This window comes from Pseudomonas sp. SJZ077 (assembly GCF_007993905.1).
Lineage (GTDB): Bacteria > Pseudomonadota > Gammaproteobacteria > Pseudomonadales > Pseudomonadaceae > Aquipseudomonas > Aquipseudomonas mandelii.
Genome location: NZ_VIUJ01000010.1, coordinates 170307 through 227722 on the forward strand (window position 1 = coordinate 170307; position 57416 = coordinate 227722).

Below are 57416 nucleotides of genomic sequence, written 5' to 3' on the forward strand. Positions count from 1 at the left end.
CCAATGGTTTCGTTCGGTGCGTAGTGAACGTAGGCCGCGTCTTTCGACAGGCTCCACTCGTTCTGACCGGGAATGGCGAAATAGTCATAAGGCTTGGCAGTAGCGGCAACGTTGACGCGGCCGTAGCGCGAGGCTTCTTCGATGGCTTTCTGCGACCAGATACCGGTGTCGATATAGTCGGCGGTGCCGCTTTCCGGCAACAGGTTCAGAGGAATCTGAGCAAATTGCTGGCTAGCGCCACCTTGCAGAAACAGCACTTTATAGTTCGAGGGGATATTCAGCAGATCACGCAGATCCTGCTCGGCCTTGGTGGCGATGGACACGAACTCATCACTGCGATGGCTCATCTCCATGACCGACAGGCCCTTGCCGCGCCAATCAAGGAGTTCACCCTGGGCGCGCTGCAGGACAGCTTCGGGAAGTGCCGCAGGACCGGCACAGAAGTTATAGGCTCTCTTGCTCACATCCAATCTCGCTCTGATTTGGTGGTAATCACGCAATAAATCACAACATCAATCGACACAGGGCCCTGCCGAAGCAGAAACCTGCGGGAGCGAGCCTGCTCGCGAATGCATCACCACGGTGTTTCAGAGGTACCGCGGCGCCTGCATTCGCGAGCAGGCTCGCTCCCACAAGGGTTCTCCACTGATATCGAAATTTTCCGTTCGGACAAACAACAAGGGGGCGAATTTTCATCCGCCCCCTGTTTGTCCACTTACTCTTGTGGCTCTTCGTCAGCAGCGGCGTCGAGTTGCTGATCTTCAACCACGTCGTCGATCACGACCTCGCCGTCGAACACCGCCCCCTCTTCACCTTCCAGCTCTTCATCTTCCAGCTCTTCGCCTTCGACTTCCGACGGCTCCTGAACCCGCTCCAGACCGACCAGCGTTTCATCGCTGGCCAGTTTGATCAGGGTCACGCCCTGGGTGTTACGTCCCAGACTGGACACTTCGTCGACGCGGGTACGCACCAGGGTGCCCTGGTCGGAAATCAGCATGATTTCCTCGCCGTCGAGCACCTGGACTGCACCGACCAAGCGGCCGTTACGGTCGTTGCTGACCATGGCGATAACGCCCTGACCGCCACGTTTGTATTCAGGGAACTCGGTGATCGCCGTGCGCTTGCCGAAACCACGGGCCGAAGCGGTGAGGATCTGGCTGCCTTCTTCCGGAATCAGCATGGAAATCAGCTTCTGACCTTCCGGCAGACGCATGCCGCGGACACCGCGAGCGGTACGGCCCATGGCGCGAACGTCGGTTTCCTTGAAGCGAGTGACCTTGCCGCCGTCGGAGAACAGCATGACTTCGCGGCTGCCATCGGTAATGGAAGCTGAAATCAGTACGTCACCTTCGTCCAGCTCCAGCGCGATCAGACCGACGCTGCGTTGACGGCTGAAGGATTCCAGCGGGGTCTTCTTCACGGTGCCTTTGGCAGTGGCCATGAAGATGAAGTGACCTTCGGTGTATTCGTCGACCGGCAGCATGGTGGTGATGTATTCATCACTGTCCAGCGGCAGCAGGTTGACCAACGGACGACCACGGGCCGCGCGGGACGCTTCAGGGATTTCGTAGGTTTTCAGCCAGTACACTTTACCTTTGCTGGAGAACAGCAGCAGCGTGGTGTGGCTGTTGGCGACCAGCAGGTGAGCGATGTAGTCCTCATCCTTCACGCCGGTAGCCGATTTGCCTTTACCGCCACGACGCTGAGCCTGGTACGCAGCCAATGGCTGGGTCTTGGCATAGCCACCGTGGGAAATGGTCACGACGCGCTCTTCTTCCGGGATCATGTCACCCAGGGTCAGGTCGAGACGGGCATCGAGAATCTCGGTGCGGCGCACATCGCCGTATTCGGCGCGAATCACTTCCAGCTCTTCGCGGATCACTTCCATCAGGCGCGTGGCGCTGCTGAGGATGCGGATCAGCTCGCCGATCTGGTTGAGGATCTCTTGATACTCGGCCAGCAGCTTTTCGTGTTCCAGGCCGGTCAGACGGTGCAGACGCAGCTCCAGAATGGCTTGTGCCTGTTCCGGCGACAGGAAGTACTTGCCTTCGCGCAGACCGTATTGCGGATCCAGGGTCTCTGGACGGCACGAATCGGCACCGGCGCGCTCAACCATCGCGACCACGGCGGAAGATTCCCACGCAGTCTTGATCAGCGCTTCCTTGGCTTCCGACGGCGTTGGCGAAGCCTTGATCAGGGCAATGACCGGGTCGATGTTCGACAGGGCAACCGCTTGACCTTCCAGGATGTGGCCACGTTCGCGCGCTTTACGCAGTTCGAACACGGTACGACGGGTAACGACTTCGCGACGGTGACGAACGAAGGCTTCCAGCAGGTCCTTGAGGTTCAGGATCCGCGGACGGCCGTCGATCAGCGCGACGATGTTGATACCGAATACGGCTTGCAGCTGGGTCTGGGCGTAGAGGTTGTTGAGGATCACCTCAGGCACTTCGCCACGACGCAGCTCGATCACGACGCGCATACCGTCCTTGTCGGACTCGTCGCGCAGTTCGGTGATGCCTTCGAGCTTCTTCTCTTTTACCAGCTCGGCGATCTTCTCGATCAGACGGGCCTTGTTCAGCTGGTAAGGGAGTTCGGTGATGACGATCTGCTGACGGCCACCGACCTTGTCGATGTCTTCAATGATCGAGCGGGCGCGCATGTAAATGCGGCCACGACCGGTGCGGTAGGCTTCGATGATGCCGGCGCGACCGTTGATGATCGCGGCGGTCGGGAAGTCCGGACCGGGGATGTATTGCATCAGCTCATCGATGGTCAACTCAGGGTTGTCGATGAGCGCCAGGCAACCGTCGATGACTTCACCGAGGTTGTGCGGCGGGATGTTGGTTGCCATGCCCACGGCGATACCGCTGGAGCCGTTGACCAACAGGTTGGGAATACGGGTCGGCATGACCGCCGGGATCATTTCGGTGCCGTCGTAGTTCGGCACCCAGTCCACGGTTTCTTTGTGCAGGTCAGCCAGCAGCTCGTGCGCCAGCTTGGTCATGCGCACTTCGGTGTATCGCATGGCGGCGGCGTTGTCGCCGTCCACCGAACCGAAGTTGCCCTGCCCGTCTACCAGCAGGTAGCGCAGCGAGAATGGCTGCGCCATGCGGACGATAGTGTCGTACACCGCGGTATCACCGTGCGGGTGATACTTACCGATCACGTCACCGACAACACGGGCAGATTTCTTGTACGGCTTGTTGAAGTCGTTGCCCAGCTCGCTCATCGCGAACAGCACACGCCGGTGCACGGGCTTCAAGCCATCGCGCGCATCCGGCAAGGCCCGCCCGACGATTACGCTCATCGCGTAGTCGAGGTAGGACTGCTTCAGCTCGTCTTCGATATTGACCGGGAGGATTTCTTTGGCCAGTTCGCCCATGAGAAGCTCGATTCCTTTTTCTGGTGAAACTTCGTCACATCCATATGGGACGAACGAAGCTCGCCGCTGCAGGCTGAGTGCCATGCACCGACTTACGACAAATCAACAAGTTGAACCATGGATTTGCGCAGTAAAGACAACCCCGCGGGACTGCCTCGGAAAACGCCGGATGTTATCACAAGAGCCGCCACGCACCTATCCCCCAGATGCGCATGGAGTGTAGTTAGTTGACTGGTGGCAGGCTGAAAGGGGACGAGAGAGGCTTAGAGCCGCTCCGAATGCAGAATTGGCATCTGATTTACGGATGTTTGTTGACTTTTAGGGCCTCATCGCCAGCAGGCTGGCTCCCACAGGATCGGTGTCGATCAAAAAACCTGTGAGAGCCAGCCTGCTGGCGATGTCGATTTACAAGGCGCCGGACGCTCTCAATGCAGACGCTTGCGGCACATCAACAGCGCCATTTTCGCCGTGTCCGGGCGCTCGACGATGCCTTTCTCGGTGACGATCGCATCGATCAGGTCCGCCGGGGTCACGTCGAACACCGGGTTGAACGCATCAACCTCCGCCCCGACCCGCTTGCCGCCGACTTCCAGCAACTCGCGACCATCGCGCTCTTCGATAGGAATCTCGTCGCCGCTGGCCAGGTTCATGTCGATGGTCGAACTCGGCGCCACCACCATGAAGCGCACGCCGTGGTGCATGGCGTTGACTGCCAGCTGATACGTGCCGATCTTGTTGGCCACATCGCCATTGGCGGTGATCCGGTCTGCGCCGACAATCACCCAGGTCACACCCTTGGTTTTCATGATGTGCGCGGCGGCGGAGTCGGCGTTGACGGTCACGGGAATGCCTTCATTGGCCAATTCCCAGGCGGTCAATCGCGAACCTTGCAACCATGGGCGGGTTTCGTCGGCGTAGACGCGCTCGACCATGCCTTCGATAAAGGCCCCGCGAATCACCCCCAACGCGGTGCCGAAACCGCCGGTGGCCAGTGCGCCGGTATTGCAGTGGGTCAGGATCGCCTGCGCGTTGCCCTGGTGCTTGCGGATCAGGTCCACACCCAATTGCGCCATGGTCAGGTTGGCTTCGCGATCGCTTTCATGAATGGCGATGGCTTCCGCCTCCAGCGCCGCGAGAGGATCCGCATCGCCCTTGAGACGATCCAGGCGGTCACGCATGCGCCCCAAGGCCCAGAACAGATTCACCGCCGTTGGACGGGAATCAGCCAGCAATGCGTAATCCTCTTCCCACTCGGCCTGCCAGTCACCACCCTCAGCTATGCGAGCGCGGGCCGACAGCACCATCGCATAGGCCGCACTGATGCCAATGGCCGGCGCGCCGCGCACCACCATCGAGCGAATGGCCTCGGCCACGCTTGCGGCGCTGGTGCAGGCGATCCACGTTTCCTCGAACGGCAAAATACGCTGATCCAGCAGGTACAGGGCGCCATCACGCCAATCGATGGCCTTCACCTTCTCCGCAGCCAACAGTCGATCGCGCATCCCACACCCCGCACTCATGAACAAAAGCCGCCGATTATAGCGATCCCCCCGCGAAGACGCTCGGGTATACTTCGCCATCCTTTACAAAAGCACTGGAACCGACCCTCGATGCCGAACACTGCCGCTGCGCTCGACCTGTTATTGCTGCCGACCTGGCTGGTACCCGTCGAACCCGCTGGTGTTGTCCTCAAAGAGCACGGCCTGGGCATTCGCGATGGGCGCATCGTGTTTATCGGCCCACGAGCGGCTGCGCTGAAGCTTAACGCAACCGAAGTTCGTGAGTTGCCGGACATGTTGCTCAGCCCCGGCCTGATCAATGCCCACGGGCATGCGGCGATGACACTGTTCCGGGGCCTGGCGGACGATCTGCCGCTGATGACCTGGCTGGAAAACCACATCTGGCCCGCCGAAGCCAAGTGGGTCGACGAAGATTTTGTACGCGATGGCACCGACCTGGCGATCGCCGAGCAGATCAAAGGTGGCATCACCTGTTTCTCTGACATGTATTTCTTCCCGAAGGTTGCCAGCGAACGTGTCCATAACAGTGGCATACGCGCACAAATCGCCATTCCGATCCTCGATTTCCCGATTCCAGGGGCCAGCACGGCGGACGAGGCCATTCGTCAGGGCGTCGAATTGTTCGGCGATCTCAAGCACCACGAGCGGATCAAAGTCACGTTCGGCCCCCATGCGCCCTACACCGTGGGCGACGAAAACCTGGAGAAAATCCGGGTGATCGCCGAAGAACTGGACGCCTCGATTCACATGCACGTCCATGAAACCGCGTTCGAAGTGCAGCAATCGGTCGAGCAGCGCGGCGAGCGCCCCCTGGCCCGACTCGGCCGCCTGGGATTGCTCGGCCCGCGCTTCCAGGCCGTGCACATGACCCAGATCAGCGATGAAGACCTGGCGCTGCTGGTAGAAAGCAACACCAATGTGATTCATTGCCCGGAGTCCAATCTCAAGCTGGCGAGCGGCTTCTGCCCGGTCGAGCGTCTTTGGCAGGCCGGCGTCAATGTCGCCATCGGTACCGATGGCGCGGCCAGCAACAACGACCTCGACTTGCTCGGCGAAACCCGCACTGCCGCGCTGTTGGCCAAGGCTGTCGCTGGCTCGGCCACTGCGCTGGACGCCCATCGCGCACTGCGCATGGCCACCCTCAATGGCGCCCGTGCGCTGGGGATCGAGACTGAAACCGGTTCGCTGGAAGTTGGCAAAGCCGCGGACATCGTCGCGTTCGACCTGTCGGGCCTGGCGCAGCAACCGATCTACGATCCGGTTTCGCAGCTTATATACGCCACCGGCCGCGACTGCGTGAAACACCTGTGGGTCGCCGGCAAACAATTGCTCGACGACCGTCGCCTGACTCGCCTGGACGAGGAGCAGCTCTGCGCCACCGCCAAGGCCTGGGGTCAACGCATCAGCGGCCACACTGAACAGTAAGCCTCCCCGGACTGACTTCCGGGGTAACAGGATTTTTCAAGTTTTAGAGGATTTAAACCATGAGCAACGTCGACTACGCCGAAATCGCCAAATTCGAAGCCCTGGCCCATCGCTGGTGGGACCGCGAAAGCGAGTTCAAACCGCTGCACGACATCAACCCGCTGCGGGTCAACTGGATTGACGAACGGGTCAACCTGGCCGGCAAGAAAGTCCTCGATGTGGGCTGCGGTGGCGGCATCCTCAGCGAAGCCATGGCTCAGCGCGGCGCCACCGTCATGGGCATCGACATGGGCGAAGCGCCGCTGGCGGTCGCGCAATTGCATCAGCTGGAATCCGGCGTGAGCGTCGAGTACCGGCAGATCACCGCCGAAGCGCTGGCCGAGGAAATGCCTGAGCAGTTCGACGTGGTCACCTGCCTGGAAATGCTGGAGCACGTGCCGGATCCGTCCTCGGTGATCCGCGCCTGCTTCAAAATGGTCAAACCGGGCGGCCAGGTGTTCTTCTCCACCATCAACCGCAATCCGAAGGCGTATCTGTTCGCCATCATCGGTGCCGAATACATCATGAAGCTGCTGCCACGAGGCACTCACGACTTCAAGAAATTCATCCGCCCTTCCGAGCTGGGTGCCTGGAGCCGCATGGCCGGCCTGACCGTCAAGGACATCATCGGGCTGACGTACAACCCGCTGACCAAGCACTACAAACTGGCGGCCGATGTGGACGTCAACTACATGATCCAGACCCTGCGCGAGGAGTAAGCCGATGCGTATCAGAGCAGTCCTTTTCGACATGGACGGCACGCTGCTCGACACCGCGCCGGACTTCATCGCCATCTGCCAGGCGATGCGCGCCGATCGCGGCTTGCCGCCGGTGAACGACAAGCACATCCGCGACGAGATTTCCGGCGGGGCCAAGGCGATGGTCGCCGTGACCTTCTCCATGGACCCGGAATCACCGGGTTTCGAGGAATTACGCCTGGAGTTTCTGGAGCGTTACCTCGCCGGTTGCGCGGTTCACAGCAAACTCTTCGACGGCATGGGCGAACTGCTGGTCGACATTGAGAAAGCCAACCTGATCTGGGGCGTGGTCACTAACAAGCCGCTGCGCTTCGCCGAGCCGATCATGCAGCAGCTTGGCCTGGCCGAGCGCTCGGCACTGCTGATCTGCCCGGACCATGTCAAGAACAGCAAGCCGGACCCTGAGCCATTGATCCTGGCGTGCAAGATGCTCGACCTGGACCCGGCCAGCGTGCTGTTTGTGGGCGATGACCTGCGCGATATCGAGTCCGGTCGCGATGCCGGCACCAAAACGGCTGCAGTGACCTACGGCTACATTCACCCGGACGACAACCCGCGGCATTGGGGGGCGGATGTGGTGGTGGATCATCCGCTTGAGTTGCGCAAGGTGCTCGATAGCGCTCTTTGCAGCTGCTGAGTACCGCAGATTTTGTGGCGCGGGAGCTTGCTCCCGCTGGGGCGCGAAGCGCCTCCTCTATCTAGAAACGCATTCTGTCAGGCGCACCGTATCTGGTGATTTACGACTGCTTTGCAGTCGAACGCGAGCAAGCTCCCTCGCCACAGTTTCGGTGCCCGCCTTTGTGTTGAATTGTTGTGAGGTTTCTTATGTTTGATTATTCCGCCCGCCCTGAATTGCTCAAGGACCGGGTCATCCTGGTTACCGGCGCAGGTCGCGGCATTGGCGCTGCGGCGGCGAAAACCTACGCAGCCCATGGTGCAACCGTACTGCTGCTGGGCAAGACCGAAGCCAATCTGACTCAGGTCTATGACGAAATCGAAGCCGCCGGGCATCCACAGCCTGCGGTGATACCGTTCAACCTGGAAACCGCGTTGCCTCATCAATACGATGAGCTGGCCGCGATGATCGAAACAGAGTTCGGCCACCTCGACGGTTTGCTGCATAACGCGTCGATCATTGGTCCGCGCACGCCGATCGAGCAGCTGTCCGGCGAGAACTTCATGCGCGTCATGCACGTCAACGTCAATGCCATGTTCATGCTCACCAGCACCTTGCTGCCGCTGCTCAAGCTGTCTCAGGACGCTTCGGTGGTGTTCACCTCCAGCAGCGTCGGTCGTAAGGGTCGCGCGTACTGGGGCGCTTATGGCGTGTCCAAGTTTGCCACCGAAGGCCTGATGCAAACCCTGGCCGACGAAGTCGACACCGTGGCGCCGGTGCGCTCCAACAGCATCAACCCGGGCGCTACCCGCACCAGCATGCGCGCCCAGGCATACCCGGGTGAAAATCCGCTGAACAACCCTACGCCCGAGGAGATCATGCCGGTCTACCTTTACTTGATGGGTCCGGACAGCACGGGCATCAACGGCCAGGCTTTCAACGCACAGTAACAACCGCACGTCGCTTTTTGTACCGCGCCGGGTTCCCGGCGCGGCCCTGAAAGCACCCCGCAAGTGCAGTGGTTTAAGTCAATACGCCGCCGCTCTTTCTGCCTGAAACCCTTCATAAATCCTTCAACTTGTTGATTTTAAAGGATTTTTATTCAAAGGAACTCATTGGCATGACTTTCGCTCTAATTTTGCTCAGACACGCCGTGTGAAAGCAATCGGGCGGACGCCTCAGTCGATAGGTTACTTATATTCGGCAAAGCGGACTAAACTTGCGCCAAATGTCCTACGGGACTGATGGACCAGTATGACGCGCAGCCCAAAGCCGCTCTCACCCAGCCTGTAAGACAGCCTTACTGCTTAGGGGCTCACGCCATATGAAATCACCATCCCAGACCAACGCAATTGACTTCGACAGCGCCAAATTGCAACGCCTGGGCTTTGGTCAGCAACCTCCCATTCTGGAGCGGCCATTCAGCCTTGCACAAGTGCGCCAGCAACTTGGCCAGCAACTGCAGACCAGTCTTGAGCCACAACGCATTCTCGGAATTTTCTTCCGCGAGATTCAACGCCTGGTGCCGCTGGATGCGCTGACTTATCAGCACTCGGCCAGCGACTTGCGTCTGGAATTCGGGCATCGCGGCCACCATTCCGTCACTTACAGCCTCAGCCATGAAGGCGAGAACCTGGGTGAACTGGTGTTTCGCCGCAATCAGCGATTCAGCGACCACGAACAAAGCAATCTGGAATCGCTGCTGTCCACGCTCCTGTTCCCGATGCGTAACGCCCTGCTCTACCGCGCGGCGACGCAAAGTGCACTGCGCGATCCGCTGACCGATACCGGCAACCGCATCGCCATGGATCAGACCTTAGAGCGTGAAATCGAGATGTCGCGGCGCCACTTGATGCCGTTGTCACTGCTCATGCTGGACATCGATCACTTCAAAAACGTTAACGATAATTTCGGCCACAGTGCGGGCGATGACGTACTCAAGAGCGTCGCAGCCTCGATCAAGAACCAGCTGCGCAATGTGGACATGGTGTTCCGTTTTGGTGGCGAAGAGTTCCTGATCCTCCTGTCCAACACCAGTCGGGAAGCCGCCGCCATGGTCGGCGAACGACTGCGGTTTGCGGCACAGGCGCAGAGTTACAAAGCCGATGGCAATCAGATCGAGCTGACGGTAAGCCTGGGTTGCTCGACCCTGCTGCCCGGCGAATCGGCCGATAGTTTGTTGCGTCGGGCCGACAGCGCGCTGTATGTCGCCAAGCGCGAAGGGCGTAACCGGTTGGCCATGGCGGGTTAATCCTTCAGCTGAGCCACATAACTAATGTGGGAGTGGCGGTGCGGCGATCCGACTTGCTCGGATCGCCGCAACGCCGCTCCCACATTTTTTTGCCTGTAATACCTATGGATCAGCTTTCGGCCAATGCCATGCGCTCACGCGCGACCGGAGCCTTTTCAGAGTGTTCCAACTGCATGCAGCGCTCCAGGAACAGGTGCATGTAGTCGTAACTCTTGCAGACCGCCTGGCGCAATTCCACTTGCAGGGATTTGCTCGGGTTCAGGCCCGCCAATGTGCAGATGATTTCAAGCGCTTCCCAGGGATGGGCATCATCGTACTGAGCGTGCATCTTCAACCACTTCATGGCCCGCTTGCGATCTTCCTCCGGGAACGCGGCCGCATAGACACCATTGGAACAGACCAATGCCGACCACTCTCCAGTCGCACCTTCGATGGCGTAGTTGGTCGCGGCAATGGCGACAATCAGCGAATCCGCCGAACTGGTGTGCCAGCACCAGTGGCTCAAGGCGTGAAGTTCAGGTGCAACGTGTTGCGCCTGCAAGTCTTCCAGGCTGACCCCATGGGCCCGACTCCAGTTAACCCAGTAATCGGCATGGTTAAGTTCGACACGAATGTTACGCATCAACCAACGACGCGCCATGTCTTCACCGGGGTGGCGGGCAAAACGAGTCTTGGTCAGGTTTTGTGCCATATATAACGCGAACTGTTCAACGACGGGCCAGCCACCAATAAGGTACTGCCGCATGGTTTTTGCGCCGAGCTTATTGTCTCGCATGCGCTGATACAGTTCGTGTTCGACAACCCGGCGCTTACTCTCGCTGCAGTCCTTGATGAGCTGTTGCGCCCATGCGGGATAACTTGCAGCTTCCATGAGTGGTCCGGTTCGATTGAATGTGTCGATCACTGTCAGGCTCCTTTTGATTGTGATTGTTAGGATCAGCAAGAGATTTCAACGGAACGTGCCGGGCGCCTTGAATAACAAAGGTTGAGGCCGGGCAGGACGACTTTGCAAACTATCGCAGGTAAACAGATGCGGGCGTTCAATGACATACCCTTGAGCGAAGTCGACCCCGATCTCCAGCAATGCCTGCTCGATCTGGGGTGTTTCTACAAACTCGGCAATCGTGCGCTTACCCATGACATGGCCGATGTGATTGATCACTTCTACCATGGCGCGGTTAATCGGGTCGTCCAGCATATCCTTTACGAAACTTCCATCGATCTTCAAGAAGTCTACAGGTAAATGTTTCAAGTAGGCGAATGAGGACATACCGGCGCAGAAGTCATCCAACGAAAAGTGACAACCTAAACCTTTGAGTTCATTGATAAATCTAATTGCACTTCCCAAATTGGAAATTGCACTGGTCTCTGTAATTTCAAAACAAATCATTTCAGGTGGAATGGACCATGCAACAAACTGTTCCCTCAGGAAGTCCAGAAACGCGTCATCTCCGATAGTAGTGCCTGACAGATTAATCGCACACATGGCCAAAGGACCTTTGCGCTCTTCGGCAATACATTGGGCAATGATCTTAAAGACGTTCTGCACCACCCAACGATCAAGTGCGGTCATCAGACCATAACGTTCGGCAGCCGGAATAAAACTGTCCGGTAATATCATGCGCCCGGCTTCATCATGTAGACGCAACAGGATTTCTATATGCCCGCCGCCGTGTTCGGTATGACCAAGGGGTGCGATTTCCTGGGAATACAGGCAAAAGCGATCCTCTTCCAGGGCCATGTGCAGGCGCTGTACCCACGCCATCTCACCGAAACGCAGGGACAGTTCCGAATCATCGGCGTTATACACCTGAACACGGTTACGCCCTTTTTCCTTGGCCATGTAACAGGCCATATCGGCAGCACGCAGTGAAGCTTCGAGGGTGGTCGGGGTTTGCGCGATATGAACCATCCCGATGCTCACCGTTGTGACGAATGGCCGGCCTTTCCACACAAAGTGCAGGTTCTGCACGGTATGGCGCAGGCTCTCGGCAATTTTCTCGGCCGCTTCCGGCGGACAGTCTTCCAGCAAAATCCCGAACTCGTCGCCACCCAGCCGGGCCAGCGTGTCACCTTCGCGCAAGCCTGATTGCAACAGCGCGCAGATATGCCGAAGCAGTTCGTCACCCGCCGCATGGCCGCAGGTATCGTTGACCAGTTTGAACTGGTCCAGATCGAGGAACATCAAGGCGTGGCGCCCAGAGTATCGGGTCAGATTGTGCAGCGCCTGCTCCAGGCGATACTCGAACTCGCGACGATTGGCCAGCCCGGTCAAGGCGTCGTGGGTCGCCTGCCAGGACAGATTGGCGATGTACTGGCGCTCCTGAGTCATGTCATGCAACACCAGTACGGCGCCACTGACCTTGTCGGCGTTGCGGATCGGCGCCCCGACCAGGGTGACCGAGACGGTGCTGCCGTCGAGGCGCTGGATCAGTTTGGAATGCTCGCTGGCGCCGCTGAGCTGACCGCTCAATATGTGCTCGATCAAGGTAAAGCCGTCAGCCTGAGCGTTGTCATCCAGCAGATTGAACAAGGCCGCCAGCGGCAAGCCGATGGCCTGCTCGCCCTTCCAGTGAGTCAACGCCTCGGCCGCCGGGTTCATGTAGGCGATCGCACCGTCGACATCCGTGGTAATCACCCCGTCGCCAATGGATTGCAGGGTGATCTGCGCCCGGTCTTTCTCCAACTGCAAGGCCTCGGCAAAGGCATGGCGCTGTTTGAGCAGTTTGTGGGTACGCATCAGCGCTAATGCAATCAAGCCCAGGGCCGTGGCCAGGTTCGTGACCAGCAGCAGGCGCAGAATCAAGCGCGAGCCCTCGCCCAAGGCATCGCTGAAGGCTGTGGCGGCAGGCGTCACACCATCGTTGATTGCAAAAATCTGGTCTTTCCAGCGTTTGATGTCAGCGTCCGACGCCTGATTTTCGGTAATGCTCCGGTGCATCTCTTGGGCGACGTTATCGAGTTGCACCAGATACGCGTCACCCACCGTCCAGCGGTCGATGGCTTTTTCAAGGTAACTGAAATGCCTGAAATTGAGGTACAGCCAGATCACGCTGGAGACGTCGTCGGGATGATTGCCCCCCTTGAGAATCGCCACCCGTGCGGCTTCGATATTCGGTGGCTGGTGATCCAGCGCCACGCGCAACTCGTGACCACCCTGGGGTACGGCAATGGCGTTCTGGTACTTGAGGAAAATGGCCTCGTCGCGACTGTCCGCGTAGAGATTGAGGTAATAGATGGCGTCCTTCTGGCCCTTGGACCACAGGCTCTCCCCGGCCACATAGCCGCGAACTGCCGAAAGTACATAGAGACTGACCCCGCCCAACAGCGCTTGAAATAGCACTACGGCAATAAATGGCCAGACGATGCCCAATAACCTAGGGGTTCCGAGAGTCCGCTTTTGCTTCATGAGGTCCCTTGTATTAGCACTGCCAGATCATCATCCAACGTGATCGCTACAGCTAGACTAGGGTGCGTATTCGATCCCGGCAAGCCAGCGCCCGTATTTTGCATGCACTTGCCGCAAACCTGACGCGGGCTGTCACTAATGCTGCTGTAAATGGCCATAAAGCTTGGCGTACAACCCACCTTCGGCAATCAGTTGCTGATGGTCACCATCCTCGGCAATTTGCCCGCCGTCGAACACCAGCACCCGATCAGCCTGTTTCACCGCCGACAACCGATGCGCAATGATCAGCGTGGTGCGGTTGCTCAAGAACCGCGCCAGCGCCAGGTGCAGGTTGTATTCGGTGGCAGCGTCCAGCGCCGAGGTGGCCTCGTCGAGAATCACCACCTTGGGTTCCGCCAGCACCATCCGCGCAATCGCCAGCCGTTGCCGCTGACCACCGGACAAGCGCACGCCAGAGCGTCCGACAATGCTGTCCAGACCATCAGGCAATTCTCGAACCGTTTGGTTCAGCTGGGCAATCTCCAGCGCTTGCCAGCAGGCCTCGTCGCTGCGCAGACGGCCCATCGTCAGATTGGCGCGTATCGTGTCATTGAACAGCGCGGGGTGTTGCAGGACCACGGCGACGTTTTCGCGCACGGTCTCCAGGCCGATCTCCTGCTGGGTCGAGCCACCGAAGCGGATGGTCCCGGCAAGGGGCGTGTACAACCCCAGCAGCAACTGCACCAGGGTGCTCTTGCCGCCACCGCTGGCACCGACAATCGCCACTTTTTCACCGGGGGCGATGGACAGGTCCATCTGGTTTAACACCAACTCGTCGCCGTATCCGAAACTCAAGCCCTGGACTTCGATGCCCACGGTGTCCCGCCCCTGAAACGGATCGACACCGCCGGGGTATTGCGGCTCATCGTCGCGGGCCAGCAACTCGTTGATCCGCGACAGCGCACCGCCGGCGGCGTAATAGGCGTATTGCAAATTGAGCAGTTGCTCGACCGGACCGATCATGAACCACAGGTAGCTGAACACCGCCAGCATCTGCCCGATGGACAAGTCGGAGAACAACACGGTGAGCATCGCCGCAGCGCGGAAAATATCGATGCCGAACTGGAACAGCAAGCCACTGGCACGGTTCGACGCATCGGTCTTCCACTGCGAGGTCACCGCATAATCGCGCACTTCCCGGGCCCGCTGCCCCAGACGCCCGAGGAAAAACCCCTGACGGTTGCCGGCACGCACTTCCTGGATCGAGTCGAGGGTTTCGGTCAGGGCCTGGGTAAAACGCGAGGTGCTGTCATTCTCGAGCTTCTTCAGGTGCTTGACCCGCTTGCCCAGTTGCACCGTGGCGTAGATCACCAGCGGATTGAACAACATGATCAAAAGCGCCAGCTTCCAGTGCATCCAGATCAGAATGCTTGCAGTGCCGACCAGCGTCAGCATCGCCACGAGGAATCGACTGAGTGTCTCGCCGACAAATTTGTCCAGCGTGTCCAGGTCCGTGACCAGGTGCGTGGTCACCGTGCCGCTGCCCAGGCTTTCGTATTCCCCCAGGGAAATACGCTTGAGCCGTTCGATCAGCCGTATGCGGATGCGATACACGATGTCTTTGGCCAGCGCCGCGAACAACTTCGCCTGCACCACGTTGAACAGCAAGGCGCCGCAGCGCAGCAACAAAGTCACCAGCAGCATCAGGCCGATGTAGCCCGCCGCTTTCTGCCAGCCTTCCGGCAACGCGTGGTTCATGATTTTCAGCGCGGAATCGCCATGCCCCAGCAGCACTTCGTCCACCAGCAACGGCAGCAGCAACGGAATCGGCACGCTGCACAGGGTGGCCAGCACCGCCACGCCATTGGCGATCCACAGGGATTTTTTATGGTGAAGGGCCAGCCGCCGGATTTCAGCCCAACTCAGCCGATCGACACGCTTGGGAGCTGGCGTGTCATCGGGCAGGTCATGCACAGGCAGCGCGCTCCAGCCAACGGCCGAGCAATGGCGACAATTCACTCAAGGGTTGATAGCCATTGGTCAGCAGCGCCAGTTGCCCGCTACGTTCGGCCAACAGCGTTGGGAATCCGGCGATGCCGAGGTCCTGGACCCAGGTGAAATCGGCAGCAGTCGCGGCGTGCTGATCGGCACGGTCGAACGCGGCCGCAAACTCGATGCGCGGCAGGCCGGCTTTCTCGGCCAACTCGACCAGGACACTGGCGTGGGTGACGTCTCGGCCTTCGGCATAGAACGCGTGCTGAATGAGGCCGAGCAGTTTCCACGCGCAATCCGGCGCCAGGCTACGCGCGGTCACCAACGCCCGGCAGGCAGGCTCGGTGTCGTAGACAAAACCGTCAGGCAATGCGCCTTCGGTCTTGAACGGTTGGCCGGTGGCCTGGGTCACGGCTTGCCAATGCTCAAGGATGTAGCGCCGGGTAGTCGGCTCCAATGCGGAGCCGCTGCCGGTGCGCAAGCCGCCCACCACCAGGTGCACGTCCACCCCTGCAGCCTGCGCCTGCTCGACCAGCGCGTTGGCGACGGGCGCAAAGCCCCAGCACCAGGAACACATCGGGTCCATCACATAGAGCAGGCGTTGGGCAGACATGGTTCAAGCCTCTGAAGGAGTTTGCTTGTAGTTGTAGCCGATCGGGTGAGGCAGGTTGCGCGCCTTGGCCAGTTCGATCTGCTTCTGCCGATCAATGGCGCTGCGACGGGTTTTCTCGCTCAGCGTATCCCAGCAATGCGGGCAACTGATGCCGGCCACATAATGCTCGGACGTGCGGTCTTCGACGCTTACCGGCGTACGACAGGCATGACATTGATCGTAGTCGCCTTCGCTGAGGTCATGGCGCACGGTCACGCGGTTGTCGAACACGAAGCAGTCGCCCTGCCATTTGGTTTCTTCCTGCGGCACCTCTTCAAGGTACTTCAGGATACCGCCCTTGAGGTGATAGACCTCGTCGAAACCCTGGCTGAGCATGTAGCTAGAGGCCTTCTCACAACGAATGCCGCCGGTGCAGAACATCGCGACTTTCTTGTGCACGGCCGGGTCGAAGTGGGCTTTGATGTAGTCGGGGAATTCGCGAAAACTGGTGGTTTTCGGGTCGATGGCGCCTTCGAAGGTGCCGATCGAAACCTCGTAGTCGTTGCGGGTGTCGATCAACAGCACTTCAGGGTCGCTGATCAGCGCATTCCAGTTCTGTGGATCGACGTAGGTGCCGACCTGTTTGTTCGGGTCCACGCCTTCGACGCCGAGGGTGACGATTTCTTTCTTGAGCTTGACCTTGGTGCGGTAGAACGGCTGGTCGTCGCAGTACGACTCTTTGTGGTCGATGTCGTCCATGCGCGGGTCGTTCTTGAGCCAGGCCATCAGCCCGTCTATGCCTTCGCGGCTGCCGGACACGGTGCCGTTGATGCCTTCTTCGGCGATCAGCAGCGTGCCCTTGATGCCATTGTCGACCATGGCTTGCAGCAGTGGCTCGCGCAGGGCAACGTAATCTTCCAGAGTGACGAACTTATACAGTGCCGCCACGACAATCTGTTGTGTCATGGGTGTTTCTCCAGGTGGCTACCCTCGCAAAGGGTGAACCGGAATAAAAAAAACGCGCCGGGTGAGCGGCGCGTTGGGCAGTCTATCAAAAATAAGTGCTTCTGTAGGAGCGGGGCTTGCCCGCGAAGGCGATCTTGAGGACGCCTTCGCAGGCAAGCCTTGCTCCTAGCTGCCGCCAGCACAGGTTGGCGAGGCCGGGGCCGCGTCGATCTGTGCCCATTCTTCAGGCGTGTAGGTATGCAGCGCCAACGCATGGAACTCGCCCATCAGCTCGCCGAGCGTACCGTAGACTTTCTGGTGACGCTTGACGCGGTTGAGCCCTTCAAACTGCTGGCTGACCACCACCGCCTTGAAGTGGGTCTGCAACCCACGGCTGTGCATGTGGCTTTCATCCAGCACTTGCAGATGCTCGGGCTGTAACAAGCCCAGCGTCGATTCGATGCGTTGTTGCATGGTCATACCGGGCTCCGCTTAAGGCTTTTTCTTGGCTGGAGCGGCGGCGCCTTTAGGCTCCAGCTCGGCAGTCATGTCAGCCAACAGCTTGTTGACCACAGGCACCGCGCTTTCCAGCTTGGCTTGAGTCATCTGGGCCGACTGCTGAGTCAGCTGCGGCATTTTTTCCAGGACTTTCTTGCCCAGTGGCGACTTGTAGAACGCGACCAGGTCTTTCAGCTCGGATTCGCTGAAGTTGGTGGTGTAGAGCTTGACCATGTCTGGCTTCAGCTTGTTCCAGCCAATGGCTGCGTCCAGAGCGGCGTTGGCCTTGGCTTGATAGGTTTCCAGCAGGGCTTTTTTCGATTCAGGGGCTTTGGTCTGTTCAAAGCGCTGAGCGAACATTTGCTGCACTTGCATGTACACCGGAGTGCCCAATTTGTCAGCGTGCGCCAGGGTCAGGAAAGCTTCGGCACTGGCGTTGTGGCTGGCGGTATCGGCAAAAACAGGGCCGCTGGCGCAAACCAGTGCAACCGCGGTACAGATGGCACGAAGACGAGTCATCGAGTTTCCTTTTCTAGCAGGCGAGGTAAAACCCCAAGGGCGACCATTCTGCGCCTAAAAAAGTGTGTCACTCAACCCCAAGCCTTGTCAGGCCTGAATTAGAGGGGGCGAACGGTCAAAAAACAGACTGATGGAACCACGGCCGGCGATCACGGCCTAAACTGCGCTATCGACCTACAGGAGTGTGCAAGATGAGCCGTATCGAAACCGACAGCCTTGGCCAGGTGGAAGTCCCGGATGAGGCCTACTGGGGTGCTCAAACGCAACGCTCGCTGATCAACTTCGCCATTGGCAACGAACGCATGCCCCTGGCCGTGCTGCACGCACTGGCCCTGATCAAGAAAGCCGCGGCGCGGGTCAATGACCGCAACGGCGACCTGCCCGCCGACATCGCCCGCCTGATCGAACAGGCCGCAGACGAAGTGCTCGACGGCAGCCACGACGACCAGTTCCCGCTGGTGGTCTGGCAGACCGGCAGCGGCACCCAGAGCAACATGAACGTCAACGAAGTGATCGCCGGCCGCGCCAACGAACTGGCCGGCAACCCGCGTGGTGGCAAGACCCCGGTTCACCCCAATGATCACGTCAACCGCTCGCAAAGCTCCAACGACTGCTTCCCGACCGCCATGCACATTGCCGCCGCCCAGGCAGTGCAGCAGCATTTGCTACCGGCAATCAGTGAACTCTCCGGCGGCCTGGCCGAGTTGGCGGCGCGGTATATGAAACTGGTCAAGACCGGCCGCACCCACATGATGGACGCCACGCCGATCACCTTCGGCCAGGAACTCTCGGCGTTCATCGCGCAACTGGATTACGCCGAACGGGCAATCCGCAGCGCACTGCCGGCGGTCTGTGAACTGGCGCAAGGCGGCACCGCGGTCGGCACCGGGCTGAACTCACCCCACGGTTTTGGTGAAGCGATCGCTGCGGAGTTGGCGGCCCTTTCCGGCCTGCCGTTCGTTACCGCGCCGAACAAGTTCGCCGCGCTGGCCGGCCATGAGCCGCTGACCACCCTGTCGGGCGCGCTGAAAACCCTCGCCGTGACCCTGATGAAAATCGCCAACGACTTGCGTCTGCTAGGTTCCGGGCCGCGTGCAGGTTTTGCCGAAGTGAAACTGCCGGCCAACGAACCGGGCAGCTCGATCATGCCGGGCAAGGTCAATCCGACCCAGTGTGAAGCGCTGTCGATGCTGGCGTGCCAAGTCCTGGGCAACGACGTCGCCATTGGTTTTGCGGCGAGTCAGGGGCACTTGCAACTGAACGTGTTCAAACCGGTGATCATCCACAACCTGCTGCAATCGATCCGCCTGCTGGGCGATGGCTGCAGCAACTTCCAGCAGCATTGCATCGCCGGCCTGGAACCGGACGCGGCGAAAATGGCCGAGCACCTGGAGCGTGGGCTGATGCTGGTGACCGCGCTGAACCCGCATATCGGCTACGACAAATCGGCGGAGATTGCCAAGAAGGCTTACAGCGAGGGGCTGACCTTGCGAGAGGCGGCATTGCAGCTGGGGTATCTGACGGATGAAGAGTTTGATGCGTGGGTAAGGCCGGAGAATATGTTGGAAGCGGGCGCCAAGGGCTGAGTGTGTAGCGCCTGACAGTCAGCCATCGCGAGCAGGCTCGCTCCCACAGGGGGCCGCATTCTTCTGATAGAACTCGGTTAAATGTGGGGGCGAGCCTGCTCGCGAAGAACGATAACGCGGTTCAACCTGCGGCTATCCGTACTCGCCGAGCCCTGAGCCCGGCAATCAACGAAGGCCCCAACGCCACCAACGCCGACCCCACCACCACCAACACCGCCCCGCCATACCCCAGGCCATTGATCGTCTCGGCATGCACATATTCCGGCCATGCCCACGCGGCCACGGCCACTGCGCCAAACGTCACCAACGGTGTTATCGCCAGCGTCGCACTCACCCGCGAAGCTTCCCAATGGGCCAGCGCTTCGGCAAAGGCGCCATAAGCGATCAAGGTGTTCATGCAGCACGCCAGCAATAACCAGCCTTGCAACGGGTTCAACTGCAGCGCCTCCAGCGGATGCACCCAAGGCGTCAGCAACAGCGCGCAGAACAGGTAGATCACCATCATCACCTGCAACGAATTCCACACCGTCAGCAGTTGCTTCTGCCCCAGTGCGTAAAACGTCCAGACCGTCGAAGCCAGCAGCACCAGCAACACGCCGGCGGTGTAATCGGTCAGCGAGGTCAACAGCTCGGCCAGACGTTGATTAAAGAACAGCGCAAAACCGATCAGCAGCACCAGCAGACCAATCCCCTGCCCCACACTGAACCGTTCCTTGAACACAAACAGGCTGGCGATCAGCAACATGATCGGGCCCATCTGCACAACCAGTTGCGCGGTGCCGGGGCTGAGCAGGTTCAGGCCCATCAGGTACAACACGTAGTTGCCGACCAGGCCGAGCACCGCCATCAACACCAGCCAGCCACCGCGCGGGCCGAGGACTTTGCGACTGGGCAGGCGCCTGGTCGCTGCCAGATAAATGAACAGGCAGCCACCGGACACCGTCAGGCGAAACCAGGTCACCGTCACCGGGTCCATCACCAGCAGGACTTGCTTGAGTTTGATCGGCAGGATTCCCCACAGGACTGCGGTCAGCAAGGCCAGGAACAGACCGTAAACCCAGCGACCGGATGAAATGTGCATGCGAACCCCAAAGCCAGATGGCAAGAAACACCATTCTAGGCGCAGACCTCGGCGCGACACAGGGACAGTTGGCGACGGGCCGCGAATGAAACTGTGCAGGTCGCACCATTAATCTGGCGAAGTGCCGCCGATCAGTTGGTCAGGCACCGCAAGTGGTTCATGCATAAGCTCATTGGATCCACCGACCGGAACATCCCTCAGGAGACCGCCATGTACGGCAAGCGCGCCCAGGACACCGCCCCCGCCACGCACTTTCGTTGCGACCGGGTGTGTCGTGTGAATGGAGAACTTTTTTTCAGCACCCGGGAAAACACGCTGGAGGGGCCGTTTGATAATCCGCAGGCGGCTGCGCGGGAGATTCAGGCTTACATCGCGCGGATGCAGCTTGTGAGTCTAGATCGATAGACCGAGGTGCTGCCATCGCGAGCAGGCTCGCTCCCACAGGGTTCTGATGGCGTGCCATAGATCCAATGAGGGAGCGAGCCTGCTCGCGATAGCGGTCAATCAGGCAATAGAAGTCTTGCGGACTTAGCGCACCGCTTCGAACAACCCCGTCGCCCCCATCCCGCCACCCACGCACATGGTGACCACGCCATACCGCAAGTTGCGCCGCTGCAACTCACGCACAATGTGCCCGACCTGACGCGAGCCGGTCATGCCGAACGGGTGGCCGATGGAAATCGAGCCGCCATTGACGTTGTACTTGTCGTTATCGATTTCCAGGCGATTGCGGCTGTACAGGCACTGCGACGCAAACGCTTCGTTGAGCTCCCACAGATCAATGTCAGCCACCCGCAAACCCTTGGCCTTGAGCAATTTCGGCACCGAGAACACCGGACCGATGCCCATCTCGTCCGGTTCGCACCCGGCTACCGTGAAACCACGGAAGAACGCCTTGGGCTTGAGACCCAGCGCCAGGGCTTTTTCCAGACTCATGACCAGCGTCATCGAAGCGCCATCGGACAGCTGCGACGAGTTACCCGCCGTGACCGAACCGTCTTCGGCAAATACCGGTTTCAGCCCGGCCAGGCTTTCCAGCGTGGTGTCCGGGCGGTTGCAGTCGTCGCGGTCGACGATCCCGTCGAGGATCTGCACCTGGCCGGTGACCTTGTCTTCAACCCGATACTTCACCGCCATCGGCACGATTTCATCATCGAACAAACCAGCGGCCTGAGCCTGGGCCGTACGCAGCTGACTCTGCAGGGCGTAGAGATCCTGTTCCTGGCGACTGACGTCGTAACGACGTGCAACGATTTCAGCAGTCTGGCCCATCGGGAAATACAGGCCCGGCACCTGCTCTTTCAGAAGCGGGTTGATCAGGTGGTCGGTGTTGACGCTTTTCATGGTCAGGCTGATCGACTCGACGCCACCGGCCACGATGATGTCGCTGCAGCCCGACGCGATCTGGTTGGCGGCGATGGCGATGGCCTGCAAGCCCGACGAGCAGAAACGGTTGAGAGTCATGCCTGCGGTGCCGATACCCAGGCGTGACAACACCGCGACGTTGCGACCGATGTTGTAGCCCTGGGCGCCTTCGTTGGAGCCCGCACCGACGATGCAATCCTCGACACTGGCCGGGTCGATGCCTGTGCGCGCCAACAAGGCATCGACGCAATGCGCCGCCATGTCATCCGGACGGGTCTGGTTGAACTTGCCGCGAAAGGATTTGGCCAGGCCGGTCCGCACGCTGTCGACGATCACCACTTCACGCATGGCATACCTCATTGTTGTTATCGGTTGGGAGTGGACCGAGCATAAGTCCACCCCATAACCGACCGCGACAATCATTCACCCCGCGTATGCGTAACCATCGGCTCACGACTTGCGTTTTTTGGCCTTCTTGTCGTGCTTGTCGGATTTTTCGAACGCGGCTTCCAGCGCCAGGTTGATCGTGCGCAGGACCTTGACCCGAGCCCAGCGCTTGTCATTGGCCTCCACCAGCGTCCATGGCGAGATTTCCGTGCTGGTGCGGTCAACCATGTCGCCGACGGCCGCGCGGTAAGCGTCCCACTTGTCCCGATTGCGCCAGTCGTCTTCAGTGATCTTGAAACGCTTGAAGGGAATGTCTTCACGGGATTCGAAACGCTCCAGTTGCGTTTCCTTGTCGATGGCCAGCCAGAACTTGACCACGATGACGCCCGATTCGGAAATCTGCTCTTCGAAGTCGTTAATCTCGCTGTAGGCCCGCAGCCAGTCGGCGGGCGGACAGAGTTCTTCGACGCGCTCGACCAATACCCGGCCATACCACGAGCGATCGAATACGGTGAATTTGCCCTTGGCCGGAATGTGCCGCCAAAAGCGCCACAAATACGGTTGCGCCCGTTCTTCCTCGGTGGGCGCGGCAATCGGCACGATGCTGTACTGACGTGGATCGAGCGCCGCGGCCACGCGCCGGATTGCACCGCCCTTGCCCGCCGCGTCATTGCCTTCGAACACAGCGATCAAGGCGAATTGGCGCATGCGTTTGTCACGCATCAGGCCCGAGAATCGCGCCTGCTCGGTAATCAGTTGTTCTTCGTAATCTTCCTTGTCCAGACGCTGGCTCAAGTCGAGGCTGTCAAGCAGGTTGAGCTGATCGACATGGATCGGCAGCGGCGCAGCGTTGACCTTGGCGGGATGGATTCTGGATCGTTTCAAGGCACTTTGCAGGCCTTCGAGCAGGATCTTGCCCACCGCCAGACTGCGGTAATGCACATCCACGCCTTCAATCACGTGCCAAGGCGCATAGTCGCGGCTGGTGCGACGCAACACGCGCTCGCCGTACTTCACGAACTTGTCGTAAGTCCGGGATTGTTGCCAGTCCAGCGGACTGATGCGCCAGCTGTGCAAAGGGTCGTCGGCGAGCGCCTTGAGGCGCGCCTTCATCTGCTTCTTGGAGAGGTGAAACCAGAACTTGAAAATCAGCGCGCCTTCGTCGCAGAGCATCTTTTCAAAGCGCTCCGACTGGTTGATCGCCTGATCCAGCACCGCGTCCTTGAACAGTCCATGGACCCGGCCCTGGAGCATCTGGCTGTACCAGTTGCCGAAGAAAATCCCCATGCGCCCCTTGGCCGGGAGCATCCGCCAGTAGCGCCAGGCCGGAGGTCGCGCCAGCTCTTCATCGGTCTGCTGATCGAAAGTGCGGACTTCGATAAGACGCGGGTCCATCCACTCGTTGAGCAACTTGACCGTCTCGCCCTTCCCGGCGCCTTCGATGCCGTTGATCAGGACGATCACCGGAAAGCGCTTTTGCTGTTGAAGTTCGAACTGCGCTTCGAGCAACGCTTCACGCAGTGCCGGTTCTTCAGCGTCGTAGGTTTCTTTGTCGATGGCGTGACCGATTTCAGCAGATTCGAACATGGACGACTCCCTTTCCTGATTGCGCCAAGACTAGCGGATTGGGCTGTCCGTCATCACAGAAAATTCCTTGCCGGTCGGCTTTTTGTGGCGATTGCCTGTGGCACCACTACCCGACACTGCCATGGATCAGGCATCACCACCTCGATCGGCTAGAATGGCCGCCTTGCCGTTGCCGAGCCTGCCATGAAACCTGTATTGCCTCACGCCCAACTCGACTGGGACGACCAGGGTCGCCCGTATTCGCGGGTGTTCGACGATGTCTATTTTTCGGACAAGTCAGGCCTTGAAGAAACCCGCTACGTATTTCTCGAACAGAACGGTTTGCGTGAACGCTTCGCCGCGTTGCCCGACGGCGGTCGACTGGTCATTGGCGAAACCGGTTTCGGTACCGGACTTAACTTCCTCTGCGCCTGGCAGTTGTTCGAACAGCACGCCGTGGCCGGTGCGCGCCTGCACTTTATCAGTGTCGAAAAGTACCCGCTGAGCCAGCCAGACCTGCAGCGTGCGCTGGCTTTGTGGCCGGAGCTCAAGCCGTTTGCCGATCAATTGCTGGCGCAATACGTGGCGATCCATCAAGGCTTCCAGCGAATGGTCTTGGACAACGGTCGTGTGACCCTGACGTTGCTGATCGGTGATGCGCTGGAGCAATTGCCGCAACTGGACGCGCAGATTGATGCGTGGTTTCTCGACGGTTTTGCCCCGGCGAAAAATCCCGACATGTGGACCGCCGAGTTGTTTGCCGAACTGGCTCGATTGGCAGCGCCCGGCTCGACCATTAGCACGTTCACCAGCACCGGTTGGGTGCGCCGTCTGTTGAACGCGGCGGGCTTCAAGATGAAGCGCACGCCCGGCATCGGTCACAAATGGGAAATCCTGCGCGGTGTGTTTCTGGGCTGGCCTGCAGAAACCTCCACGCCTGTCATTGCGAAACCCTGGTTTGCCCGCCCAACGCCGTTGACCGGCGAACGTCACGCTTTGGTGATTGGCGCAGGACTGGCCGGTTGCGCCACCGCCGCCAGCCTGGCGGCACGGGGCTGGCAAGTCAGTTTGCTGGAGCGCCACGATGCGCTGGCACAGGAAGCGTCGGGCAATCCCCAGGGCGTGTTGTACCTCAAGCTCTCGGCCCATGGCACGGCCTTGTCACAGTTGATTGTCAGTGGTTTCGGTCACACCCGGCGTTTGCTTGAGCACTTGCACCGAGGCGTCGACTGGGACGATTGCGGTGTGCTGCAACTGGCCTTCAACGCCAAGGAAGCCGAACGTCAGGCACAACTGGCGGCGGCGTTTCCCGAGGATTTGCTGCACACACTCGATCAGCAACACGCGCAGATCCGCGCGGGCATCGCGTTGCAATCGGGTGGCCTGTTTTACCCCGAAGGCGGTTGGGTGCATCCGCCCGCCCTGTGCGCATGGCAAGCGGCGCATCCGAGTATCCGGTTCCTGCCCCATCACGATGTACTGGAACTGCGTCGTGCCGAAGGGCAATGGCAAGCGTGGGAGGGTCACAGGCTGCTGGCCAACGCAGCGGTGGTGGTGCTGGCCGGCGCCGCCGAGATCAAGCGTTTCGACTTCAGCAGCGACTTGCCGCTCAAACGGATTCGTGGACAGATCACCCGCCTGCCCCAAACACCTGCAAGCCAGAGCCTGAGCACCGTGGTATGTGCCGAAGGTTATGTCGCGCCGGCCCGCCTGGGTGAACACACCCTGGGTGCCAGTTTTGATTTCAACAACGACGACCTGACGCCCACCACGGCCGAGCATGCCGGCAACCTGCAGATGCTCGAAGAAATCTCGGTGGATCTGGTCGCCCGACTCGGCGCAGAGGCCCTGCGACCCGAGGCACTTGAAGGTCGCGCGGCGTTCCGCTGCACCAGCCCCGACTACCTGCCAATTGTCGGCCCTTTGTCTGATCGCCAGGCCTTCGCCGACGCCTACATCGCCCTGAGCAAGGACGCCCGGCAAACGCCAGACACCCCATGTCCATGGCTGGACGGTTTGTACGTCAACAGCGGCCACGGCTCACGAGGGCTGATTACCGCGCCGTTGTCAGGCGAGTTGCTCGCGGCCTGGCTCGACAACGAACCGCTGCCATTACCCAGAGCCGTGGCCGAGGCGTGCCATCCGAATCGTTTCGCCTTGCGGCGCCTGATTCGGGGTAAATGAATCCGCATTCTGACGGTTTAATCGATCGATCTATCGCGTGCGGACCGGCGTTTTCGGCTGAAGGCGCCTCCCTGCACATTCCCCCTTATTACTTATCGATCTAAAACTCCCACGATCCCACCGGGTCAGTTTCTGAGTACCCGCCGTTTTTGGCGGGTATCGATTGACCCTCCCCAACGGAAAAACCGGTAAGGACTTTATGTGCGGATTAGCTGGCGAGTTACGCTTTGATCATCAACCTGCGGACCTTGCAGCCGTTGAACGAATCACCCATCACCTGGCCCCTCGTGGCCCTGACGCGTGGGGCTTCCACAGCCAGGGGCCGATTGCCCTGGGCCACCGTCGCCTGAAAATCATGGACCTGTCGGACGGCTCGGCGCAGCCGATGGTCGACAACCAATTGGGTTTGTCCCTGGCCTTCAATGGCGCGATCTACAACTTCCCGGAACTGCGCACCGAACTGGAAAGCCTCGGTTATGCCTTCTATTCCGGTGGTGACACCGAGGTGCTGCTCAAGGGTTATCACGCCTGGGGCGAGGCACTGCTGCCGAAACTCAATGGCATGTTCGCCTTCGCGATCTGGGAACGCGACGCCAAGCGCCTGTTTATCGCGCGTGACCGTCTCGGCGTGAAGCCGCTGTACCTGTCGCGCACCGGGCAGCGCCTGCGCTTTGCCTCGGCCCTGCCGGCGTTGCTCAAGGGCGGCGACATCAACCCGATCCTCGATCCGGTGGCACTCAATCACTATCTGAATTTCCACGCCGTGGTCCCGGCACCGCGTACCTTGCTGGCCGGCATCGAAAAACTGCCACCGGCAACCTGGATGCGCATCGAAGTGGACGGCACCACTGAGCAGAAAACCTGGTGGACCCTGCCTTACGGCCCACACGCCGACGAGATGAACCTGACGCTCGAAGACTGGCGTGACCGTGTACTCGACAGCACCCGCGACGCGGTGGCGATCCGTCAACGTGCGGCCGTGGACGTCGGCGTACTGCTGTCGGGCGGTGTCGATTCGAGCATGCTGGTGGGTCTGTTGCGTGAAGTCGGCGTGGAAAACCTGTCGACCTTCTCTATCGGTTTCCAGGATGCCGGCGGCGAACGTGGTGATGAGTTCCAGTACTCGGACTTGATCGCCAAACACTACAACACGCAGCACCATCAACTGCGCATCGACGAGAAAGAGATCATCGAACAACTGCCCGCGGCGTTCCGCGCCATGAGCGAGCCGATGGTCAGCCATGACTGCATCGCCTTCTACCTGCTGTCACGGGAAGTGGCCAAGCATTGCAAAGTGGTGCAGAGCGGCCAAGGCGCGGACGAGTTGTTCGCCGGCTATCACTGGTACCCACAAGTCGATGGCGCCGCCGATCCGTACGCGGCCTATCGCGACGCGTTCTTCGATCGCAGCTACGAGGATTACGCCGCCACCGTGCAACCGAAATGGCTGACGGCCAATGACGCGGCCGGTGACTTCGTGAAGGAACATTTCGCACAGCCCGGCGCCGAGGCGGCGGTGGATAAAGCCCTGCGTCTGGACAGCACGATCATGTTGGTGGACGACCCGGTCAAACGTGTCGACAACATGACCATGGCCTGGGGCCTGGAAGCGCGCACACCGTTTCTCGACTATCGCCTGGTGGAATTGTCGGCCCGGGTGCCGGGCAAATTCAAACTGCCGGACGGTGGCAAGCAAGTCTTGAAAGAGGCTGCTCGACTGGTCATTCCAAGCGAAGTGATTGACCGCAAGAAAGGTTACTTTCCGGTGCCGGGCCTCAAGCATTTGCAGGGCGATACGCTGAACTGGGTGCGCGAACTGCTGCTCGATCCAAGCCAGGATCGCGGCCTGTTCAACCCGGCCATGCTCGACCGCCTGCTGACCGATCCGCAAGGCCAGCTGACCCCGTTGCGCGGCTCCAAGCTGTGGCAATTGGCGGCGCTGAACCTGTGGCTCAGTGAACAAGGAATCTGATCGATGAAACCCCACGCCACGGCTTACAGCCAACGCTTGTTGCGCGGTCAGTCCCCCTCCTATGAACGTTTGCAGGCACGGCTGGCCGAAGACGGCAGTGAACTGGGCGCGGCGCCGATTGCGGTGCATTGCGGCTGGGGCCGGTTGCTGATCGGCCATACCTTCCCGGACGCGGCGAGCCTGGCGCAAGAGTTGCTCAACGAGCAGCCCGGTGAGCGCGACATCGCATTGTACGTGGCCGCCCCCCAGCAAGTTTTGGGGCTGGAACCGGCGCAACTGTTCCTCGACCCTTCCGACACCTTGCGTTTGTGGTTCAGCGATTACCGTCAGTCAACCCGGGTGTTTCGCGGCTTTCGCATTCGCCGGGCGCAAAGCGAGACTGATTGGCAGGCGATCAATCAGCTGTACCAGGCGCGCGGCATGTTGCCCATTGATGCGAATTTGCTGACGCCGCGACATCAGGGCGGCCCGGTGTATTGGCTGGCCGAAGATGAAGACAGCGGCGCGATCATCGGCAGCGTCATGGGCCTCAACCATCACAAGGCGTTCAACGACCCGGAGAACGGCAGCAGCCTGTGGTGCCTGGCGGTCGATCCGCACTGTTCGCGGCCCGGCGTCGGTGAAGTGCTGGTGCGGCATTTGATCGAGCACTTCATGAGCCGTGGGCTGAGTTACCTGGACCTGTCGGTGTTGCACGACAACCGCCAGGCGAAAAGTCTCTACGCCAAACTGGGGTTTCGCAACCTGTCGACCTTCGCCATCAAGCGCAAGAACGGCATCAACCAGCCGCTGTTTCTGGGTCCTGGGCCTGAGGCCGATTTCAACCCCTATGCGCGGATCATTGTCGAGGAAGCCCATCGACGCGGCATCGATGTGCACGTCGATAATGCCGACGCCGGGATGTTCACCCTCAGCCATGGCGGACGCCGGGTGCGTTGCCGCGAATCCCTGAGCGACCTGACCAGCGCCATCAGCATGAGCCTGTGCCAGGACAAAAGCCTGACGCACAAAGTGCTCAAGGCCGCCGGTTTGAACCTGCCCTCGCAGCAGCTGGCCGGCAACGCCGACGACAACCTGGCGTTTCTCGACGAGCACGAGCGGGTGGTGGTCAAGCCTTTGGATGGTGAGCAAGGTCAAGGCGTCGCGGTGGATTTGCGGACAATTGAAGAGGTCCAGCAAGCCATCGAATCAGCCCGGCAGTTCGACAGCCGCGTGCTGCTGGAAAGTTTCCACGAAGGTCTCGATTTACGCATTGTGGTGATCGGTTTCGAGGTGGTCGCCGCGGCGATTCGCCGGCCTGCGGAGGTGGTGGGCGATGGTCAGCATTCCATCGGCGCGCTGATCGAAGCGCAGAGTCGGCGTCGGCAGGCGGCCACCAGCGGTGAAAGCAAAATCCCGCTGGACCATGAGACCGAGCGCACGCTGCAGGCGGCGGGTTATGACTACAACAGTATTCTGCCGGCCGGCGAGCATCTGTTCGTCAGGCGTACGGCAAATCTGCATACCGGTGGCGTTCTGGAGGATGTCACGGCGATCTTGCATCCGACCCTGATCGATGCCGCCGTACGGGCTGCGCGGGCGCTGGACATTCCCATGGTCGGGCTCGACCTGATGGTGCCTGCCGCCGATCAACCGGAATACGTGTTTATCGAAGCCAACGAACGCGCCGGGCTGGCCAACCATGAACCGCAGCCGACGGCAGAGCGGTTTGTGGATTTGCTGTTTCCGCACAGTCAGCCGGTAGTTTCCTAGTCATGTGTCGGCTGGACTGACGCCTTTGCGGGCAAGCCTCGCTCCTACAAAAAAAAGCGTAGTACCTGTAGGAGCGAATCTTGCTCGCGAAGGCGCCAGGTCAGGCACCCAACTTTTCCCTCATCGAAACCATCGATGTTCTTTACTCATCAGGAGTTTCCATGACCAGCAAAATTCCCGAACCGGATCTCAATTACCTGCAAAAAGTCCTGCTGGAAATGCTCGCCATTCCCAGCCCGACCGGCTTTACCGACACCATCGTGCGGTACGTCGCCGAACGCCTTGAAGAATTGGGCATTCCCTTTGAGATGACCCGGCGCGGCACCATCCGCGCCACGCTCAAGGGCAAGAAAAACAGCCCGGACCGTGCGGTCTCCGCTCACCTCGACACCATCGGCGCCGCGGTTCGCGCAGTGAAAGACAACGGTCGCCTGACCCTCGCCCCGGTCGGTTGCTGGTCCAGTCGTTTTGCCGAGGGCAGCCGCGTCAGCCTGTTCACCGACAACGGTGTGATTCGCGGCAGCGTGTTACCGCTGATGGCTTCCGGGCACGCATTCAACACCGCCGTAGATGAATTGCCGATCAGCTGGGATCACGTTGAGTTGCGTCTGGACGCTTACTGCGCCACCCGCGCCGACTGCGATTCCCTGGGGATCAGCGTGGGCGATTTCGTCGCCTTCGACCCGCTGCCGGAGTTCACCGAAAGCGGTCACATCAGCGCCCGTCACCTCGACGACAAGGCGGGTGTAGCGGCGCTGCTGGCGGCGATGAAAGCGATCATCGACAGCGGTGAGGAGTTGATGATCGATTGTCATCCGCTGTTCACCATCACCGAGGAAACCGGCAGCGGCGCGGCGGCTGCGTTGCCTTGGGACGTCAGCGAATTCGTCGGCATCGACATCGCGCCGGTTGCGCCCGGCCAGCATTCCAGCGAACACGCGGTGAGCGTGGCGATGCAGGATTCCGGCGGGCCTTACGACTATCACCTGTCGCGGCACTTGCTCAGGTTGGCCAGTGAAAACGAGTTGCCGGTGCGCCGCGACCTGTTTCGCTATTACTTCAGCGATGCGCATTCGGCGGTCACCGCCGGGCACGACATCCGCACCGCCCTGCTCGCCTTCGGCTGCGATGCCACTCACGGTTACGAGCGCACGCACATCGATAGCCTGGCGGCGCTGAGTCGTCTACTCGGCGCCTACATTCTGAGCCCGCCGGTATTTGCCAGTGATGCGCAGCCGGCAAAGGGCTCGCTGGACCGGTTCAGTCATCAAATCGAGCACGACACGCAGATGGAAAGCGATACGCGGGTGCCGTCGGTGGATAGTCTGGTGGGGCAACGAACAGACAGCTGACCCTGGCTTTTTCAGCGTCTGAGAGATCGCCTTCGCGGGCAAGCCTCGCTCCTACAGGTTATGTGTCGATGCGCGAAACCAGTAGGAGCGAGGCTTGCCCGCGAAGGCGGTGTATCAGGTACCACATCAGGTCCCGGGCTAGCCGCAACCGATCATTCGCCGTAGCATCGCGCCATTGTTTAGCCGAGGTGCCTATGCTGATTCCCTACGACCAACTTGAAGTCGACACCCTGACCCGCCTGATCGAGGACTTCGTGACCCGCGACGGTACGGACAATGGTGACGACACGCCGCTGGAAACCCGCGTATTGCGTGTTCGCCAGGCATTGACCAAGGGGCAGGCGCTGATCGTTTTTGATCCGGACAGCGAGCAATGCCAGTTGATGCTCAAGCACGATGTGCCCAAGCACCTGTTCGACTGAGGCGCTCAGCGTCTTTTGGTTTTCGCCAGTTTGACCTGGATGCGATCGTAGACCTCGGCCCGGTGCACATTGACGTTTTGTGGCGCTTCGACACCGAAGCGCACGCTGCCTCCGTTGACGGCGATGATGCGCACTGAAATGTTGTCACCGATGGAAATCATCTCGCCCACAACGCGACTGAGTACAAGCATGGCATTCATCCTTCAGGGTTACCGGCCCTCGAAGATGCCCGGCCCGCAGCCGCTCTTCAATGCAACAGCGGCAAATCAGTCCCGCCCTACAGCGCAGGAAGATGCCCCTTACGGAAACGTCTGACAAATCGTTTGAATGCCGCTTCAGGAAGCAGAGAAACGCGGGCCGAACAGAATCACACTGGCCCCGATCACGCACAGCGCCACGCCCAGCCAGTCTGAGCCCAGGGGACGAACTCGCTCGATCACCGCCAGCCAACCGATCGAGGCGACGATGTAAATGCCCCCATAGGCGGCATAGGCGCGACCGGCGTAAGTCGCCTCGACACGGGTCAGCAACAGCGCGAACAACGTCAGGCTGAGCAGCGCCGGCACCACCCACCACATGCTCTTACCTTGGCGCAGCCACATCCAGAAGGCGAAGCAGCCGGCGATTTCGAACAGCGCCGCAAGGAAAAACCACAGGTAATTGAGCATGCACACGTCTCGTAAGGATGACCGGTTGCGGCCACCCTAACGACGGTGTTGCGCACGGGCAAGTTCAGCCTGCGTTTTGTTTGGCCTTGGCGCGCATTTTGTCGGCCATGGTGGTCATTTCGTTGTAAAGCAGTTGCGGGTTCTTCTGCTTGAGTGCCCAGGCCATGCGGCCCTGCTCGTGGGGCAGGATCATGAATTCACCGGCGGCGACGTGCTCATAGATGTAATCGGCAATGTCCGTCGCGGTGATCGGCGAACTCTCCAGCAGTTTGCCGACCTGGGCTTTCATGGCCGGAGTCGGGCCACGGAAGGAATCCAGCAGGTTGGTCTGGAAGAACGACGGGCAGACCACGTGCACGCCCACTTCCTGTTGCGCCAATTCGACCAGCAGGCTTTCGGACAGGGCCACTACGCCGGCCTTGGCCACGTTGTAGTTGCTCATGGCCGGGCCTTGCATGAGAGCGGCCATGGACGCGATGTTGATGATTTTGCCTTTGCTTTTTTCCAGCAGCGGCAGGAAGGCCTTGCAGCCCTTGACCACGCCCATCAGGTTGATCGCGATCTGCCAGTCCCAATCTTCCAGGGACAGTTCACTGAAGAACCCGCCCGAGGCCACGCCAGCGTTGTTGACGATGACATCGATGCCGCCAAGTTTCTCTTCGCAGGCCTGGGCGAAAGCGGTCAGTTGGCTGTAATCGCGCACATCGCAACGCTGGATAAAACCGTCGCCACCCGCTTCGCGAACCAGCTTCAGGGTTTCCTGCAGACCGGGTTCGCTGACGTCCGACAAGGCCAGCTGCCAGCCTTCACGCGCCCAGCGCAGCGCGATTTCGCGACCCAGGCCTGAGCCCGCGCCAGTGATCATCATGCGATTTTGCATAGCAAACAGCCTTGTTGTTCTGGGGAAGATGCGCTGAGTGTAGCGAAGGACATTGCGCGACCCACGCTCCATCAGATTGCTGAATGGTCCGAGCAAACCGAGGGAGCGCCGGAATCAACTAACACCGCCAAAAACGAAATAAGGCTTTCTTCGAAAAACATTAAAAAAACTTGGAATTTTCCGGCGTGCGCGACAGTCGGATTTTGTAAGCAGCTCGGGTTTATTGCAGTCCGACTGACAGTTAAAAGCTAGGTTATTCCAGAACACTTCCAACAAGGAAATAGACATGGGCACAATTCTTATCGTAATTCTGATTCTCCTGCTGGTAGGTGGTTTGCCGGTCTTTCCGCACTCCAGAAGTTGGGGTTATGGCCCGTCGGGTATCATCGGCGTGGTGTTGGTGGTGCTGTTGATTCTGCTGTTACTTGGCAAGATATAAAGATTTAACAGGCAAAAAAAAGAGGCCCTCGAAGGGCCTCTTTTTTATTGCGCCGAAAACTTAGTCCGGCTTGCCGTCAACCACACCGGCGGTGTTGTCGATCAGGCTCTTGGTGGCCGTCTGGATGAACGACTCGAGTTTCTGCTTGAGGGCCGCTTCGTCAGCCGACGCCGGAATCAGTTCGCCTTTCGAATTGGCGCCCAGTTCGTACTGATACAACTTGGGCGGCATTTCCTTAGGCAGCACCAACACGCGATCCGCGGTCAGCAACGCTACGGTTTGATCGCTGCCCGATGGCTTGATTACGCCGAAGCCCTTGTCGCCTTCCGGCAGGTTCAGCAAGTCACGCCCCCAGCACTGGTGAATCACGTCGCCACCGATACGCCCCATGATGGTCGGCACGATGTCGATCTGGGTGCCCACGGTGTGGTCAACCTGGCCGAATTTTTCCTGCACGCCCGGCCCGATCAGCAGCATCGGTACGTTGAATCGGCCCAGGTCCATTTCGGTGATCTGCTGCTCGTTGCCGAAACCATGGTCGCCGACCACCACGAACAGGGTTTCCTTGAAGTACGGCTCTTTACGCGCCTGCTCGAAGAACTGACCCAGCGCCCAGTCGGAGTAGCGCATGGCGGTCAAATGTTCGTTGAGGCTGCCACGGTCGGTCACGCGCTCGACCGGCAAAGGCGTCGGCAAGGCGTAAGGCGTGTGGTTGGACAAGGTTTGCAGCAAGGCATAGAACGGTTTTTTGTCCTTGCCGTCGCGGGCCTTCAACTCTTCCAGACCCCGGTTGAACATGTCCTGGTCGGACACGCCCCAGGTCGGGTCGGAGAACACCGGGTTGACGAAGTCGTTACGCCCGATGAAGTTGGTCATGCCCTGGTTGCTGAAGAAGCCCGACTGGTTGTCCCAGGCGAAGTCGCCGTTGTAGACGTACACATCGTCGTAGTCACGGGCGCTGAGCAACTGTGGCAGGCCGGACAGTTTGTGGCTGCCTTCCGGGGTCTGCATCAGGTATTCGAAGCCCGGCAGGTTCGGGAAGCAGGCCATGGTGGCGAACATGCCCTGGTGGGTATGGGTGCCGTTGGAGAAGAAGCGGTCGAACAGCAGGCCTTCTTTGGACAGCTTGTCGAAGTACGGCGTGACGTTACCCGGACGACCCAGCGCGCCCACCGAGTGACCGGCGAAGCTTTCCATCAGGATCACAACGACGTTCTTGATCGGCAGGGTCTTGTCAGCGGCCGGAGAGTAGTTACGACGCACGGCGGCGGTTTCGCCATCCACCAGTTTATCGCTTGGGGTCAGCAACATATCGCGGACGGTCTGCTGAGCCACTGGTTGGTCCAGCGTGGCTTTCCAGATGTTGTCGCGCTCTTCGGACATCCGGCTCTTGGCCGCCGCGATCAGCGACAGGGTGCCGTTGAGGCCCAACTGGTTGGCGAAGTTCGAATCGGTGGTGTAGACATCACCCCAACGTAGCGGCGGGCCCTGACGCAGGGTGCCACGAGCGGCAACCACGCAAACCAGCAGACAGACCACGAACACGACGCCTCGCGTATACCACGGGGCGATCTGGCGCGCGCCGATGCTGCCGCCACTGAACGGGCCGCGAGGACGGGTCGCACGGTCGGCGCCCTTGAACGCGAGGGTCAGGATCAACGTGCCGAAAGCCCAGGCCAGCAGGTAGCGAACCACAGGAAAACCGTACCAGAGCATGCTCATCACGGTTTTCGGGTCTTCCTTCACATACTGGAAGACCAGGCCATTGAGGCGCTGGTGGAACTCGCGGTAGAAATCCATCTCCATCAGGCCCAGGAACAGCGCGGTGCTCGCTGCGATGGTCAGCCAGAAGCGGAAGAATCCGCGAGCGGCCATGGCCCGGGCGCTGAACAGTGCCAGAATCAGCGGAATGCAGAGGTAGACCACTAGGCGCAGGTCGAAACGCAGACCATTGGCGAACGCCTCGATGAAGGTCGAGGCGGGTGAATCCTGGATCATTTCGCGGTTGTAGACCAGCAGCGCAACGCGCAGCAGGCTGAACATGACCATCATGACCATGGCGCACAGCAGCGTGTAGGCCAGGTGCGATTTGACGGTCGGTTGCAGCAGGCGACTAGAAGCTCGCTGCTGACTCAGGGCGTCCGGGTTTGCCATGTCGTTTTAGGACCCATTGGAAGTTGAAGTTTCAAAAATAAAGCGGCGCCCTGCCCTCTGTTGGCCAGTTCTCGACCCCGGGGCTTGCGCGGTGCGCAAATGTTGCACGATCACCCGCAGCATTGCCATTGATTAGTGCCCGGCGGGCTGACGCGGGCGAATTGTCTTGGAGGCATTGTGAAAATTTTGTGCAACGTATATCCGGAAACAAAATATACCTGTGGGAGCCGGCCTGTTCGCGATAGCGGTGGATCAGTCGACACCTCTTTCGGATGAGAAACCGCTATCGCGAGCCGGTTCGCTCCCACATGGATTGCGCATAACTGACGATTGCCCAATAAAAAACGCCCCGAGAGGTCGGGGCGCTTCATGAAACAGCGTGCGATTACTTCTCGGCGCGCTCTTTCAGGGCCTTGAGCGTGTTGAATGGCGCATCGACCACGAACTTGTTGGCGACCATCGATGGGATGCTGCCGCCTGGCTCGGTGTGCACCTGGTAGGTCACTTCGATCTGGTCACCCTTGGGGACGAACTTCCAGAAACCGTCGACCTTGGTGACTCGCACGAAGCCCTTTTCCTCAGCCACGTACTTCGGCACGCCTTCAAGCTTGCGGGTCAGGCTGCCGTCGGCGCCTTCGGTGGTGGTGATATGCAACACCGAATCACGCGGAGTCACCGGCCACGGGGTATTGAACTGGGTGTAGGTCCAGTTCTGATCACCTTCGTGCTTGAGCAGCTTCTGGGTCTTGCAGTCGTGAATCCAAGTGCAGGCGCCTGCCACGTCTTCCTGCAGCGCGCGCAATTTGGCCATGGTGGTCTTCATCAGGGTGACACCCTGGTACGCTTTGTAATCGGAACCGGCCACTTCACTCAGGGACACCTTGATGCCGTCTTCATTCTTGGCGACTTTCCAGTCCTCGGCCTGTGCAGCCGTGGTGGCCAGCACCACCGTCAAACCACACAGCACAGCCATACGATGCAGCGAACCCATAGTCTTATTCCTTATTGTTGAAGTTCCGTTCTCAGGACACATCATGCAGCCGTCATCTGCTCCCACCATCCCAGCAGCTTGATCGCTTCGTCACTGCTGCTTCCGCAGACTTCGACGTCGGCTTCAAACGCCGAACATACGGCAGGACGTTGTGGATCGCCGAAAATGCTGCACAGGTTATCGACAGACAGTTGGATGCAACGTTCGCCAGCGGCTTTGCCATTGGGCATGCCGGGAATCGGTGAACTGATGGAAGGGGCAATGCAACAGGCGCCACAGCCTTCACGGCATTTCATGACGACAAGCTCCTCGCGACGGGTGATGTGTTAATGGACGGGGCACAGAGTAACCGCTAAAACAGCTGTTTTAAATTACCTGGACCGGGGTTTTTACGCTCAAACGAACGTGACTGACCAGTCTCCGACAAAGCGTCTGGGTCGCGGGTCACGAATCAGTGCAGATTTACTGTTTGAACTCGAAATCCAGCGCTGCGCCTTCGACGTCCCGGCGCTCTTCATTGCGCAGTTGCAACTGCATTTCGTTGCTGAGCAGCCGGCCGTTGAGCTGAAATTGACTGTTCTTGTCACCGAACATCTCCGGCAACACGGAGTCGCGTCGTGGCATAGGGACCGTACCGACCGGTTTCAGCTCTTCGACCAAATCTTTAGGCAGGCTCAGGTCCAGATCGGCGGAAGGGAGTTGAGTCTTCGCCACTTCTCGGGCCGATTTCGACTTTGAAGCAATCGGCGGCCGCTTTTTCAGCACAGCCGGTTTCTTTTTGACTGGCGCGACGTTTTTTTTCACCGCAGTAGTTTTCTTCGCGGCAACCGGTTTTTTCGACGTTGTTGCGCTGGCTGCCGGCTTTTCCTGAGTCGAAGCCGCCATGACGCCTTGGACATTAACGGTCAAGAGGAGGCAGATCGATAGGCAGGCGGCAGGAAAAATCGGTTTCATGGAACCAACGACGCTAACGGCAGAGGGCCATATGCTCGCCTGTTGTACGCAACATGACAAGCACGTGTACGAAACGACCGACGCACTTGTCAGAAACCGCTGGTCGTCTCCTGGCACAGTTGAGTCGCCAACATTCCCAAGGTCATCAATGCGCGCTCGGCTTCACGGTTCCAGGGCGTTCCACAGTTCAGGCGGATGCAGTGATTGAACTGCTCGGTGTTACTGAAAATCAGCCCCGGCGCGATACTGATGCCCTGCTGCAACGCACGCACATGCAGTTCCTGAGTGTTGACCCGCCCCGGCAGACTGACCCACAGAATGAAACCGCCTGTTGGCCGGGTCATCTGCGTGCCTTCCGGGAAATACTGCTGCACGGCCAACTGGAAGGCGCTCAGGTTCTTGCGGTATTCCTGACGGATGTAGCGCAAGTGACGGTCGTAACCGCCATTCTCCAGGTACGCGGCAATGCCCATCTGCGTGACGCTGCACGCCGAATGCGTGCTGAACGTTTGCAAACGCTGAATCTCTTGCTGGTATTTGCCGGCAATCATCCAGCCAATCCGCACGCCCGGTGACAGGGTCTTGGAGAAGCTCGAGCAATAAATCACCCGATCCAGCCGATCGTAGGCCTTGAGCGATTTGGTCCGACCTTGTTCGAACATCAACTCGCCGTAGATGTCGTCTTCAACGATCTGGATATCGAAATCCGAGGCCAGGCGCAGCAGTTGTTTCTGCCGCTCTTCGGGCATGGTACCGCCCAGTGGATTACTCAGACGCGTGGTCAGTACCAGCGCCTTGATCGACCACTGGTTGGCCGCCAATTGCAGGGCTTCGAGGCTCATGCCAGTCGCCGGGTCGCTGGGGATCTCAATGACTTTAAGACCCAGCAAGTCGGCCAATTGCAGCAAACCGTAATAAGTCGGCGATTCGGCGGCGATCAGGTCGCCCGGCCGGGTCAGCACGCGAAGAGACATCTGCAATGCATCGACACAGCCGTGGGTGATCACCACTTCGGACGGATCGACCACCACGCCGGCATCACGCATGCGAATCGCCACCTGCCGGCGCAACGGTTCAAAACCGGGGCTGAACATGTAGCTGAAGGCACGCGGGCTATGGAAACGGGTGACTTTTGCCAATTGCTGGTGCAAGGCGCGGACCGGCAGATAATCGACGCTCGGCACCGCTGCGCCCAAGGGAAAAACACCCTCGCGGCGGGATTCGACCAGCACTTGCTGAATGATGCTGCTACGGGTGACCAGGCCGGGCCGCTCGACCCGGGCGATGTCCGGCGTGGGCGCCGTCAAGGCCGGCGTCTGGTGCACGTAATAACCCGACTGCGGCCGGGCGCGGATCAGCCCTTGATCCTCGAGATTGGCGTAAGCCTGCAAAACAGTCGCATGGCTGACGTTGAGCTGCGAGCTCATCTTGCGCACCGAAGGCACGCGTTCCCCCGGTTGATAGACACCACGACGGATATCTTCGGCCAGTTGCTGAGCAATACGTTGGTAGAGCAAGAGATTGGTCATGACGCAGCACTCGATTTCACGGGCATTTTATTCTTGTGTGAAACAATACCGGAACAGTTTAGAAGTGTACTGGGACAGTTGCCACAATAGTCGACCGTACAGTGCAGTGTCAGCAAAAACTGTACTGTTTTGAGAGCCAATTGGCAGGCGCAAAAAACCCGGCGCTGTCAGGCAGGCCGGGTTTTCCAGTAACGCAGCCCTTAGCGGGCGGCGCCGAGCTGGCCTTTTTCGTCGGAGAACACAATTTCCACCCGACGGTTCTGTGCACGACCACGCTCGGAAGCATTCACGTCCACCGGGTATTCATCGCCGTAGCCTTCGACTTTGATACGTTTGTCGTCGATACCCAGGTCCATCAGCACGTTCGCCACCGATTGCGCACGGTCACGGGACAACTTGAGGTTGTCCTGCTTGCCGCCTGTGCTGTCGGTGTAGCCCTCGATACGGACCACGCGCTTGGGGTTGAGCTGCAGGAACTGCACGATCTTCAGGACCACGCGGTTCGCCGAATTCTTCAACTCCGCTTCGCCGGTGTCGAACAGCACGTCGCCCAGGGTCATCACCAGGCCACGGTCGGTCTGGGTGGTTGCAAGGGCGACAATCTGTTCTTCGAGCCACTTGCCTTGCTGCTGCACGCTGAGCAATTTGGACTCGCGCAAGGCCAGTTGCAGGCGCTGACGTTCCAGTTCGAGCTTCGCCGCGCGCTCTTCGTTGAGCACCTGATTGGTGTGCTCACGGGCAATTTCGCTGTAGCGCTGGCTCAGGTAGGCGTAATGCACCACATCCGAGCCGCTGCCCCAGTAACTGGAAAGACGATCAGCACGGGCCAGGGATTCACCGGCACGAATCACGTCCTTGGGCGCGATTCGCAGCACGTTGGAGTCTTCCTTGACCTTCTGGAAGTCAGTCCCGGCCTGCTGCAATGCAGTTTCGCTGTGTTGGCCGGCGCAGCCGTAAAGGCTTGCACAACCTGCGAGGATCAATCCGCCGAGTGCTTTGGACTTGAGGCTCATTGGGCATCTCCCAGCTGCTTGCGCAGGCGAGTGATGCGGGTATTGAGCACATTCAATTGCTCCTCACTCTTGAGGGTCAGCACCTTGGCTTCAGCCAGACGCGCGTCCAGTTCAGCCTGCTCGGCCCGCATGCGCGCATGCCTGTAGGACTGATCCGTCATGTCGCCCTGGGCACGGGAAAACTTGTCTTCGGCCAATTTGAGTTCCGGCACGTCGGCGGCGGTGGCGCCTACGGCTTTGGCTTGTTCAAGCGCCTGTTCGGTCAAGCGAATTTGTTCATTCGGCGCCGGATCGGCTGCACAACCCGCCAGAGCCAGAACGGCCAGGGCAGCGAAAAGAGGTCGAATACTCACTAAAAATCCCTACTGTTTTGGGGTACTGACGGGTTGCTGTTGCTGCGCTGTCCAACGCTCGATATTGCGTTGCAGCACGCTTTCCGTCAGTCCGGACGCGGGCAATTCTGTCATCTTTTTGGCCAGCTGTCCGCGCAACCACGGATCGTTGCAGGCGGAGTTATGGGAAACCGCGAGGAACAGGCCAGGTTTGTCGACCGGTTGGGGAAGAGCGATCAGGTCGTTGGCCATGCTCAGCGATTGCGCGGCGGCCATGCCCGAGTAGCGTCCGGCGAGGACAAACTCCACCTCGCCCAGCAGCAGTTTCTGAAAGGCCTGGGTCAGGTTCGGGGTACGCACGAGGGTCAATTGCTGGTCGGCGAAAGTGCCGAATGCCTGGGTCATTCGAGACTTTTCCGACACGGCACCCGGATGGCCGTGAAGGTCTTGCGCCTGGTTATAGACCAATGCCGAGTTTTTTCGGGTCCAGACCAGATAGTCGTTTTCCAGCAACGGCGGATGGATGTAATCCAGGGTGTCCAGCTCGCTGACGGTCAACGGCGCGTCGGCCAGCATGTCCATGCGTCCGCTGCGCACTTCGTCCAGGGCCTGGGCGCGCTTGCCGGCGTAAAGCAGTTCGACTTTGATGCCCAACTCCCCTGCCACGTGTTGCAACAGGTCTGCGCTGGCGCCGATCAGGTGCTTGGGGTTTTGCGGGTCTTGCCACAAGTACGGCGGCGCGTCCGGGCTTCCGGTCACCACCAGGCGTTCGCACTTGCCTGCCGCCACGGCTAGCGCCGGCAGCACCGTCAGCCCCAGCAGTAATGACCAGCCACCCACGCGACGCAAATCCATGGCAACACTCTCCACTCAAATCCGGAACAAAAAAAAGCCCGACCAAAAGGTCGGGCTCTTTATAAGTCAAGCGACTGGATTAGACCAGCTTCTCGAACTCGGGGATAGCTTCGAACAGGTCAGCCACCAGGCCATAATCGGCCACCTGGAAGATCGGCGCTTCTTCGTCCTTGTTGATCGCAACGATCACTTTGGAGTCTTTCATGCCGGCCAGGTGCTGGATCGCGCCGGAGATACCGACGGCGATGTACAGCTGTGGAGCAACGATCTTGCCGGTCTGACCGACCTGCATGTCGTTGGGTACAAAACCTGCGTCGACCGCGGCGCGGGAAGCACCCACGGCAGCGCCCAGCTTGTCGGCCAGGGCGTACAGGTGTTTGAAGTTGTCGCCATTCTGCATGCCGCGGCCGCCGGAAACGACGATCTTGGCAGCGGTCAGTTCCGGACGATCGGACTTGGCCAGTTCTTCGCCAACGAAGCTGGAAGTGCCAGCGTCATGGGCAGCAGCAACCGCTTCAACCGACGCCGAACCACCTTCAGCGGCAACCGGGTCGAAACCGGTGGCACGCACGGTGATCACTTTCACTGCAGCGTTCGACTGAACGGTCGCGATGGCGTTACCGGCGTAGATCGGGCGCTTGAACGTGTCAGCGCTTTCGACCGAGATGATCTCGGAGATCTGGTCAACGTCCAGCTGAGCGGCAACGCGCGGCAGGATGTTTTTGCCGTTGGAAGTGGCGGCAGCCAGGATGTGGCTGTAACCAGCGCCCAGCTCGGCTACCAGCGGCGCGACGTTTTCCGGCAACTGATGAGCGTAGGCGGCGTTGTCGGCCACCAGCACTTTCGCCACGCCAGCGATTTTCGCAGCGGCTTCAGCCACGGCGCCAACGCCCTGGCCGGCAACCAGAACGTGGATGTCACCGCCGATTTTGGCAGCGGCAGCCACGGTATTCAGCGTGGCCGGGGCCACTACTTTGTTGTCGTGTTCAGCAATAACCAAGATAGTCATTTAGATTACCTTCGCTTCGTTTTTCAGTTTCTCGACCAGTTCAGCCACCGACTTGACCTTGATACCCGCGCTGCGTGCAGCCGGCGCTTCGACTTTCACGGTCTTGTTGGTGGAGGCGGTGGAAACGCCCAAAGCGTCCGGAGTCAGCACTTCGAGAGGCTTCTTCTTGGCTTTCATGATGTTCGGCAGGGACGCGTAGCGCGGCTCGTTCAAACGCAGGTCGGTGGTGACGATGGCCGGCAGTTTCAGGGAAACCGTCTGCGCGCCGCCGTCGATTTCGCGGGTCACGGCAACGGTGTCGCCGGACACTTCGACTTTCGAAGCGAAGGTGCCCTGACCGTAGCCGCTCAATGCAGCGAGCATCTGGCCAGTCTGGTTGTTGTCGCTGTCGATGGCTTGTTTGCCAAGGATCACCAGCTGAGGCTGTTCCTTGTCGACAACAGCCTTGAGCAGCTTGGCAACGGCCAGGGAAGTCAGATCTTCAGCGGATTCGACGAGGATGGCGCGGTCAGCACCCAGAGCCAGCGCTGTGCGCAGTTGCTCTTGAGCGGTAGTCGGGCCGATGGAGACGACGACGATTTCAGTCGCAACGCCTTTCTCTTTCAGGCGCACGGCTTCTTCCACTGCGATTTCGCAGAACGGGTTCATCGACATCTTGACGTTGGCGAGGTCGACGCCGGAATTGTCCGCCTTGACGCGAACCTTGACGTTGTAATCCACAACGCGTTTGACAGCTACAAGAACCTTCATGGATTCCTCGTTACTCTCCGGTGAAAAGAAAGTCGCCTAGGCGAACCTGGCGGTTTGATGCTCATCGGCGCAAGGGCACCTCTAAAAACGCTGGCAGGTGTATCGAGTGAACCTTGCTCACGAGGCGTGATGACCGTTCGTCAGTGGTGACCAACGAGTCATTCATTATCGCGGCGTGTAAACTGCGCACCAAAACTGCGCTGCGCATCACCCTGTACTGCCATCGCCCTGTCTTTAGAGGTGCTCTTGAACCCAACAGTCAGCCTACGGCGAGCGCAAAACCGACCGTATCTTGACCGGAACGCCTATTCCGGTCAATACGGCAAAATAGCCGTTCATAAGCCGCGTGACTTTGATTTCTCTGGCTTTGAGCCAATTCAAACAAACGTTTGTATTGGACGCTAGGAGTGGTGTAGATATAATGCGCCACCCAGAGAGAAAGGTGGTCATACGATTGTCCTGTTCCGCGCATTGCGCAGGAATTCATGGATGCGACACCAAACCTCCAATTAGAAAAAAAACTGTTGAGCCTTGAGTAGGAGATAACCTGTGGAACGCGAATACATGGAATTCGACGTGGTCATCGTCGGTGCCGGCCCCGCGGGTCTTTCCGCCGCCTGCCGCTTGAAGCAGAAGGCTGCTGAAGCCGGTAAGGAAATCAGCGTCTGCGTGGTCGAAAAAGGCTCCGAAGTCGGCGCACACATCCTGTCCGGCGCGATCTTCGAACCCCGCGCCCTGAACGAATTGTTCCCGGACTGGAAGGAGCTCGGCGCCCCGCTGAACACACCAGTGACCCGCGATGACATCTTCGTTCTGAAAAACGCCGACAGCGCGCAAAAAATTCCTGACTTCTTTGTGCCCAAGACCATGCACAACGATGGCAACTACATCATCTCCCTGGGCAACCTGTGCCGCTGGCTGGCCCAGCAGGCCGAAAACCTGGGCGTGGAAATCTACCCAGGCTTCGCCGCTCAGGAAGCGCTGTTCGACGAGAACGGCGTGGTTCGCGGGATCGTCACCGGTGATCTGGGCGTTGACCGCGAAGGCCAACCGAAAGAAGGCCTGTACACCCCAGGCATGGAACTGCGCGGCAAGTACACGCTGTTCGCCGAAGGTTGCCGTGGCCACATCGGCAAGCAGCTGATCAAGCGCTTCAACCTCGACAGCGAAGCCGACGCCCAGCATTACGGTATCGGCCTGAAAGAAATCTGGGAAGTCGATCCGGCCAAGCATCAACCAGGCCTGGTGGTCCACACCGCCGGTTGGCCGATGGACATCATGGGCACCGAGAACACCGGTGGCTCGTTCCTCTACCACCTGGAAAACAACCAGGTGGTCGTCGGTCTGATCGTCGATCTCTCCTACAGCAACACTTACCTGTCGCCGTTCGACGAGTTCCAGCGCCTCAAGCATCACCCGGTGCTCAAGCAGTACCTGGAAGGCGGCAAGCGCATCAGCTACGGCGCTCGTGCCATCTGCAAAGGTGGCCTGAACTCGCTGCCGAAGATGGTATTCAAGGGCGGCGCACTGATCGGTTGCGACCTGGGCACCCTGAACTTCGCCAAGATCAAAGGCAGCCACACCGCCATGAAATCCGGCATGCTCGCCGCTGAGTCCGTGGCCGAGGCGCTTTTCGCTGAAAAAGACGGCACCGAAGAGTTGACCACTTACGTCGACGCCTTCAAGAAGAGCTGGCTCTACGACGAACTGTTCGCCAGCCGCAACTTCGGTCCGGCGATCCACAAGTTCGGCGCCATCGTCGGCGGTGGTTTCAACTGGCTGGACCAGAACATCTTCGGCGGCAAACTGCCGTTCACCTTGCACGACACCAAGCCTGATTACGCTTGCCTGAAGCTGGCGGCCGACTGCAAGAAGATCGACTACCCGAAACCGGACGGCAAGATCAGCTTCGACAAACTCAGCTCGGTGTTCATCTCCGGTACCAACCACGAAGAAGAGCAGCCGTGCCACCTGAAGCTGACCGATCCGAGCATTCCGATCGCCAAGAACCTGCCGCTGTACGATGAGCCTGCCCAGCGTTACTGCCCGGCCGGCGTGTACGAAGTGGTGACCAAGGAAGACGGCGAGAAGCGCTTCCAGATCAACGCCCAGAACTGCGTTCACTGCAAGACCTGCGACATCAAGGACCCTGCACAGAACATCACGTGGGTGGCGCCGGAAGGTGCTGGCGGCCCGACTTACCCGAACATGTAAGCCGAACGCCTGAACATCAAGGCTCCCGGAATGGGGGCCTTTTTGTTGCCCGCCATTTACCCCACACCATAATCCCCCTGTAGGAGTGAGCCTGCTCGCGATTGCGTTGTGTCATTCAGAATAAATGTCGACTGACCCACCGCAATCGCGAGCAGGCTCACTCCTACAGAGGAACCGTTACCCACTCAGGCAGCGCGCTCATCCCCCGGATTACGCTCAAAGTAGCGCTTGTACTCACGACTGAACTGCGACGTGCTTTGATACCCGACCCGATGCGCCACCTGCGCCACGCCCAACCCCTCGGCGAGCAACAACTGCTGCGCCTTGAGCAAGCGCAAGCGCTTCAAATACTGCACCGGCGACAACAACGTGCTGCGCTTGAAATGCTCATGGAAGGTCGATGCGCTCATGTTCGCGCAACTGGCCAGGGTTTCCACATTCAACGGCTCGGTGAAATGCCCGTGCAGATGGTTGAGCGAGGCTGCAATCCGGGCGAACTGCCCTTGCTGCTCCACCAGCGCACGCAACACATCGGCTTGCGGACCGCGCAACGCGACGAACAACAATTCCCGCAACCGCGCCGGCCCCATGACCTGGCATTCCAGCGGATCGTGCAGGCAACGCAACAGCCGCTCCACGCAACCACGCATCGCATCGTCGAGCACCGCCGACGTCATGGACTCCAGTGTTTGCGCAGGAACCGTGCGCCCCGGCACCAGGCCCATGGCCAACACCAACTCACCGAGCAACACTCGGTCGATGGCGATGGACACCCCGAGCATCGGCCCACCCGGCGCCGAAAACGTTTCGCACTCAAACGGCACCGGCAATGCCTGAATCAGGTAGTGCCCGGCGCCGTACTCCAACGTGCGCGGCCCCAGATACGCCAGTTTGCTGCCTTGGGCGATGATCACCAGGCTCGGCTCGTAGATCTGCGGACCACGGGCCACATCGCGACTGGCCCGTAAAACCTGGACGCCCGGCAACGCCGTAGGAGCGAAACCATCGCGAGTGGTCAGGGGCTCGATCAGCGAAACCAGCGTGGCATTCGCATCAAGATGACGGGTTAACAACATGAGAAATCTTCACAAAAAAGTCGCGGAAAAAGGTATGAAAGCATCATCGCAGGTCTGATCGCCCATTTGATCAAACGAACGCTGATGCCGGAGGAATAGGCATGACACCCGGAGGAATCGCCATGGCCCGTGGCAGGCACGGCGCCCAAAATGCGCCGCCTCACTTGTCATTGCTTTTGCGAGGTTCACCATGTACACCGCCATCGGATACGCCGCCCAGTCGGCTACCACTCCCCTCGCCCCCGTGAAATTCGAACGCCGCAGCCCAAGGGCCGACGATGTGGCAATCGATATTCTCTACTGCGGCGTCTGCCATTCCGACATCCATCAGGCCCGCAACGAGTGGGGCATTGCCGTTTACCCGTTGATGCCCGGCCACGAGATCGTAGGCAAAGTGACAGCGATAGGTGCGAACGTCACCCAACATAAAGTCGGCGATCTGGTCGGTGTCGGTTGCATGGTCGATTCTTGCCGCAGCTGCGAAGCCTGCCGGTCCAACCTTGAGCAATACTGCCTCGAAGGTCCGACCATGACCTACGCCACCCCGGACCGGGTCGATGGCAGCAACACCATGGGCGGCTACTCCGACAGCATCGTGGTCAGCGAGCATTTCGTTGTGCGCATCCCCGAGAAACTCGACCTGGCCAGTGCCGCGCCGATCCTCTGTGCCGGCATCACCACTTACTCGCCGCTAAAGCACTACGGCGTGAAGGCCGGCGACAAGGTCGGGATTCTCGGCATGGGCGGCCTCGGCCACATGGGCATCAAGTTCGCCAAGGCGATGGGCGCGGAAGTCACGCTGTTCACCCGCTCGGCGAGCAAGGCTGAAGAAGGTCGTCGTCAAGGGGCGGACCACGTGATCGTGTCCACCGATGCCGAACAGATGAAGGCCGCCGCAGGACATTTCGACTTCCTGCTGGACACCATTCCGGTGCAGCACGACCTCAATCCCTACCTCGATACGCTTCGTTTCGACGGCGTGCACATTATGGTGGGGTTGATCGAACCGGTCGATCCACCGGTCCACGCCGGCAAACTGGTGATGAGCCGTCGCGTGTTGGCCGGCTCGCTGATCGGCGGCATTGCCGAAACCCAGGAAGTGCTGGATTTCTGCGCCGAGCACAACATCACCTGCGACATCGAAATGCTCGACATCCGCCAGATCAACGAGGCTTACGCCCGCATGATCGCCGGTGACGTGAAGTACCGCTTCGTCATCGACATGGCGACGTTGAAGGTCTAAACCTTCGCGCCGAGTTCTGCCGAGAGCCGGGCCGTGACCCCTTTGATCAAGGGAATCAGCTCGGCCATTTTTTCCAGCGGCATGTACGGCACGGTGCTGGCGATGCTGATGGCGGCGACGATGCGTTTACTGGCATCACGGATCGGTGCCGCCACACAGCGAATCGACGGTTCGTTATCTTCCAGATCGAAGGCATAACCGCCGGCCACGTATTCGACCATGCGCTGCTGAAACTGCTCCCAGGACTGCTCCGGGTGCAGCGGCCAGAACAGATTTTTCCCACCCGCCGGCAGGCTGACTTCGTACAGCCGTTGCCATTCTTCCTGCGAGTCATCCAGCATCAAGGCCTTGCCGATCCCGGTGCGCGCCAACGGCATGCGATGGCCGACCCGCGAGCGCATTTCCGGGCCATTGCGCCCCGGATTCTTGTGCAGATACAGCACCTCGTCGCCTTCACGAATCGCCAGGTGAATGGTGTCGCCGGTCAACGCCGACAACTCGTCCAGATATGGCCCGGCCAGGGTGACCAGCGGCAACTCTTCACGCGCCTGGAAACCCAGCTCGATCAGCTTCGGCCCCAGCAGGTAACCGACTTGCGGCACCACGCGCAGGTAACGCTCGTCCACCAGGCAACTGGCCAGACGATGGGTGGTGCTGCGCGTCGTACCGATCAGCCGGGCGATTTCCTTGAGATCGCGGGCGCCGCTGGCCACGGCCTGAACCACACCCAGGCCACGAAGCAGTGTCTGAGTGCCGGTTGGCGCGGCGTCCTTGGCGATTTTTTGGGCGTCTTCCTGCATATCCAGCCTTTACCGTTGAGCGAGTGAACGGGCGGCATTATGGTCGCCCGATGGCTGCCACTACAACTTGATACGCTCGACCTTGCCGACCAGCAGGATGTAGGAAAGCGCGCCAATCAATGCAAGAACCGAGATGTAGGTGATCGCCGGGGCGAATGAATCACCGGTTGCCAGGAAACCGATGACAATCGGCGTGGTAATCGCCGACAGGTTGCCGATGAAGTTGAACACCCCGCCGGTCAATCCGAGCAACCGCGCCGGAGCGAGCGTTGATACCAGCGACCAGGTGATCGAAGCCAGCCCGTTACCGAAGAACGCTAACGCGAGGAAGGCAATCACCAGCGGTGTCGATTCAACGAAATTGGCGCCGATGATCGAGGTGGAAATCAGCAACCCGCCAATGATCGGCAATTTGCGCGCGAAGCCCACGGTGTAGCCGCGACGGATCAGGAAGTCGGAGAAGAACCCGGAACACAGCACGCCGATAAAGGCGGCGAGAAACGGCAGCGACGCCAACAGGCCGGACTTGATGAAGTCCATGCCACGGTATTTCACCAGGTAGGTCGGGAACCACGTCAGAAAAAACCACAGCGTCGAGTTGAGGCAGAACTGACCGAGGTAGATGCCCCACAACTTGCGTTTGGTCAGAACGATGCCGAGGTCGGTCCAGCTGAATTTCGCCTTGACCTTGGCTTGCTCGGCCTGGATATCCACCAGCCCGCCACCTTCGCGGATCAGCTCGATTTCGGCGTCGTTGGCACCTTTGAAGTCCCGTGGCTCGCGATACACCGCGTACCAGATCACCGCCCAGAGAATACCGACCGCACCGGTGCTGACAAACACCATGTGCCAGCCAAATTCATGCTGCAGCCAGGCGAGTACCGGCGTCAGGAACGCCAATCCCACGAACTGTCCGGAGGTATAGAAACCGATGGCCGTGGCGCGTTCGCGTTCGGGGAACCAGGTGGTCACCACCCGACTGTTGATCGGATACGCCGGCGCTTCAAGGGCACCGACTGCCATGCGCAACACGAACAGTGCGATGAAGCTGGCGGCGAAGCCGAGCATGACGGTGGCGATTGACCATAGCAGCAACGCAACGCTGTAAAGGATGCGCGGCGGCACCCGATCCACCAGCCATCCGCCAGGGATTTGCATAGCGGCGTAAGTCCAGCCGAAGGCCGAGAAAATCAGCCCGACGTGGATTGGGTCGATGCCCAGTTCGCTGGTCAGCGCGGGGGCGGCGATGGACAGGTTGCTGCGGTCGAGGTAGTTGATGACCACGGTGATGAACAGCAGCACCATGATGAAAAAACGCTTGCGGCTGGGCGCCACCAACGACGCCTGCCCGGTAAGGGTTTGCGGTTGCATGGGGAATGCCTCTTCTTATGTTTATTGAGGTCGTGATCGTTCCCACGCTCGCGTGGGAATACAGCCAGGGACGCAGAGCGCCCGGTGAGGCATTCCCACGCAGAGCGTGGGAACGATCACCATGGTGGAGTCAGGAGGAACTCACCACTCAGCAAAACTGCCATCGGCATGGCGCCAGATCGGGTTGCGCCAGCGGTGGCCGACAGCGGCGCGTTCGATCACGTATTCCTCGTTGATCTCAATGCCCAGGCCCGGGCCGTTCGGGATCTTCACGAAGCCTTTGTCGTAATCGAACACCCGCGGATCTTTCACGTAATCGAGCAGGTCATTGCTCTCGTTGTAATGGATGCCCAGGCTCTGCTCCTGGATGAACGCGTTGTAGCAAACCGCATCCAGTTGCAGGCACGCCGCCAGGGCAATCGGACCCAACGGGCAATGCAGCGCCAGCGCCACGTCGTAGGCTTCAGCCATGTTGGCGATCTTGCGGGTTTCGGTGATGCCACCGGCGTGGGACGCGTCCGGCTGGATGATGTCGACGTAACCTTCGCTGAGCACACGCTTGAAATCCCAGCGCGAAAACAAGCGCTCGCCAAGGGCAATCGGGGTGCTGGTCAGCGGCGCCAGTTCCTTCAGCGCTTCGTAGTTTTCGCTGAGCACCGGCTCTTCGATGAACATCAGTTTGTACGGGTCGAGTTCCTTCATCAGCACCTTGGCCATGGGCTTGTGCACCCGGCCATGGAAGTCCACACCGATGCCGACGTTCGGGCCCACCGCGTCACGCACGGCGGCAACGTTGGCCAGGGCGAGGTCGACTTTCTCGAAGGAGTCGAGGAATTGCAGCTCCTCGGTGCCGTTCATTTTCACCGCCGTGAAACCACGCTCGACCGCTTCTTTCGCCGCGCGAGCGGTGTCCGCCGGACGGTCGCCACCGATCCACGAATACACGCGAATCTTGTCCCGCACCTGACCGCCCAGCAAATCGCTGACCGACACGCCCAAGGCCTTGCCCTTGATATCCCACAACGCCTGATCGATACCGGCCAGCGCGCTCATGTGAATCGCGCCGCCGCGGTAGAAGCCGCCGCGGTAGAGCACGGTCCAGATGTCTTCGATGTTGCGTGGGTCTTTGCCGATCAGGTAGTCGGACAATTCTTCAACGGCAGCGGCGACGGTATGTGCGCGGCCTTCGACCACGGGCTCGCCCCAGCCGGTCACGCCTTCGTCGGTTTCGACCTTGAGGAAGCACCAGCGCGGCGGAACGATGAAGGTGGTGAGTTTGGTGATTTTCATCTGTTGTCTCTCTTATAGATGTAGCGCGCTCGGCGCCAGAAAGTCTTAACGCAGAGCGTTCCATGCAGCGACATAGGCCTTGGCGTTTACCGCCACGTCCTCAGGCGTCATGCCCGGTTTGAACAACCCGGAACCCAATCCGAAACCTTTCACACCGGCGTCGATAAACACCTGCATGTTGTCCGGCGTGATCCCGCCAACCGGCGCCAGAATGGTTCCGGCCGGCAGCACCGCGAGCCAGGCTTTGACGACTGCCGGCCCCATCTGCTCGGCCGGGAACATCTTCAGCACGTCCGCCCCTTCGGCCAATGCGGCGAAGGCTTCGGTCGGCGTAGCAACGCCCGGCGACAGGTACAACCCTGCCGCTTTTGCTGCCCGCAACACTTTGGCATCACTGTGCGGCATGACGATCACCTGACCGCCCGCCGCTTTCACTTGCTCGACCTGTTCCGGTGTCAGCACCGTACCCGCGCCGATCAGGCAATCGGCGGGCAAAGTACTGCGCAGGATGCGGATACTGTCGTAGGGCTCAGGGGAATTGAGCGGCACTTCGATGACGCGAAATCCGGCGGCATAAAGGACTTCGCCAATGGCGGCCGCTTCTTGCGGGCGCAGGCCGCGCAGGATCGCGATCAGACCGTTTTGCGCCAGTGCTTGCTTGAGCATGTCAGACCTCCAGTCAGGTTGAACGGGATGGGTGTGCGGCGATCAGTCCGGCGGCGACCGCCAATTGCCACAACCCGCGTTCGGTGGCTTGTTCGGCCAGGGTCACGCGGGCAAAACCACAGGCGTCGAGGGCCCGGCTGTAGCGGGCACACAGTTGGGAGTTGCCAATGAGGATGATTGAAGGCAGGTGAACGCTGTTGCGTCGGCGTCGCTGAACGTTGGCCAGCGCCGACAGTTCGTGGCCGATCAGCAGGCCGGACAAGTAATCCGGTTGGGCAGTGGCGCAGAGCTCACCGGTCAGCCCGAGGCTGCGGGCGCTGAACAGCGTCGACAACGGACCGATCTCGCCCTCCGCCGACAGCGCCACTTGCACACCGCGATCAAACGCCTGGTCATCAAACGACGCGCCCTTTTGCTGGGTACGCCCGAGAATGCTGTGTTCACTGAGCACGGCGAAGATCTCGCCGGTCATGAAGGTGTCGAAATGCACGATGCAGCCGTCGGCCACTTCCACCCATTTCGAATGACTGCCTGGCAGGCCGATCAACAGGTCAGCGCCCTGCTCGACCGGCAGATTCTGCAGGACACCCAGCACTTGGGTTTCTTCGCCGCGCATCACGTTCGGCAAGCGCGAACGCTGAATCACGCCCGGCACGATGTGCACATCAACACCGCGAAGACTGCGAAGGGTTTGTAGGGAAGTTCCAAGATTGGCGACGTTCGCCGGTGTATCGCAGTAGGCCGCTTCGCGCCAGCCTTGGGCGCTGCCGACCATGCCACAGGCAATCACCGGCAAATCCGGCTGCGCGTCGAGCCAGTCACCGCACGCCTCGTCGAAGGCCAGTTCAAAACCGTCGGCGCATTCCTGACCGTTGATGATTCGCGGTGTCCGGGGCAGTTGCATGATCCCGGACGACAGCGAACGCTGTTCCAGCACCTGGCCACCCGCGGCGAGTTTGTAAGCACGTAATGAGGTTGTCCCCCAATCGAGCGCGATCAATTGCGCCAGCATCGCTTCACCTGTTTTGTTTATTGGCAGTGAGTGAGCTGGACTATAAACCCTGACGCGGAGAAATCTCAATATATAAATATCACTCCCATATTGTGGGATTTACAAGTGTGACAGGATTTTCTTCGCCAACGCCTTAAAATGCCCGGCCATCGGAACGGCACCCAGCCCTCAAGGAAGAAAAATGAAGATTGCTTTAAAGGCGCTGCTGTTCTGCAGTGCTCTCTGGTCCACCGCAGCATTCAGCGCATCGAAAGAATTGAAGGTGGGCGATATCTGGGCCTACAAAAACCGGCCGGGCGAGGATGGATCGACACTGACGATCCTGAAAATCGAAAATTATCCAAAATTGGGCAAGGTTATTCACATCAGGGTCGATGGCTTTCAGATGATCAATCCGGTGACAGGTAGCGAGTTCAATGAAATGCCACACCTACCCTTCCAGGCAAAAGCCTTGGAACGCAGCATCACCCACCGAGTGGGGGAAACTGCAGAGATTACGGATTTCAGTCAGGGTTATATGGCATGGCGAACGGCCTTTGATGAGAGGAAGGCCGGGGCTTTCAAGATTACTGTTCGACAAGTCCTCGACGGATTGATCAAGAGTAATTGGGAAGCCAGTGACTGAGTTATTGAGAGGCTGTTTATCCCGGCAAAACATCCTCGAATCGCATGGATTCGTTTTACTGGTGAGCAATAGCCTTCAACAGCTCTGCGGTCGGCACGTGCATGACTTGGGAGAAGTACGTATTGTATGTAGTAGTATGAACTCGATAAACACACGAAATAAAATCACGCTTCTTCAATAGCGGAATAAGGGCCTCTCCCTCCAAATAATCCTCTCCTCCTTTTCCGCTTTCCGACTCACTAAAAATGACATTCGCTCGATAGAGCAATGGTGCAGACTCACTCACTTTTTCCACCAAACCAAACCCGGAACGCTTTATATGGTGCGCTTCGCTAAAATCAAGATCATCCTCTAAAGAACAGACTAACCCCTCACCTATTCGCGACTTAAACAATCCAATAAGCTCCACATCGGAATTGAAAAAAACCTGGTAAATTCCAGTATTACGAAGTTCGTTTACACTGGAATACTCAAGTGTTGCGACAGGTCTTCCGTGATCGAGAGAACACGATGCACTCATCAAGATTGCTAAAAACAAAAAAAACTTATGCATCCAGAATCACTCCCTGAAGTAGTTCAAAATCGATTCATTGAATATTTGGCGGGCAGACTTGCCTCCTGGCAATGTCTGCACAAACATTCTGTCTGCATCAGCATGGTTAACATCCACCCGCCCCATCACATTGGGTCCTTGTGTTACTTCCCACTGTTCACCAAAGTCCGCGACCAGATCCGACGCATTCCAGTCTACCGCTGCTGCCCGAATATTCACCCAATAGTCAGCCTTGGGGATCGGCTCTCGTCTATAGATACTTGAGATGCCGTAAACAATTTTCCCTTCACCCACGGGGTCCAGTGTAATCAGCATTTTTACTTTGAAGCCTTTGTCTGTCAGTACACTGGAAAGGTGGGCACCATTCCAGCCGCCGAGACTGTGACCAACGATGTAAATCGCGGAGGAGCAATTAGGTATTCTACTCAACACATTGCGCTCAAGATCATCATCACTAATAAAAGCATTATAACTGAGCGCCCATGAAGGACAGCGCTTCAAAATCTCTAGTTGTTTTGCGTCGCCAACAGCAATTCGACGCACATAATCAATATTATTATTAGGCCCTGTGCCGTAGTAACTTTCCTGATCGCCCGCACCACCAATAAAAAAATATAACCAAGTCTCGCAAGGTGACAGGCACCTGCTTAACAGCCTGATCAGTCTTACAGGTCAATGTATGTATTTTTACTTCTCTTTTAGGTAACGCTTGTTTCACCGCCGCAGTTTCACCCGCCATGCCAATCACTCCACAAACAATTTAATGGTCTCGGCCAAATGGGAACTGACTGTGTGAGTAAACCCGGACGCATCCGTCACGCCATGCTCTTCGCTGCCGTCACCACGTTGAATGGTATAGGGGGTGATAAGGAATCGGCCCACCGGTCGCGTCATTCACCACTTGTAATCTGTCGGTAAAATGCACCGGCATCGGAAGCAACCCACTAAAAGCTGCTCCGCCTCCGCTTTGCCCGATGATAACGGTCCCGGAACCGCCGATAACTACGTTGCCGTGCCCGCCCGTGCTATCGAGGGTTGCGGCGTTGAGACCATTGATGAATACCGTCCCCGAAACAGCGCCGGTAATCGGGCTGCCACAGGCAGATTTGTCCGTCATGCGAGCAGCTGCCAGACCATCGAAGAAAACATCTGGTGATCCAGAAACAATCGGATTGGTGCCATGTCCGGGTAACGGGCACGAAGTAGGGTCTGTAACGCGCGCAGCAGGTTTTCCACTCAAGTTAAAGCTCCTTGCTTTTGAGTTTTATAGCGATGGTGGCAATCATCAGGGCGCAAAGGAAATGCACCACCATCGTTCAACCAACCGGACAGTCGATGGCGAACATGACGAGTGTCGAGTGATGAAGACGTCATAGACATTGCAGGTGTCATCCGTGAGCGCGCAAAGGCGCAGAGGATGACGGACTAGACGGGTAGGATCAACTCCCCTCAGCAAACTCCCGCAGCACCTTCCCATCCATCCGATACCGGACCCACTCTTCCTGCGGCTGCGCGCCTAACGACTTATAAAATTCGATCGCCGGTTTGTTCCAGTCCAGGACGCTCCATTCGAAGCGCCCGCAGTCATTGGCGCAGGCGATTTTGGCGAGGTGGCGCAGCAAGGTTTTACCGGCGCCGCCACCGCGTTGCTGGGGGGTGATGTAGAGGTCTTCGAGGTACAGGCAATTACTGCCGAGCCAGGTGGAATAGCTGAAGAAGAACACCGCGAAGCCGATCGGCAAGCCGTCGCGCAGGCAGATCAGGCCGTGGGCGGTGGCGCCTTCGCTGAACAGGCTGCGTTCGATGTCGGCAACGCTGGCGATGACTTCGTGACGGGCACGTTCGTAGTCGGCCAGTTCAGTGATGAACCCGAGGATTTGCGGTGCATCGCTGGGGGTTGCCGGGCGGATCTCGATCGTCATGGACGTGCCTTTGTCGAAAGTTGAAAACGCCATACTAAGTCGGCGCGTGGTTTGTGGCGAGGGAGCTTGCTTCCGTCCGAGTGCGAAGCAGTCGTAAAGGCTGGCAACTCGGTTTTAACTGAAATACCTTTGCTCCCGGGATGGGGTTGCTTCGCAACCCGGCGGGAGCAAGCGCCCTCGCCACAAAAGCGCGTTCACTTCAAAGGAAAGTCATGGCCACTGATGCTTTCGCGCCGCTGCAACTTCTCGCAGCGCAACTGCTACCCCACGCACTGGAACCCTCGGAAGATGGCGCCCACGATGGGTCCCATCTGCAACGGGTGTGGCACAACGTGCGAACGCTTCATGCTGAAGAAGGCGGCGATCTCGGAGTGCTGCTGGCGGCGGTGCTTTTGCATGATTGCGTGGCGGTGGAAAAGAATTCGCCGTTGCGCTCACAGGCCTCACGCCTGGCTGCTGAAAAAGCATCTGCCGTGCTAAGCGACATGGCTTGGCCAAGTGCAAAAATCAGCGCAGTCGCCCACGCCATCGAAGCCCACAGCTTTTCCGCCAACATCACCCCGTCCTCGCTCGAAGCCAAAGTCCTGCAGGACGCCGACCACCTCGACTCCCTCGGCATGCTCGGCGTAGCGCGCACGTTCTATATCGCCGGACGCATGGGCAGCGCCCTTTACGACCCGCAAGACCCGGAAGCGACAGCGCGGGACTACGATGACAAACGCTTTTGCCTCGATCACTTTCAGACCAAGTTGCTGCACCTGGCGGACGGTTTCCAGACGATCACCGGCCAGCGGCTGGCGCGCGTCAGGCATGAGCGCCTGAAGGGTTTTATGGTGCTGTTCAAGGAAGAAATCGGCATCACCTGAGCGCATTACTCCGGCCCGCGCTAACCCTGGCATCGATAACCCCAGACCTAACAATGTCGAGGTACATGGTAGATAGAGGGTCAGCGTTTTTATCGGGTCAAGGAACCGCGTCATGTCTACCGCTACGCCCCACGTCTCAAGCAGAGTGTTCGGCCTGTTTTGCCTCGCCAGTTATTTGCTGTCGCTGTCCTACGGCTCGACCTTCCTGTTGTCACTGTTGATCGGTTCACGGGGCGGCAACGAACATGATGCCGGCAGTGTGATTTCGGCGGCGATGCTCAGCACATTTGCGGCGGTAGTTGTCTCCGGGCACCTGTCTGACCTGCTCGGCGCGGCGCGTTCGATTGCGCTGTTCGGCGTGTTGTTGGTGGCGGCCAGCCTGGGCTTCGCGCTGACGCCGGGGTTCGGCAATCTGTTGCTGTTTTTCGGACTGCTGCTGGGGCTGGGCTGGGGGGTGTTTTACACCTTGGGGCCGATGATCGTGGCGAGCCTGGTGACGCCCGCGCAACGCGCGAAATACTTTGCGCTGCTGTCGGGCAGCATGATGACCGGGATCGGCAGCGGGCCGCTGTTGGGCCGCGCGGCCAGTGCGTTCGGTTATCCCGTCAC

The 57416-nt window shown here is 59.3% G+C and carries 52 protein-coding genes and 2 pseudogenes (2 of these 54 cut by a window edge); 18 read left to right on the forward strand and 36 right to left on the reverse strand.

Annotated elements, in window-relative coordinates; all coding sequences use genetic code 11:
• From serC to mtnA, 3 genes are all read right to left on the reverse strand, one after another.
• On the reverse strand, positions 1 to 464 hold the 5' end (the start) of the coding sequence (serC, locus tag FBY01_RS16965; protein ID WP_145308679.1) for a 3-phosphoserine/phosphohydroxythreonine transaminase. 622 nt of this gene lie to the left of the window's left edge; only the first 464 of its 1086 coding nucleotides appear in the window; the start codon lies at positions 462 to 464; its stop codon lies beyond the left edge, outside the window.
• A gap of 251 nt (positions 465 to 715) precedes the next feature.
• The gene (gene gyrA / locus FBY01_RS16975) at positions 716 to 3385 is read right to left on the reverse strand and encodes a DNA gyrase subunit A (protein WP_010461691.1); all 2670 of its coding nucleotides are present in this window, start codon (positions 3383 to 3385) and stop codon (positions 716 to 718) included.
• A gap of 425 nt (positions 3386 to 3810) precedes the next feature.
• The gene (gene mtnA / locus FBY01_RS16980; protein ID WP_010461692.1) at positions 3811 to 4887 is read right to left on the reverse strand and encodes an S-methyl-5-thioribose-1-phosphate isomerase; all 1077 of its coding nucleotides are present in this window, start codon (positions 4885 to 4887) and stop codon (positions 3811 to 3813) included.
• Positions 4888 to 4995: 108 nt separating this feature from the next.
• On the opposite strand from mtnA, the gene FBY01_RS16985 reads away from it, so the two are divergent.
• The 5 genes from FBY01_RS16985 (at position 4996) to FBY01_RS17005 (ending at position 9994) form a co-directional block, all read left to right on the forward strand.
• Positions 4996 to 6330 (forward strand): TRZ/ATZ family hydrolase, encoded by a 1335-nt coding sequence (locus tag FBY01_RS16985; RefSeq protein ID WP_145308683.1) that lies wholly within the window; start codon positions 4996 to 4998, stop codon positions 6328 to 6330.
• 59 nt (positions 6331 to 6389) lie between these two features.
• Positions 6390 to 7088: a bifunctional 2-polyprenyl-6-hydroxyphenol methylase/3-demethylubiquinol 3-O-methyltransferase UbiG gene (gene ubiG / locus FBY01_RS16990; protein WP_010461694.1), complete on the forward strand. Its 699-nt coding sequence runs from the start codon at positions 6390 to 6392 to the stop codon at positions 7086 to 7088.
• A gap of 4 nt (positions 7089 to 7092) precedes the next feature.
• Complete coding sequence (gene mupP / locus FBY01_RS16995; protein WP_077747960.1) at positions 7093 to 7764, forward strand: N-acetylmuramic acid 6-phosphate phosphatase MupP; 672 nt, start codon at positions 7093 to 7095, stop codon at positions 7762 to 7764.
• A 188-nt stretch (positions 7765 to 7952) separates the two neighbouring features.
• Complete coding sequence (locus FBY01_RS17000) at positions 7953 to 8693, forward strand: YciK family oxidoreductase (RefSeq protein ID WP_007899713.1); 741 nt, start codon at positions 7953 to 7955, stop codon at positions 8691 to 8693.
• Positions 8694 to 9067: 374 nt separating this feature from the next.
• The gene (locus tag FBY01_RS17005; RefSeq protein WP_145308685.1) at positions 9068 to 9994 is read left to right on the forward strand and encodes a GGDEF domain-containing protein; all 927 of its coding nucleotides are present in this window, start codon (positions 9068 to 9070) and stop codon (positions 9992 to 9994) included.
• Positions 9995 to 10103: 109 nt separating this feature from the next.
• Here the strand turns inward: FBY01_RS17005 and FBY01_RS17010 are convergent, their stop codons facing one another.
• The 7 genes from FBY01_RS17010 to FBY01_RS17040 form a co-directional block, all read right to left on the reverse strand.
• Entirely contained in the window at positions 10104 to 10865 is a 762-nt protein-coding gene (locus FBY01_RS17010) for a TenA family transcriptional regulator (protein WP_370654439.1), read from the reverse strand.
• A gap of 78 nt (positions 10866 to 10943) precedes the next feature.
• Positions 10944 to 13403, reverse strand: coding sequence for an EAL domain-containing protein (locus tag FBY01_RS17015; RefSeq protein WP_145308687.1), 2460 nt, complete (start codon positions 13401 to 13403; stop codon positions 10944 to 10946).
• A gap of 135 nt (positions 13404 to 13538) precedes the next feature.
• On the reverse strand, positions 13539 to 15356 hold the full coding sequence (locus tag FBY01_RS17020) for an ABC transporter ATP-binding protein (RefSeq protein ID WP_145308689.1): 1818 nt from the start codon (positions 15354 to 15356) through the stop codon (positions 13539 to 13541).
• Positions 15349 to 15951 (reverse strand): DsbA family protein, encoded by a 603-nt coding sequence (locus FBY01_RS17025; protein ID WP_169858238.1) that lies wholly within the window; start codon positions 15949 to 15951, stop codon positions 15349 to 15351. The genes FBY01_RS17020 and FBY01_RS17025 overlap by 8 nt, the downstream gene beginning before the upstream one ends.
• Before the next feature lie 39 nt (positions 15952 to 15990).
• Entirely contained in the window at positions 15991 to 16932 is a 942-nt protein-coding gene (locus FBY01_RS17030; protein WP_010461707.1) for a rhodanese-related sulfurtransferase, read from the reverse strand.
• Between the two features lie 165 nt (positions 16933 to 17097).
• Positions 17098 to 17391 carry a BolA family transcriptional regulator gene (locus FBY01_RS17035; RefSeq protein WP_010461708.1) on the reverse strand — a complete coding sequence of 98 codons (294 nt, stop codon included), beginning with the start codon at positions 17389 to 17391 and terminating at the stop codon, positions 17098 to 17100.
• A 12-nt stretch (positions 17392 to 17403) separates the two neighbouring features.
• Entirely contained in the window at positions 17404 to 17928 is a 525-nt protein-coding gene (locus tag FBY01_RS17040) for a DUF2059 domain-containing protein (protein WP_010461709.1), read from the reverse strand.
• A 191-nt stretch (positions 17929 to 18119) separates the two neighbouring features.
• On the opposite strand from FBY01_RS17040, the gene FBY01_RS17045 reads away from it, so the two are divergent.
• Positions 18120 to 19514, forward strand: a complete 1395-nt coding sequence (locus FBY01_RS17045) for a class II fumarate hydratase (protein WP_145308691.1) — start codon at positions 18120 to 18122, stop codon at positions 19512 to 19514.
• Positions 19515 to 19635: 121 nt separating this feature from the next.
• Here the strand turns inward: FBY01_RS17045 and FBY01_RS17050 are convergent, their stop codons facing one another.
• Entirely contained in the window at positions 19636 to 20595 is a 960-nt protein-coding gene (locus tag FBY01_RS17050; RefSeq protein WP_010461711.1) for a DMT family transporter, read from the reverse strand.
• Between the two features lie 210 nt (positions 20596 to 20805).
• Between FBY01_RS17050 and FBY01_RS17055 the strand changes: the two genes are divergently transcribed.
• Positions 20806 to 21000, forward strand: coding sequence for a DUF6316 family protein (locus FBY01_RS17055; protein ID WP_042932915.1), 195 nt, complete (start codon positions 20806 to 20808; stop codon positions 20998 to 21000).
• A gap of 123 nt (positions 21001 to 21123) precedes the next feature.
• Here FBY01_RS17055 and FBY01_RS17060 read toward each other — a convergent pair whose 3' ends face one another.
• Both FBY01_RS17060 and pap read right to left on the reverse strand, forming a co-directional pair.
• On the reverse strand, positions 21124 to 22308 hold the full coding sequence (locus FBY01_RS17060) for a thiolase family protein (protein WP_077747969.1): 1185 nt from the start codon (positions 22306 to 22308) through the stop codon (positions 21124 to 21126).
• 102 nt (positions 22309 to 22410) lie between these two features.
• Positions 22411 to 23934 (reverse strand): polyphosphate:AMP phosphotransferase, encoded by a 1524-nt coding sequence (pap, locus tag FBY01_RS17065; protein ID WP_077747970.1) that lies wholly within the window; start codon positions 23932 to 23934, stop codon positions 22411 to 22413.
• Between the two features lie 183 nt (positions 23935 to 24117).
• Between pap and mnmC the strand changes: the two genes are divergently transcribed.
• The 5 genes from mnmC to FBY01_RS17090 all read left to right on the forward strand — a co-directional run bounded on the left by mnmC (position 24118) and on the right by FBY01_RS17090 (position 31595).
• Positions 24118 to 26097 carry a bifunctional tRNA (5-methylaminomethyl-2-thiouridine)(34)-methyltransferase MnmD/FAD-dependent 5-carboxymethylaminomethyl-2-thiouridine(34) oxidoreductase MnmC gene (gene mnmC / locus FBY01_RS17070; RefSeq protein ID WP_145308693.1) on the forward strand — a complete coding sequence of 660 codons (1980 nt, stop codon included), beginning with the start codon at positions 24118 to 24120 and terminating at the stop codon, positions 26095 to 26097.
• A gap of 199 nt (positions 26098 to 26296) precedes the next feature.
• The gene (locus FBY01_RS17075; RefSeq protein ID WP_145308711.1) at positions 26297 to 28069 is read left to right on the forward strand and encodes an N-acetylglutaminylglutamine amidotransferase; all 1773 of its coding nucleotides are present in this window, start codon (positions 26297 to 26299) and stop codon (positions 28067 to 28069) included.
• Positions 28070 to 28072: 3 nt separating this feature from the next.
• Entirely contained in the window at positions 28073 to 29821 is a 1749-nt protein-coding gene (gene ngg / locus FBY01_RS17080; RefSeq protein ID WP_145308713.1) for an N-acetylglutaminylglutamine synthetase, read from the forward strand.
• A 161-nt stretch (positions 29822 to 29982) separates the two neighbouring features.
• Positions 29983 to 31173, forward strand: a complete 1191-nt coding sequence (locus tag FBY01_RS17085; protein WP_010461749.1) for an osmoprotectant NAGGN system M42 family peptidase — start codon at positions 29983 to 29985, stop codon at positions 31171 to 31173.
• A 194-nt stretch (positions 31174 to 31367) separates the two neighbouring features.
• Positions 31368 to 31595: a YheU family protein gene (locus tag FBY01_RS17090; RefSeq protein WP_010461751.1), complete on the forward strand. Its 228-nt coding sequence runs from the start codon at positions 31368 to 31370 to the stop codon at positions 31593 to 31595.
• 5 nt (positions 31596 to 31600) lie between these two features.
• On the opposite strand, the gene csrA is transcribed toward FBY01_RS17090, so the two are convergent.
• The 3 genes from csrA to FBY01_RS17105 form a co-directional block, all read right to left on the reverse strand.
• Positions 31601 to 31786, reverse strand: coding sequence for a carbon storage regulator CsrA (gene csrA, locus FBY01_RS17095; RefSeq protein ID WP_010461752.1), 186 nt, complete (start codon positions 31784 to 31786; stop codon positions 31601 to 31603).
• Positions 31787 to 31930: 144 nt separating this feature from the next.
• Positions 31931 to 32263, reverse strand: a complete 333-nt coding sequence (locus FBY01_RS17100) for a YnfA family protein (protein ID WP_077747972.1) — start codon at positions 32261 to 32263, stop codon at positions 31931 to 31933.
• Between the two features lie 64 nt (positions 32264 to 32327).
• Positions 32328 to 33143: an SDR family oxidoreductase gene (locus FBY01_RS17105; protein WP_010461756.1), complete on the reverse strand. Its 816-nt coding sequence runs from the start codon at positions 33141 to 33143 to the stop codon at positions 32328 to 32330.
• A 280-nt stretch (positions 33144 to 33423) separates the two neighbouring features.
• Here FBY01_RS17105 and FBY01_RS17110 point away from each other — a divergent pair, with 280 nt between their 5' ends.
• Positions 33424 to 33582, forward strand: coding sequence for a DUF3309 family protein (locus tag FBY01_RS17110; protein WP_169858239.1), 159 nt, complete (start codon positions 33424 to 33426; stop codon positions 33580 to 33582).
• 60 nt (positions 33583 to 33642) lie between these two features.
• Here FBY01_RS17110 and FBY01_RS17115 read toward each other — a convergent pair whose 3' ends face one another.
• From FBY01_RS17115 to FBY01_RS17160, 10 genes are all read right to left on the reverse strand, one after another.
• The gene (locus FBY01_RS17115) at positions 33643 to 35736 is read right to left on the reverse strand and encodes an LTA synthase family protein (protein WP_010461762.1); all 2094 of its coding nucleotides are present in this window, start codon (positions 35734 to 35736) and stop codon (positions 33643 to 33645) included.
• Positions 35737 to 36121: 385 nt separating this feature from the next.
• On the reverse strand, positions 36122 to 36727 hold the full coding sequence (locus FBY01_RS17120) for an START domain-containing protein (RefSeq protein ID WP_010461763.1): 606 nt from the start codon (positions 36725 to 36727) through the stop codon (positions 36122 to 36124).
• A gap of 41 nt (positions 36728 to 36768) precedes the next feature.
• On the reverse strand, positions 36769 to 37023 hold the full coding sequence (locus FBY01_RS17125; protein WP_010461764.1) for a YkgJ family cysteine cluster protein: 255 nt from the start codon (positions 37021 to 37023) through the stop codon (positions 36769 to 36771).
• Positions 37024 to 37189: 166 nt separating this feature from the next.
• The gene (locus FBY01_RS17130; RefSeq protein WP_042932282.1) at positions 37190 to 37681 is read right to left on the reverse strand and encodes a hypothetical protein; all 492 of its coding nucleotides are present in this window, start codon (positions 37679 to 37681) and stop codon (positions 37190 to 37192) included.
• Between the two features lie 89 nt (positions 37682 to 37770).
• Complete coding sequence (locus tag FBY01_RS17135) at positions 37771 to 39210, reverse strand: PLP-dependent aminotransferase family protein (RefSeq protein WP_010461766.1); 1440 nt, start codon at positions 39208 to 39210, stop codon at positions 37771 to 37773.
• A 200-nt stretch (positions 39211 to 39410) separates the two neighbouring features.
• On the reverse strand, positions 39411 to 40223 hold the full coding sequence (locus tag FBY01_RS17140) for an OmpA family protein (protein WP_077747974.1): 813 nt from the start codon (positions 40221 to 40223) through the stop codon (positions 39411 to 39413).
• Positions 40220 to 40576 (reverse strand): DUF4398 domain-containing protein, encoded by a 357-nt coding sequence (locus tag FBY01_RS17145; protein WP_010461770.1) that lies wholly within the window; start codon positions 40574 to 40576, stop codon positions 40220 to 40222. The genes FBY01_RS17140 and FBY01_RS17145 overlap by 4 nt, the downstream gene beginning before the upstream one ends.
• Positions 40577 to 40585: 9 nt before the next feature.
• Entirely contained in the window at positions 40586 to 41410 is an 825-nt protein-coding gene (locus FBY01_RS17150) for an ABC transporter substrate-binding protein (protein ID WP_010461772.1), read from the reverse strand.
• 79 nt (positions 41411 to 41489) lie between these two features.
• Positions 41490 to 42419, reverse strand: a complete 930-nt coding sequence (locus FBY01_RS17155; protein ID WP_010461774.1) for an electron transfer flavoprotein subunit alpha/FixB family protein — start codon at positions 42417 to 42419, stop codon at positions 41490 to 41492.
• On the reverse strand, positions 42420 to 43169 hold the full coding sequence (locus tag FBY01_RS17160; RefSeq protein ID WP_010461775.1) for an electron transfer flavoprotein subunit beta/FixA family protein: 750 nt from the start codon (positions 43167 to 43169) through the stop codon (positions 42420 to 42422).
• 549 nt (positions 43170 to 43718) lie between these two features.
• On the opposite strand from FBY01_RS17160, the gene FBY01_RS17165 reads away from it, so the two are divergent.
• Positions 43719 to 45383 (forward strand): electron transfer flavoprotein-ubiquinone oxidoreductase, encoded by a 1665-nt coding sequence (locus FBY01_RS17165; RefSeq protein ID WP_145308715.1) that lies wholly within the window; start codon positions 43719 to 43721, stop codon positions 45381 to 45383.
• A gap of 185 nt (positions 45384 to 45568) precedes the next feature.
• Here the strand turns inward: FBY01_RS17165 and FBY01_RS17170 are convergent, their stop codons facing one another.
• On the reverse strand, positions 45569 to 46459 hold the full coding sequence (locus FBY01_RS17170; RefSeq protein ID WP_145308717.1) for an AraC family transcriptional regulator: 891 nt from the start codon (positions 46457 to 46459) through the stop codon (positions 45569 to 45571).
• A 190-nt stretch (positions 46460 to 46649) separates the two neighbouring features.
• Between FBY01_RS17170 and FBY01_RS17175 the strand changes: the two genes are divergently transcribed.
• Positions 46650 to 47702, forward strand: coding sequence for an NAD(P)-dependent alcohol dehydrogenase (locus FBY01_RS17175; protein WP_145308719.1), 1053 nt, complete (start codon positions 46650 to 46652; stop codon positions 47700 to 47702).
• Here FBY01_RS17175 and FBY01_RS17180 read toward each other — a convergent pair.
• The 5 genes from FBY01_RS17180 to FBY01_RS17200 all read right to left on the reverse strand — a co-directional run bounded on the left by FBY01_RS17180 (position 47699) and on the right by FBY01_RS17200 (position 52841).
• The gene (locus tag FBY01_RS17180; protein WP_145308721.1) at positions 47699 to 48502 is read right to left on the reverse strand and encodes an IclR family transcriptional regulator; all 804 of its coding nucleotides are present in this window, start codon (positions 48500 to 48502) and stop codon (positions 47699 to 47701) included. The two genes, FBY01_RS17175 and FBY01_RS17180, sit on opposite strands and share 4 nt — an antisense overlap.
• A 60-nt stretch (positions 48503 to 48562) precedes the next feature.
• Positions 48563 to 49873, reverse strand: a complete 1311-nt coding sequence (locus FBY01_RS17185; RefSeq protein ID WP_010461785.1) for an MFS transporter — start codon at positions 49871 to 49873, stop codon at positions 48563 to 48565.
• Between the two features lie 141 nt (positions 49874 to 50014).
• Positions 50015 to 51163: a galactonate dehydratase gene (gene dgoD / locus FBY01_RS17190; RefSeq protein ID WP_008152275.1), complete on the reverse strand. Its 1149-nt coding sequence runs from the start codon at positions 51161 to 51163 to the stop codon at positions 50015 to 50017.
• Positions 51164 to 51208: 45 nt separating this feature from the next.
• Entirely contained in the window at positions 51209 to 51829 is a 621-nt protein-coding gene (locus FBY01_RS17195) for a 2-dehydro-3-deoxy-6-phosphogalactonate aldolase (protein WP_077747979.1), read from the reverse strand.
• 13 nt (positions 51830 to 51842) lie between these two features.
• A complete protein-coding gene (locus tag FBY01_RS17200) occupies positions 51843 to 52841 on the reverse strand; it encodes a 2-dehydro-3-deoxygalactonokinase (protein WP_077747980.1) in 999 nt (332 codons plus the stop codon).
• Between the two features lie 181 nt (positions 52842 to 53022).
• Here FBY01_RS17200 and FBY01_RS17205 point away from each other — a divergent pair, with 181 nt between their 5' ends.
• The gene (locus FBY01_RS17205; protein WP_077747981.1) at positions 53023 to 53466 is read left to right on the forward strand and encodes a hypothetical protein; all 444 of its coding nucleotides are present in this window, start codon (positions 53023 to 53025) and stop codon (positions 53464 to 53466) included.
• A 55-nt stretch (positions 53467 to 53521) separates the two neighbouring features.
• On the opposite strand, the gene FBY01_RS17210 is transcribed toward FBY01_RS17205, so the two are convergent.
• The 4 genes and pseudogenes from FBY01_RS17210 to FBY01_RS17225 form a co-directional block, all read right to left on the reverse strand.
• Positions 53522 to 54019 carry a hypothetical protein gene (locus FBY01_RS17210; protein WP_145308723.1) on the reverse strand — a complete coding sequence of 166 codons (498 nt, stop codon included), beginning with the start codon at positions 54017 to 54019 and terminating at the stop codon, positions 53522 to 53524.
• 6 nt (positions 54020 to 54025) lie between these two features.
• Positions 54026 to 54758 (reverse strand): annotated as a pseudogene (locus FBY01_RS17215) (alpha/beta hydrolase).
• Between the two features lie 5 nt (positions 54759 to 54763).
• Positions 54764 to 55259: pseudogene (locus FBY01_RS17220) on the reverse strand (PAAR domain-containing protein).
• A 199-nt stretch (positions 55260 to 55458) separates the two neighbouring features.
• Positions 55459 to 55941, reverse strand: coding sequence for a GNAT family N-acetyltransferase (locus FBY01_RS17225; protein WP_010461803.1), 483 nt, complete (start codon positions 55939 to 55941; stop codon positions 55459 to 55461).
• A gap of 212 nt (positions 55942 to 56153) precedes the next feature.
• On the opposite strand from FBY01_RS17225, the gene FBY01_RS17230 reads away from it, so the two are divergent.
• Positions 56154 to 56807 (forward strand): HD domain-containing protein, encoded by a 654-nt coding sequence (locus FBY01_RS17230; protein WP_145308725.1) that lies wholly within the window; start codon positions 56154 to 56156, stop codon positions 56805 to 56807.
• Between the two features lie 112 nt (positions 56808 to 56919).
• On the forward strand, positions 56920 to 57416 hold the start of the coding sequence (locus FBY01_RS17235; protein ID WP_145308727.1) for an MFS transporter. It continues 709 nt past the right edge of the window; only the first 497 of its 1206 coding nucleotides appear in the window; the start codon lies at positions 56920 to 56922; its stop codon lies beyond the right edge, outside the window.

Excerpts from the sequence above, each read along its gene's own strand:
- FBY01_RS17075 (WP_145308711.1), top strand. The coding sequence starts at position 26,297 with ATGTGCGGATTAGCTGGCGAGTTACGCTTTGATCATCAACCTGCGGAC.
- FBY01_RS17150 (WP_010461772.1), bottom strand. The coding sequence starts at position 41,410 with ATGGATTTGCGTCGCGTGGGTGGCTGGTCATTACTGCTGGGGCTGACG.
- FBY01_RS17205 (WP_077747981.1), top strand. The coding sequence starts at position 53,023 with ATGAAGATTGCTTTAAAGGCGCTGCTGTTCTGCAGTGCTCTCTGGTCC.
- FBY01_RS17155 (WP_010461774.1), bottom strand. The coding sequence starts at position 42,419 with ATGACTATCTTGGTTATTGCTGAACACGACAACAAAGTAGTGGCCCCG.
- FBY01_RS17085 (WP_010461749.1), top strand. The coding sequence starts at position 29,983 with ATGACCAGCAAAATTCCCGAACCGGATCTCAATTACCTGCAAAAAGTC.
- FBY01_RS17230 (WP_145308725.1), top strand. The coding sequence starts at position 56,154 with ATGGCCACTGATGCTTTCGCGCCGCTGCAACTTCTCGCAGCGCAACTG.
- FBY01_RS17010 (WP_370654439.1), bottom strand. The coding sequence starts at position 10,865 with ATGGAAGCTGCAAGTTATCCCGCATGGGCGCAACAGCTCATCAAGGAC.
- FBY01_RS17185 (WP_010461785.1), bottom strand. The coding sequence starts at position 49,873 with ATGCAACCGCAAACCCTTACCGGGCAGGCGTCGTTGGTGGCGCCCAGC.
- FBY01_RS17115 (WP_010461762.1), bottom strand. The coding sequence starts at position 35,736 with ATGGCAAACCCGGACGCCCTGAGTCAGCAGCGAGCTTCTAGTCGCCTG.
- FBY01_RS17025 (WP_169858238.1), bottom strand. The coding sequence starts at position 15,951 with ATGTGTTCCTGGTGCTGGGGCTTTGCGCCCGTCGCCAACGCGCTGGTC.
- FBY01_RS17120 (WP_010461763.1), bottom strand. The coding sequence starts at position 36,727 with ATGGGTTCGCTGCATCGTATGGCTGTGCTGTGTGGTTTGACGGTGGTG.
- FBY01_RS17050 (WP_010461711.1), bottom strand. The coding sequence starts at position 20,595 with ATGCACATTTCATCCGGTCGCTGGGTTTACGGTCTGTTCCTGGCCTTG.
- FBY01_RS17000 (WP_007899713.1), top strand. The coding sequence starts at position 7,953 with ATGTTTGATTATTCCGCCCGCCCTGAATTGCTCAAGGACCGGGTCATC.
- FBY01_RS17035 (WP_010461708.1), bottom strand. The coding sequence starts at position 17,391 with ATGACCATGCAACAACGCATCGAATCGACGCTGGGCTTGTTACAGCCC.
- FBY01_RS17200 (WP_077747980.1), bottom strand. The coding sequence starts at position 52,841 with ATGCTGGCGCAATTGATCGCGCTCGATTGGGGGACAACCTCATTACGT.
- FBY01_RS17160 (WP_010461775.1), bottom strand. The coding sequence starts at position 43,169 with ATGAAGGTTCTTGTAGCTGTCAAACGCGTTGTGGATTACAACGTCAAG.
- FBY01_RS17090 (WP_010461751.1), top strand. The coding sequence starts at position 31,368 with ATGCTGATTCCCTACGACCAACTTGAAGTCGACACCCTGACCCGCCTG.
- mupP (WP_077747960.1), top strand. The coding sequence starts at position 7,093 with ATGCGTATCAGAGCAGTCCTTTTCGACATGGACGGCACGCTGCTCGAC.
- FBY01_RS17045 (WP_145308691.1), top strand. The coding sequence starts at position 18,120 with ATGAGCCGTATCGAAACCGACAGCCTTGGCCAGGTGGAAGTCCCGGAT.
- FBY01_RS17030 (WP_010461707.1), bottom strand. The coding sequence starts at position 16,932 with ATGACACAACAGATTGTCGTGGCGGCACTGTATAAGTTCGTCACTCTG.
- FBY01_RS16985 (WP_145308683.1), top strand. The coding sequence starts at position 4,996 with ATGCCGAACACTGCCGCTGCGCTCGACCTGTTATTGCTGCCGACCTGG.
- ubiG (WP_010461694.1), top strand. The coding sequence starts at position 6,390 with ATGAGCAACGTCGACTACGCCGAAATCGCCAAATTCGAAGCCCTGGCC.
- FBY01_RS17060 (WP_077747969.1), bottom strand. The coding sequence starts at position 22,308 with ATGCGTGAAGTGGTGATCGTCGACAGCGTGCGGACCGGCCTGGCCAAA.
- FBY01_RS17170 (WP_145308717.1), bottom strand. The coding sequence starts at position 46,459 with ATGTTGTTAACCCGTCATCTTGATGCGAATGCCACGCTGGTTTCGCTG.
- mnmC (WP_145308693.1), top strand. The coding sequence starts at position 24,118 with ATGAAACCTGTATTGCCTCACGCCCAACTCGACTGGGACGACCAGGGT.
- pap (WP_077747970.1), bottom strand. The coding sequence starts at position 23,934 with ATGTTCGAATCTGCTGAAATCGGTCACGCCATCGACAAAGAAACCTAC.
- FBY01_RS17135 (WP_010461766.1), bottom strand. The coding sequence starts at position 39,210 with ATGACCAATCTCTTGCTCTACCAACGTATTGCTCAGCAACTGGCCGAA.
- mtnA (WP_010461692.1), bottom strand. The coding sequence starts at position 4,887 with ATGCGCGATCGACTGTTGGCTGCGGAGAAGGTGAAGGCCATCGATTGG.
- FBY01_RS17105 (WP_010461756.1), bottom strand. The coding sequence starts at position 33,143 with ATGCAAAATCGCATGATGATCACTGGCGCGGGCTCAGGCCTGGGTCGC.
- FBY01_RS17055 (WP_042932915.1), top strand. The coding sequence starts at position 20,806 with ATGTACGGCAAGCGCGCCCAGGACACCGCCCCCGCCACGCACTTTCGT.
- ngg (WP_145308713.1), top strand. The coding sequence starts at position 28,073 with ATGAAACCCCACGCCACGGCTTACAGCCAACGCTTGTTGCGCGGTCAG.
- gyrA (WP_010461691.1), bottom strand. The coding sequence starts at position 3,385 with ATGGGCGAACTGGCCAAAGAAATCCTCCCGGTCAATATCGAAGACGAG.
- FBY01_RS17015 (WP_145308687.1), bottom strand. The coding sequence starts at position 13,403 with ATGAAGCAAAAGCGGACTCTCGGAACCCCTAGGTTATTGGGCATCGTC.
- FBY01_RS17005 (WP_145308685.1), top strand. The coding sequence starts at position 9,068 with ATGAAATCACCATCCCAGACCAACGCAATTGACTTCGACAGCGCCAAA.
- dgoD (WP_008152275.1), bottom strand. The coding sequence starts at position 51,163 with ATGAAAATCACCAAACTCACCACCTTCATCGTTCCGCCGCGCTGGTGC.
- FBY01_RS17125 (WP_010461764.1), bottom strand. The coding sequence starts at position 37,023 with ATGAAATGCCGTGAAGGCTGTGGCGCCTGTTGCATTGCCCCTTCCATC.
- FBY01_RS17140 (WP_077747974.1), bottom strand. The coding sequence starts at position 40,223 with ATGAGCCTCAAGTCCAAAGCACTCGGCGGATTGATCCTCGCAGGTTGT.
- FBY01_RS17225 (WP_010461803.1), bottom strand. The coding sequence starts at position 55,941 with ATGACGATCGAGATCCGCCCGGCAACCCCCAGCGATGCACCGCAAATC.
- FBY01_RS17175 (WP_145308719.1), top strand. The coding sequence starts at position 46,650 with ATGTACACCGCCATCGGATACGCCGCCCAGTCGGCTACCACTCCCCTC.
- FBY01_RS17100 (WP_077747972.1), bottom strand. The coding sequence starts at position 32,263 with ATGCTCAATTACCTGTGGTTTTTCCTTGCGGCGCTGTTCGAAATCGCC.
- FBY01_RS17130 (WP_042932282.1), bottom strand. The coding sequence starts at position 37,681 with ATGAAACCGATTTTTCCTGCCGCCTGCCTATCGATCTGCCTCCTCTTG.
- csrA (WP_010461752.1), bottom strand. The coding sequence starts at position 31,786 with ATGCTTGTACTCAGTCGCGTTGTGGGCGAGATGATTTCCATCGGTGAC.
- FBY01_RS17040 (WP_010461709.1), bottom strand. The coding sequence starts at position 17,928 with ATGACTCGTCTTCGTGCCATCTGTACCGCGGTTGCACTGGTTTGCGCC.
- FBY01_RS17180 (WP_145308721.1), bottom strand. The coding sequence starts at position 48,502 with ATGCAGGAAGACGCCCAAAAAATCGCCAAGGACGCCGCGCCAACCGGC.
- FBY01_RS17195 (WP_077747979.1), bottom strand. The coding sequence starts at position 51,829 with ATGCTCAAGCAAGCACTGGCGCAAAACGGTCTGATCGCGATCCTGCGC.
- FBY01_RS17210 (WP_145308723.1), bottom strand. The coding sequence starts at position 54,019 with ATGCATAAGTTTTTTTTGTTTTTAGCAATCTTGATGAGTGCATCGTGT.